This is a genomic window from Microbacterium nanhaiense (assembly GCF_014646015.1).
GTDB lineage: Bacteria > Actinomycetota > Actinomycetes > Actinomycetales > Microbacteriaceae > Microbacterium > Microbacterium nanhaiense.
This window is the reverse complement of sequence record NZ_BMMQ01000005.1, coordinates 1-55,173: the sequence shown is the minus strand read 5'-3', so window position 1 is coordinate 55,173 and position 55,173 is coordinate 1. Positions and strand designations below refer to the sequence as shown.

Here is a 55,173-nt window from a genome sequence, read left to right as displayed (position 1 = left end):
ACGCGCTTTTCGTCGACGCCGACGCGCTGATCGCCGCGTACGGCGCGACGGTCGCCGACATCACGGATCCGATCGACGGGATCCGCGGCGAGCTTCCGCGGCAGTAAGCGCCGCGCTCAGAGGTGCAGGCGCTTCGCGAGTTCGTGACGCGTCTCACGGAGGCTGGCGAGCTGCACCGCCAGGGCGATAACGCTCAGAACGCCGCAGACGATGGACACCACGGGGTGCCTGACCCACCCGAGGGCGAGGAAGACGACCGGGACGAGGCCGAGCACCGCCGTCATCCAGCTGTACAGGATGTGCTCCCCCACCTCGGTGTGCATGACGCGCACGGCGATGAGGACCGCCACGATCGAGCACGCACAGGTGGCGGGTACCGCATAGCTGAGCGCCCAGCCGTTCCAGCCCGTCAGATAGTCCCAGTACGCGCTCACGCCGCCCAGAAGCATCACCAGATACGCCGTGCCCTTGGCGACGTTGCGCCTCTTGCGCACGGCCATCATCACGACCAGCCAGAGTGCGACCACGCCCAGCCAGATCGAGCGCAGCACACCCACGCCGTCGTCGCCCCGGTTGAACAGGAGCTGGGCGGCGAGCGACGCGACGATAACCGCCAGCGAGGCGAAGAACAGCATCGCCAGCACCCTTCTGCGCGAGAACTCGAGCGGTACCGCGGGCATCGGATCCGGCACGCCCTCGCCGTCCGTGCGCGCTCCGCACAGCGGGCAGGCGGCCCAGGTGCCCTCGATCTCGACGTCGCACGCCGCGCACCGTTTCATCGGGAGTGCCCCTCACCCGTCGGGCCCACACCCGACAGCTCCTCTTCCGTGACACGCGCGGCCGAGACCGCGACGGGGATGCCCCGAGAACTCAGGAAGCGGGCGAACTCGCGGACGTGACCGGTCTCCGTGAACGGCGAGGTGAAGCTGATGGTGAGCCGACCGGCGTACGAGACCGAGCAGAACTGGGGGCGCACGGCGGACACGTGGAACAGCATCCGGGTCGTGTGCGACGCCGCCGGCTCCGGAAGCCGGATGTTGCCGAGGTTGGAGATCGCGACGGTGAGGCCGCGGTTGCTCGCGCGGTTGAGCAACCCGAGCAGCAGGTTCTTGATCGGGCTCGGCACGATTCGCAGCACGATCATGCGCTCGAAACGGATGAAGCGGCGCACCCTCTCCCCCAGCGCCTCTTCCGTGGTCTGCGCGCGCAGCTGCGCATCGAGGTCGCGGCAGACGGCGCCGAGGTCATCGTCGCCCCGGCCGTAGGCGTGCTCCAGCCGCACCGTCGTGAAGAAGTTGCGGGCAGAGGTCGAGGGAAAAAGCTGCCGCAGGTTCACCGGGATCGAGACGCCGAGCGTGTTCACGGCGTCCGCGTTCTCCTCCGCGGCGCGCACCGACTGGAAGAACAGCGCCGTCAGATACGACGTCAGCGAGACGCCCTCCGCGCGCGCGAGCGCGAGCACGTCGGCGGCGGGCATCGTCAGCTCGACGACGCGGGTGCGGTTGTCCGGCGTGCGGGTTCCTCTGACCGTCAGCGTCTTCTCGGTGGAGGCGCCGATGAAACGACCGAGGCCGCGCGAGCGCGGGCTCGCATCGCCCGCCGCGGGCTCGCGCGTGCGGAAGTAGCGGGTGAAGCTGTCGGCCTCGAGCTCGTGGCGAACCTCGTCGCGGCGGCCGTCGACGGTCTCGATACCGCCCTCCTCCGCCGCGCCGTGACGACCGGAAGCCGCGCGGACCGCCGGGTCGTCCGGAAAACGCAGGGAGACGTATTCCGTGACGAGGTCGGTGAGGAACCACAGCGCTCCCGTGCCGTCCGACAGCGCATGGAACACCTCGAGGTTGATCCTGCGGCGATGATGCACGACCCGGAACAACAGCGTCCGCTCGTCCGCCTGGTAGATGGGGGCGCAGGTATGCTGCGTCTCCGCGACGACCGTGGGCCGCAGGTCGCTGTCCTGCAGGTAGTACCAGAACACCCCGCGGCGGAGCACGGCGCGGTAGAGCGGGTACCGGTCGAAGGTCGCGTCCAACGCCTGCTGCAGCACGCCCGGGTCGACGTCGTGATCCATTTCCGCGGTCATGCGGAACACCTTCGGATCCGCGTCGCTGCGGGCCGCGAGGAACATGGTGGAGGCGTTGTCGAGTCTCACCCAGGTGCGCCGCGTCACGTCGTCTCTCCCTGGTGGCCCTCTCCCCTGCCGTCCCGCGGAAGCTCCGGGGATGCGGTGCCCCCACCCGGGTCGGAGCGGATCGGCGCGTCCAGGAACGCGTCGATCACCTCGTACGCCTCCCGCAGGGGACGGGCAAAGCGCGGCAGGGTGATGAAGCCGTGGATGGCGCCCTCCACCCGATGCATCCGCACCGGAGTGCCGGCGTCGGCGAGCGCGCGGCCGTAGGCCTCGCCCTCATCGCAGAGCAGGTCGAGTTCCGCCATGATGAGCAGGGTCGCCGGCTGACCCGTCATGTCGTCCGCGAGCAACGGTGCGACGCGCATGTCTCGTCGCTTCTCCGGGTCGGGAACATAGAGGTCCATGTAGTCCTGGACCTCGGTGTGGGTGAGCCGATAGCCCTGGCCGTGCTCGCGGACGGACGCGTACGGGGACGTCTGAGGGTCGTGATCCCAATACGTCACCGGATACAGCAGGATCTGCCGGCCCGGCATCACGTGCCCCTCCTGGCGCAGGAGCAGGGAGACGACGGCGGCGAGGCTGCCTCCCGCCGAATCGCCCACGAGCACGACCTGGGATGCGCTCTCCAGCCCGGCGCGGCTGGGATCCTCGAGCAGGAGCTTCGTCGCCCGGAGGCAGTCCTCCAGGCCCGCCGGGAACGGGTGCTCGGGCGCGAGCCGATAGTCGACGGATGCGACGACGCAGCCGGTCAGGTCCGCCATCGCGGCGCAGGCGGGCGTGTAGCTTTCGATATCGCCGGTCACCCACCCGCCGCCGTGGAAGAACAGCAGGAGCTCGTCGCGCCGCGTCTGCTTGGGTTGGAAGAAGCGCACCGGGATCTCGTGGCCGCCGTCTTCCGACATGATCTTCCGATCGAGCATGCGATAGCGGGGAATCGGACGCGCGGCCAGGTGGCGCTGCATGCGGCGCACCTTCTCGTAGTCCTCCCGCACGTTCAGCCGTGGTGCGGCGAACAGGCTGAGGAAGGCGCTGAACAGCTTGTTCATGACCAGATCATCCGGTAGTCGGCGCGAGGCCGAGCTCAGTCGTCCTCGTCATCGGCGTCGGGATCGATGCCCGCGAAGACCTCGAGTTCGCGCTCCCAGGCATCCTTCGCGAGCCGGTACCAGAGGTAGAAGGAGAAGCCCGCAAAGATCGCCCACTCGGCGGCATAGAACAGGTTCAACAGGTTGAGGTTGCTGTCCGGCGCGGGCGCCGGTGACGAGATCGCGGCGAGGCCGGCGTCCGCGATGCCGCCCGTGGCATCGTTCGCGACGAAGTAGGGCCGATAGACCTCGCCCTCCACATCCCACACCGACAGCAGCGCCGCCGACGACATCGCGCCGATCTCGAAGGGATCCTCCGGGTCCGGCACGGCCGGGTCCTCGCTCGCGATGATCCGGCCGGAGAGCTCGACCTCGTCGCCCGTCGCGGCCGCGGAAAGCTCCGCGATCGCCGCATCCGCGGCGTCGAGCGTGGGCGCCCAGCCGATCGCGGTTCCGAGCGAGGCTCCCCCGACCTCGAGGCGGCCCGTCACCCAGTAGCCCTCGACACCGTCGTTCACGCGATGCGCGACGACGAGGAAGTCTTCCGGATCCCAGGTGCCGCTCACGTCGACGCGCTGGCCGACGTAGGGACCGTCGAGGTAGTCGCCCGGGCCGACGACGTCATCGAGCGGCACGACCTGTTCGGTCTGCCCCTCGGCGACGGGGCTCGTCGCAAGCGCGCGAGTCAGCTGCCACTGGAGCAGCCACGAGAAGATGCCCGCGACGACGAGGCAGAGCGCGAGGAGCCCGATCCACCGGGGGCGAAGCATCACCTCGCGCAGCGTGGGCGGGAACTCTTCGAGATCGGCCTCGTCTCGGGGCATCAGCTCGGTCATTCGTACGGGGTGACGACCACGTCGACGCGCTGGAACTCTTTGAGCGACGAGTATCCCGTCGTCGCCATGGCGCGACGCAGCGCACCCATCAGGTTGGTCGTGCCATCGGCGGTCGTCGCGGGGCCGAACATGACCTCCTCGAGCGTGGCGTTCTGCGCGACGGAGACGCGACGCCCGCGAGGCAGGGTGGCGTGGTGCGCCTCCTGGCCCCAGTGGTATCCGCGACCCGGCGCGTCGGTCGCGCGGGCGAGTGCGACGCCCAGCATGACGGCGTCGGCGCCCATCGCGATGGCCTTGACGATGTCGCCCGAGGTGCCCACGCCGCCGTCGGCGATCACGTGCACGTAGCGTCCGCCCGACTCGTCCATGTAGTCGCGACGGGCCGCGGCGACATCGGCCACGGCTGTCGCCATCGGCGTGTGGATCCCGAGCGCCGTTCGCGTCGTGGAGGCGGCGCCGCCGCCGAAGCCGACGAGCACGCCCGCGGCGCCCGTGCGCATGAGGTGCAGCGCGGCCTTGTAGGTGCCCACGCCGCCCACGATCACGGGCACGTCGAGGTCGTAGATGAACTGCTTCAGGTTCAGCGAGTCATCCCCGCTCGTCACGTGCTCGGCCGAGACGGTCGTGCCGCGGATGACGAAGAGGTCGACGCCCGCCTTCACCACCGTCTCGTAGAACTCCTGCGTGCGCTGCGGTGAGAGCGCGGCGGCGACCACGACGCCCGCGCCACGGATCTCCGCGATGCGGCGCGTGATGAGTTCGGCCTTGACCGGCTCGTTGTAGAGCGCCTGCATGCGCTGCGTCGCCGATTCGGCGGGCAGCGATGCGATCTCGGCGAGCAGGGGTTCCGGATCCTCGTAGCGCGTCCAGAGCCCTTCGAGATCGAGCACGCCCACGGCGCCCATGCGCCCCAGGGCGATCGCCGTGGCCGGGCTCACGACCGAGTCCATCGGCGCGCCGAGCACCGGGGTCTCGAACGTGAACGCGTCGATCGACCACGACGTCGAGACGTCGGCGGGGTTGCGCGTGCGGCGCGTGGGTACGACCGCGATGTCGTCGAAGGTGTATGCCTGACGGCCGCGCTTGCCGCGTCCGAGCTCGATCTCCATGCTCACCGTGTGATGCCTTTCGTCAGCGGGTGTAGTTCGGGGCCTCGACGACGATCTGAACGTCGTGAGGGTGCGATTCCTTGAGACCCGCGGGCGTGATGCGCACGAACTTGCCCTTGCTCTTGAGCTCGTCGATCGTGCGCGAGCCGACGTAGAACATCGACTGGCGCAGACCACCGACGAGCTGGTAGACGACGGCGGCGGCGGGACCGCGGAACGGAACCTGCCCCTCGATGCCCTCCGGGATCAGCTTGTCGTCGCTCGGGACATCGGCCTGGAAGTAGCGGTCCTTCGAATACGAGGTCTTCTTGCCGCGGGTCTGCATCGCACCGAGCGAGCCCATGCCGCGGTACTGCTTGAACTGCTTGCCGTTCTGAAAGATCAGCTCTCCGGGCGACTCGCTCGTGCCCGCGAGGAGCGAGCCGAGCATAACGGTGTCGGCACCGGCGACGAGCGCCTTGGCGATGTCGCCGGAGTACTGCAGGCCGCCGTCGGCGATGAGGGGCACGCCCGCGGCGCGGCAGGCGAGCGACGCCTCGTAGACAGCCGTGACCTGGGGCACGCCGACGCCCGCGACGACGCGCGTGGTGCAGATCGAGCCCGGCCCGACGCCCACCTTGACGGCGTCGACGCCCGCGTCGATGAGGGCCTGCGCGCCCTCGCGCGTGGCGACGTTGCCGCCGATGATGTCGATGTGCGCGAAGCTCGGGTCGGCCTTGAGCTTCGTGACGATGTCGATCACACCCTGCGACTGTCCGTTGGCGGTGTCGACGACGATCACGTCGACGCCCGCGTCGCGCAGCGCCTCCGCGCGGTTCCACGCCTCGCCGAAGAAGCCGATCGCGGCGCCGACGCGCAGGCGGCCCTGCTCGTCCTTCGTCGACAGCGGGTACTGCTCGCGCTTGTCGAAGTCCTTGATGGTGATGAGGCCGCGGAGCACGCCCTGCTCGTCGACGAGCGGAAGCTTCTCGACGCGGTGCTTGCTGAACAGCGCCACGACCTCTTCGCTCGGGATGCCCGGGTAGCCCGTGACGAGGTTCTCGCTCGTCATCGCGTCCTTCACGAGCGTCGTCTGCTTGTCGGCCGCCGAGACGAAGCGCATGTCGCGGTTCGTGACGATACCGACGAGCTTGCCCTCGTCGTCGACGACCGGCAGGCCCGAGATGCGGTACTGCGCGCACCGTGCGTCGACCTCGGCGAGCGTCTCGTCGGGCGAGGTCGTGATCGGGTCGGTCACCATGCCCGACTCGCTACGCTTGACGCGATCGACCGCCGCCGCCTGGTCCTCGATCGACATGTTGCGGTGCAGGATACCGATGCCGCCCTGCCGCGCGAGGGCGATCGCCATGCGTGCCTCGGTCACGGTGTCCATGGCCGCCGAGAGCAACGGCACCTGAACGCGGATCCGCTTCGTGAGCTGCGAGGACGTGTCCGCCTCGCTGGGAATGACATCGGTGTGTCCGGGAAGGAGCAGCACGTCGTCATAGGTGAGACCGGTGAAGCCGAAGGGATCGTTGTGCGTCATTATTATGTGACTCTCCTGCAGGTGCGCGGCGGTTCCGCCCATTGTATGGCTGATAACTGACAGCCCTTCTCGGCTATTCCAGGCGGTCGGCGAGGATCGCGGTCCTGCGCGCGCCGATCCGCGTCACGAACAGCGTCGCCTTCTCGGTACCGCTCAGCTTCAACTTCTTCCGGAACTCGGCGGGATCGATGTCGACGCCCCGCTTCTTGATCTCGAGCGTGCCGATCCCTCGCTCCCGCAACGCCCTGGCGAGCGGCTTCGGATCCGCCGGCAGCGTCTCGCGCACGCGGAACGTCGTCGCGAACGGGCTGCGCGCGTCCGCGTCGCCCGTCAGATAGGCGATCTGCTCGGCGACGGGCCCCGCGCCGAGCGACCGCGCGACGTCGCCGATGAGGCGCGCGCGGATGATGGATCCCTCGGGCTCGTGCAGGAACGCCCCGAGTTCGCGGACGGGTTCGTCCGGCGTATCGGCGGGCGCCGTGAGCTCGTGCGCGGAACCGCCGCGGATCACGAGCGCCGCCCGGCCGACGCCGTCCCGCGCGAGGGTTCCCGTCCAGACAACGAGCTCGACGGTCGAGCCGTCGACGCTGATCCACTGCGCCTCGCTTCCCTCCGGCAGGGCGTCGCGGTCGTGGGCGGGCCCGAGCTTGATGCCCGCGGGAATGCGGGACGCGAGCTCGAAGGCCCAGTCGAGGCTCGGCGAATAGTCGTCGGCGCGCACCCGGCGGGTCTCGCTGTGCCCCGTGGTGCGCCGCGCGGGATCCAGCCACACCGCGTCGACGCCATCGAGCGCCGTCGTCTCCGCTATGCCGTGGCGCACCTCGACGGCATCGCCGAAGGGCCGCAGGTTGTATGCCGCGAGCGCCGCCGTGACCTCGTCGGCGTCGACGGCGAGCACGTCGAGGCCGAGGGCGGCGAGGGCGAGGCTGTCCCCGCCGATGCCGCAGCCGAGATCCGCCACGCGGCGCAACCCCGCGCGTGCGAAGCGCCCGGCGTGGTGCGCCGAGACCGACATCCGCGTCGCCTGTTCGAGACCCGCGCGGGTGAAGAGCATCCGGCCGGCGAACTCGCCGAACTTCGCCGCCGCGCGGTGCCGCAGGCGCGACTGGCCCACAACGGCCGAGACGAGCTCCGGGCCGTGCCCCGCGGCGCGCAGCCGCGTGACGACGCGCGCCACGTCGTTCGTCGTCTGCACCGGGTCGAGCCCGTCGAGGAGCGTCATCGCCTCGGGAGTGAGGAGCGCGTCGAGCTCTGCGTGTTCCATTCCTCCAGGCTAATTGGCACTCACGTTGCGCGAGTGCCAGATTCGGTTCTACACTGGCAATTAGCACTCTCGGGGTGAGAGTGCGAACCCAAGTCTTCTGTCAGAAAGAGGTAGACCGTGTCGGTTTCCATCAAGCCGCTCGAGGACCGCATCGTCATCAAGCAGGTCGAGGCTGAGCAGACCACCGCGAGCGGACTCGTCATCCCTGACACCGCCAAGGAGAAGCCCCAGGAGGGCTCCGTCGTGGCTGTCGGACCGGGTCGCATCGACGACAACGGCAACCGCGTGCCGCTCGACGTGGCGGTCGGCGATGTCGTTCTCTACAGCAAGTACGGCGGAACCGAGGTGAAGTTCGGCGCCGACGAGTACCTCGTGCTCTCGGCCCGCGACGTGCTCGCCATCGTCGAGCGCTGACGTTCCTTCGATGCCCCGGATGCTCAGGCATCCGGGGCATCGTCGTATCTAGAGTGGATCCATGCGTACCGAAGTGAGCGACATCGCCGAGATCGTTGACGAGAATCCGTGGGCCGCCTGGGGCGCGCTCATCGTCGCCGCGGGCGTCGTGCTCATCGTCGCCTTCGTCGCGAGCTGGATCTTCAGCGCCGTCACCGGCCGCCTCAGCGGCCGCGCCGAGGTCTTCGCGGAGCTGCAGCGCCGGTTCCCCCGGCCCATCTTCTTCCTGCTGGCCGTCATCGGGTGGCGCGGCTCGGTCGCCGCGTTCTTCCCCCGGGATCTCGCGGAGGCGCGCGGCGCGGTCTCCTATGCCCTCACCCTCGCGATCATCGCCGTCACCGGCTGGATCCTCGGGAAGGTCCTGATCTTCCTCCTCGACGGCGCGATGCGCCGCCAGGATTCGTCGGTCGGCGACGAATTCACCGTGCGCCGTCGCCGCACTCAACTGCGCATGATCCGCAGTCTCGTGATCGCTATCGTCGTCGTGCTCACAGCCGCCGCGATGCTGCTCACGATTCCGGGCGCCAAGGCTTTTGGTGCATCGTTATTCGCCTCCGCCGGCCTCGTATCGATCGTCGCGGGTCTCGCCGCGCAGTCGACGCTCGGCAACCTCATCGCGGGAATCCAGCTGGCATTCTCGAACGCGCTCAAGGTCGGCGACACCGTCGAGGTCAACGGCGAGTTCGGCAAGGTCGAAGAGATCACCTTGACATACGTGGTGGTGCAGATCTGGGACGACCGCCGGCACGTTCTGCCGTCGACCTACTTCACCACGACGCCGTATACGAACTGGACTCGTAATCAGACGCAACTCACCGGCACCGTGTATTTCGAAGCGGACTACAACGTCGACGTCGCAGCGGTCCGGGCCGAGGTAGAGCGGATCCTCGACCGCACGCCCGAGTGGGATCGGCGCAGCTGGGGACTTGTCGTTACCGACGCGTCCGGCGGTGTCGCGCAGCTACGCGCCACCATGACGGCTGCCGATGGCGACCAACTGTGGACGCTCCGCTGCGCCGTGCGTGAGCAAATCATCGCGTTTCTCGCGAATTCGCGGCCGCAGGATCTGGCGCGCAGCCGCTTCGAGACGATCCCTACGCCGGAGGCGTGAGCTTCGACAGTTCGTCGAGGATCCACCACACCCAGTAGGCGCTGTACAGCACCGACACCGCACCGATGACGTAGCTCGCGACGCACCAGGCGCGCCGGGCGCGCTGGCGCACATGCGCCACGACGCCGACGAGCACCCCGAGGATCCCGAAGCCGCCGCCCCAGGGGCCGAACCACGACACGATGAGGCCGACCGACGCGAGCGTCACCGCGAAGACGACGAGCGTCGTCACGGGCCGGGGGCGGTGGCGGACGAGAGGCGGGGGCTCATCCGGAAGGATGTGCCCGAAGGTCTCCGCGGCGACCTCGAGCGGGCGCGTCGCCGGATCCACGATCCGCCTGTCCGGGCGCGCGTCGGCGTCCCGCTCGTGCGGGTCCACCTCTCGCGCCCGGATCTCGGTCATGGGCGCTCCGCGACCTGGATCTCGGTGACGGGCAGCGTCGAATCGGCGCCGAAGTCGAGGGTCGACGGACGGCGCCCGCTCGAGATCAGCTGCGAGGCGAGCGCCGCGATCATGGCGCCGTTGTCGGTGCACAGGCTGAGCGGCGGGATCCGCACGGTGACGCCGCGCGCGGCGGCCCGCTCGAGCGCGACCTCGCGCAGGCGCTTGTTGGCGATCACGCCGCCGCCCAGCAGGAGGCGCGGCACGCCGCGCTCCTCGCAGGCGTCGAGGGCCTTCGTCACGAGCACGTCAACGACCGCCTCGCGGAAGCTCGCCGCGACATCCGCGACCGGCAGGTCCTCGCCCTCGTGCTGCTCCACCCAACGCGCAACCGAGGTCTTCAGCCCCGAGAACGAGAAGTCCCAGCGGTGCGCCGCCATGTCGCTGGCCCGGCTGAGCCCGCGCGGGAAGCGGATCGCGTTCGGATCCCCGCCGACCGCGGCGCGGTCGATCTGCGGGCCGCCGGGGTACGGCAGGCCCAGGATCCGGGCGACCTTGTCGAAGGCCTCGCCCGCGGCGTCGTCGATCGTCTCGCCGAGCATCTCGACATCGGTCGTGATCTCGCGCACGTGCAGCAGCGAGGTGTGGCCCCCGGAGACGAGCAGCGCGATCGTCGGGTACTCGAGGGGCTCGCTGTCGGGCGTGACGATGTCCGCCGCGATGTGGCCCACGAGGTGGTTCACGGCGTAGAGGGGCTTTTCGAGCGAGACGGCGAGCGCCTTCGCCGCGCCCACGCCCACCATCAGCGCACCCGACAGGCCGGGACCGCTCGTGACCGCGACGGCGTCGAGATCCTGCAACCGGATCCCCGCCTCGGCGATCGCCTGCTCGATGGTCGGCTGGAGCGCGTCCAGGTGCGCGCGGGCTGCGACCTCGGGGACGACGCCGCCGTAGCGGGCGTGCTCGTCCATGCTCGACGCGATCGTGTTGCTGAGCAGGGTCCGCCCGCGCACGATGCCGATACCGGTCTCGTCGCAGCTCGTCTCGATTCCCAGCACGAGGGGCTCGGTCATGCGATCCTCCTCAGGTCACACTTCATGATCACGGCGTCGACATCATCGGGCTGGTAGTAGCGGGCGCGCCGCCCGATCTCGACGAAGCCCTCGCTCTCGTACAGCCTCTGGGCAATCGGGTTGTCCGCGCGCACCTCGAGGAAGACCTCTTTCGCGTTGCGCGCTCGCGCCGTGTCGAGGAGTTCCTTGAGGAGGTCGCGGCCGAGGCCGCGGCCCCGCTCAGCCGCCGCGACCGCGATCGTCTGTACGTCGCTATCGGATCCTCCGGGCAGGTGACGCAGGCCCGCGTAGCCGGTCAGCCGCCCGTCGTCCTCCGCCACGATGTAGCGGCCGTAGGGGCTCTCGAGCTCCGCCGCCATCGCGCTCTCGGGCCACGCGTCGCTCGGGAAGCTCGCGTTCTCGATCGCCATGATGTTCGGCAGATCGGCCGGGGTCGCCGTGCGGATCACGTGCTCACCCGCTTCACCGCACCCGGGATCTTCGCGTCGGGGGCGCGCAGGTAGAGGGGCCCGAGTTCCGCCGTCGTGCCCGCCGCGAGCTGGCGGGCCGCGAGCTTGGCCAGCGCCGCGGCGGGGATGCTCGTGGTGGTGCCGAGATTCTGAAGATCGCTCGAGATGCTGCCTTTCTGGGCCGAATCGGCAGAATCCCGCGCGATTGTCAGAATCTCGGCGAGGTAGCTGTGCGGATCCGCGGTGTGAGGGAGCAACTCCGGTCCCGCGATGCGGTTCGGGAGGCCGCCCTTCAGACCCGCATAGGCGCTGACCGCGTTCTCACGGCGCCGGGCGTCGGTCACGATGACGAACTCGGCATGGGGATCCCGTTCCAGGATCTCGAGGGCGGCGCCGTCGTGGCTCGCGACCGGGACGACGGGGATCCCCCGCCCGATCGCGAAGGCGCGGGCGGCCGCGATGCCGATCCGCAGGCCCGTGAACGGCCCCGGCCCCATGCCCGCGGCGACGGCCGTGATGTCGGCCGGTGTGAGGCCGGCGCGGTCGAGCGACTGCTGAATGAGCGTGCCGATCACCTCGGCATGGCCGCGGCTGGTCTCGCTCTGTGCCTGCCCGAGCACCTCTTCGGTGTCCGGGTCGACAACGGCGACGGTGGAGCCGATCGAGGAGTCGATTGCGAGGATCATCCCCTCCAGGTTAGGCGCGACTCGCTTACAAGCCGCCCTACGCGTGTCTCGTTATGACAACGGTGCGCGGCGCATCGAGATCGAGGTTCTCCGCATCGTCGGCCTCGCCCACCGGACGCACGATCTCGACGTCCCACCACTCGTCCGCGATCTGCTCGACGAGGCCCCTCCCCCACTCGACGATCGTCACCGAGTCGTCGAGGTCGAGGTCCAGATCCTCCAGCTCGCCGGCGTCTCCGAGGCGATACGCGTCCGCGTGGATCAGCGGAGCACCGCCCCGGAGGGACGGGTGCGTGCGGGCGATCACGAAGGTCGGCGACTGCACGGGGCCGCGCACGCCGAGACCCTCGCCGATGCCCCGCGTGAGCGTGGTCTTGCCTGCGCCGAGGGGGCCCGTGAGCACGAGCATGTCGCCCGCCTCGAGCCGCGCGCCCAGCCGCCGACCGAGGTCTTCCATCAGCGCGGCGGTCGGGACCTCGTGCGTGCCCAGCAGCTCATCCGGAACCATGTCTCCATCCTCCCATTCCGAGGAGGGCGCCTCACACGACCGTGCGGGTCACCCTCGGGCCGAGCCGGGTGACGATCTCGTAGTTGATCGTGTCGGCCGCCTCCGCCCATTCCGTTGCGGTCGGGGCGCCCCGCAAGGGGTCACCGAAGAGCACGGCGCGGTCTCCGACCCTCACGGGGGCGTCGCCCACGTCGACGATGAACTGATCCATGGCGACGCGGCCGGCGACGCGAAAGCGCTGCCCGCCGATCCGCACCGGGCCACGATTGGATGCGTGGCGCGGGACCCCGTCGGCGTATCCGAGCGGCACGAGCGCAAAGGTCGTGTCGCGCTCGGCGCGGTAGGTGTATCCGTAGGACGCCCCCTGCCCCGCCGCGACCCTGCGCACCGCCGCGACCGGCGCCTGCAGCGTCATCGCGGGGCGGAGGCCGAGGGCCGCGGAGGAGCGGTCGTCGAACGGCGAGAGACCGTAGATCCCGAGCCCGATGCGCACCGCGTCGAGGCGCGTATCCGGCAGCTCGATCGCCGCACCCGTCGCGGCGAGGTGGCGGATCCGCGGGCGCAGGCCGGCGTCGATCGCCGCGCCCATCGCGTCGCGGAAGCGCGCCAGCTGGGCGAGATCCTCCTCGTGCGAGGTTCCGGAGAGGTGGCTGAAGACGCCGTCCACCCGCAGGCGGCCGGCCCGTTCGAGGCGTGCCGCCTCGGCCATGAACGCCGCCCAATCCGCGGGCGCGGATCCGCCCCGACCGAGACCCGTCTCGAACTTCAGGTGCACGAGCGGCACCGCGGATCCGGCCTGGGCGGCGACGCGGCGCAGCTGGTCGACGGTCGATAGACCGAGCTCGACGTTCGCGCCGATGGCGGGGGCGAAGTCGGTGTCGGGGCCGTGCAGCCAGGCGACGATCGGATGAGCGATCCCGGCCGAGCGCAGCTCGAGGGCCTCCGACACGTCGGCGACGCCCAGGCGCGTCGCGCCTCCCGCGATCGCGCCGTGGGCGGCGGTCACCGCGCCGTGCCCGTATCCGTTTGCCTTGACGACCGCGATGAACTCGCGGGTGTGCGCGGCCGCGCGGAGCGTCCGGACGTTGTGCTCGATCGCGCCGCGGTCGATGATCGCCTCGCGGGTCGGGGATGAGGCCATCAGAGGCCTCCTTCCAGAATCGTGTACGCCAGCGCCAGGCCGCCGTCGTGTGAGAGCGACAGATGGGCACGGCTGACGCCGCGGGCCTCCAGCGTCGCGGACGTCTCGCCGGAGATCGAGTAGTTCGGAGCCTGCCGCTCGCCCAGGCGCGGGACCTCGATCTCCTGCCAGAACACGCCATCGGATCCGCCGAGCGCCTTGATCAGCGCCTCCTTCGCCGCGTAGCGCGCGGCGAGGGAGCGGAGGGGCAACTCGCGCTCATGCGGAGTGAAGAGGCGCTGCATCAGCCGCGGCGAGCGAGCGATCTGCCCCTCGAAGCGCTCGATGTCGACCATGTCGACGCCTACCCCGATGATCATTCGTCCAGCCTAGTAAGCCCACCTGCGCTCCCGGTCCCAGGGCGTGTCCCACTTCGTGCGGGAATGGCGGCGCTATACCCGCATCAAGTGGGACACGGGTTGGGGCGTGTCCCACTTAGCGCGGGAATAACCGGGCTATTCCCACACAAAGTGGGACACGGGTCACTCGACGGTGACCGACTTGGCGAGGTTGCGGGGCTGGTCGACGTCGAGGCCCTTCGCCGTCGCGAGGCCCATCGCGAAGATGTGCAGCGGAACGACGGCGAGGAGCGGCTCGAAGAGCGGGCTCGCGAGCGGGATCCGCAGCACCTCGTCGGCAGAGGGAAGCACGGCCGAGTCACCCTGCTCGGCGATCGCGATGACGCGGGCACCGCGGGCGCGGATCTCCTCGATGTTGGAGATCACCTTCTGGTGCATGGTCACGGATCCGCGCGGCGACGGCACGACGACGAAGACGGGCTGCCCCGGCTCGACGAGCGCGATCGGGCCGTGCTTGAGCTCGCCCGCGGCGAAGCCCTCGGCGTGGATGTACGAGATCTCCTTGAGCTTGAGCGCCCCCTCGAGGGCGATCGGGTATCCGACGTGCCGTCCGAGGAAGAGCACCGACCGGGTGTCGGCCATCCAGCGCGCGAGCTGCTCGGTGCGCTCCTGCTCGTTATCGAGGATCCACTGGATCTTCTCGGGCAGCGCCTCGAGCTGCGCGACCGCCTCGTTCGAGACCTCGTCCGGCAGGGATCCGCGCACGTCCGCGATGTGCAGCGCGAACAGGTACAGCGCGGTGATCTGTGCGACGAAGGCCTTCGTCGACGCCACGGCGACCTCCGGGCCGGCGTGCGTGTAGACGACCGCGTCGGACTCGCGCGGAATCGTGGATCCCTGCGTGTTGCAGATCGACAGCGTCTTGGCGCCGAGACGCGCGGCCTCCTTGACGGCCATCAGCGTGTCCATGGTCTCGCCCGACTGGCTGATGGAGATGACGAGCGTCGACTCCGACACGATCGGGTCGCTGTAGCGGAACTCGTGCGCGAGCTCGACGACGACGGGGATCCGCGACCACTTCTCGATCGCGTACTTGCCGACGAGACCGGCGTAGTAGGCGGTACCGCAGGCGAGCACAACGATGCGGTCGACGCCGAGGAAGAGCTCATCGAGGCCCTCGAGCTCCGGGATGGAGATCCGGCCGTCCTTCACGCGTCCGCGAACCGTGTTCGCGACGGCCTCCGGCTCCTCGGAGACCTCCTTCGCCATGAAGCTCGACCAGCCGCCCTTGTCGGCGGCGGAGGCGTCCCACGACACCTCAAACGGCTGCGGCTCGACGGGGTTGCCGTCGAAGTCGGTCACGACGACCGCGTCGGGCGTGATCGCGACGATCTCGTCCTGACCGATCGCGAGCGCGCGGCGGGTGTGCTCGACGAACGCGGCGACGTCGGATCCGAGGAAGTTCTCGCCCTCGCCGAGCCCGATCACGAGCGGGGAGTTACGGCGCGCGCCGACGACGAGACCCGGGTGGTCCTCGTGCGTGGCGAGCAGGGTGAACGCTCCGTCGAGGCGGTTCACGACGGCACGGAAGGCCGCCACGAGGTCGCCCGTCTCGGCGTAGGCGCGGGCGATGAGCTGCGCCGCGACCTCCGTATCGGTCTCGCTGAGGAACTCGACGCCCTCGGCCGAGAGCTCCTTCTTCAGCTCCGCGAAGTTCTCGATGATGCCGTTGTGGATCACCGCGAGGCGGTCGCCATCGGCGAGGTGGGGGTGGGCGTTGACATCGGTCGGGCCACCGTGGGTAGCCCAGCGGGTGTGGCCGATTCCGGTTGTTCCGCGGCCCATCGGATCCTGTTCGAGCGACTCGCGGAGGACGGCGAGCTTGCCGGCCTTCTTGCGGGCGTTCAGTCGCCCGTTCTCATCGACGACCGCGATTCCGGCGGAGTCGTATCCGCGGTATTCGAGCCGGGCGAGGCCCGCGACGAGAATTCCCTGGCTGTCCCGGGGTCCGACGTATCCCACGATTCCACACATGCGAATGATCCTAATGTCGCGAGCCCGTGAACCAGCCCTGCATGACAGATCCATAATCTGTCTGATAGCTTGTCCGTATCTCGAGGAGGAGACCATGACCTACACCCCCGACGCCATCCGCGCCATCACCCTGTCCACCCTGCGCCTGCCGTTGCCCGTGCCGATCTCCGACGCCAAGGTGTTCACCGGACGCCAGAAGCCGATGACGGAGGTCGTGTTCCTGATCGCCGAGGTCGAGACGGCCCAGGGCCACTCCGGCCACGGTTTCAGCTACTCCAAGCGCGCGGGTGGACCCGCGCAATACGCCCACGCGAAGGAGGTCGCGGGCGCGGCGATCGGCGAGGATCCGAACGACATCCAGAAGCTGTACACCAAGCTGCTCTGGGCGGGCGCCTCGGTCGGCCGCTCGGGCGTCGCGACCCAGGCGCTCGCTGCGATCGACATCGCGCTCTACGACCTCAAGGCGCGCCGTGCGGGCCTGCCGCTGTCGAAGCTGCTCGGATCCCACCGCGACAGCGTGCGCACCTACAACACCTCGGGCGGATTCCTCAACGCGAGCCTCGACGAGGTCCTGACCCGCGCGAGCCAGTCGATCGAGGAGGGCATCGGCGGGATCAAGATCAAGGTCGGCCTCCCCGACAGCTCCGAAGACCTGCGGCGCGTGAGAGCCGTGCGCGAGCACATCGGCGACACCCCGCTGATGGTCGACGCGAACCAGCAGTGGGACCGCACGACTGCATTGCGAATGGGACGCCGCTTCGAGGAACTCGACCTGGTCTGGATCGAGGAGCCCCTCGACGCGTACGACGCCGAGGGACACGCGGATCTCGCCCGCGCTCTCGACACTCCCATCGCGACCGGCGAGATGCTCGCCTCGGTCGCCGAGCACGAGAGGCTCATCGAAGCCCGCGCCTGCGACATCATCCAGCCCGATGCACCCCGCGTCGGCGGAATCACGCAGTTCCTCCGTCTCATGACGCTCGCCGATCGCGCGGGCCTCGACCTCGCCCCGCACTTCGCCATGGAGATCCACCTGCACCTCGCGGCCTGCTACCCCCGCGAGCCGTGGGTCGAGCACTTCGACTGGCTCGACCCGCTCTTCGAGGAGCGCCTCGAGACCAAGGGCGGCCGCATGATCGTTCCCGACCGCCCGGGCCTCGGCATCACGTTCACCGACCAGGCCCGTGCCTGGACGACCGAGAAGGTCACGATCACGGCATGACGACGCCGCGGGGAGAGCAGATCGCCGACACCATCGCCGAGAGGATCGTCGGAGGATCCATCGCGCCCGGCGAGCGCCTACCCAGCGAGGCGCGGCTCGCGGAGCAGTTCTCCGCGAGCCGCGCCGTCGTGCGCGAGGCCATTCAGCGCCTGCAGACGCGCGGCCTCATCCGCACGCGGACGGGATCCGGCAGTTACGCGCTCACCCCACCCGCGGACGGCGGCGACGGGTGGCTCCGCGCTAGTGGATCCGCCGAGCGGGCGGAGCTGCACGCGTTCCGGACCGCGATCGAGCAGGAGGCTGCGGCGCTCGCGGCCCGCAACCGCACGGACGACGACCTTGCAGCGCTCGACGCCGCGATCACCCGATTGGCCTCGGCGTCGCTCCCGGCCGAGACGGTGGAGGCAGACTTCGCTCTGCACCGCGCGATCGCGTTGGCGTCGCACAACCGCTATCTCGCGGAGGTGCTGGAACGGCTCGGCGCGACGACGATCGTGCTCCCCCACGCCCGCCTCACCGATGCCGTCGCCGCCACGGTGGTCGCCGAGCACCGCCACATCGTGGACGCGATCCGCGCCGCGGATCCCGTCACCGCCGCGGCGTCCATGCGCGCGCACCTCGCCGCGTCCCAGTCCCGACGCGAGACTACGTAGGCCGTGTCCCAGTTGATGCGGGAATAGCGGCGCCATAAGCGCACGAAGTGGGACACGCCCCAACCCGTGTCCCACTTGAGGCGGGAATAGCGGCGCCAAAAGCGTACCAACTGGGACACACCCCGACCCGTGTCCCACTTAAGGCGGGAATAGCGGCGCCATAAGCGCACCAACTGGGACACGCCCCAACCCGTGTCCCACTTGAGGCGGGAATAGCGGCGCCATAAGCGCACCAAGTGGGACACGGCTTAACCTGTGTCCCACTTACAGCGGGAATAGCCCCGCCATAAGCGCACCAACTGGGACACGCCCGGCATATTAGAGCTTCCGCAGGAGGACGCGTTCGACCGCGTGCTCGGGGCCCTTGCGCAGCACGAGGGTGCCGCGGTGCTTCGTGGGCTCGACGTTCTCGACGAGGTTCGGGAGGTTGATGTCGCGCCAGATGCCGCGCGCGGTCTCGATGGCCTCGGCGTCGGAGAGGTGCTGGAACACCTTGAAGTACGACTCGGGGTTCGCGAAGGCGCCCTCGCGGAGCTTCAAGAAGCGGCCCACGAACCACTGCTCGATGTGGTCCGTCTCGGCGTCGACATAGATCGAGAAGTCGAACAGGTCACTGACGGCCACGTCGTTGGGCGCGGGCGGCGGCTGCAGCACGTTCAGTCCCTCGACGATGAGGACATCGGGCTGCCGCACGACCACCGCCGCGTCGGGCATGATGTCGTACTTCATGTGCGAGTAGAACGGCGCCCGCACCTCGGCGGCGCCGGACTTCACGCGCGTGACGAAATCGACCAACGCGCGGCGGTCGTACGACTCGGGGAAGCCCTTGCGGTCCATGATCCCGCGCCGCTCGAGCTCGGCGTTCGGGTAGAGGAAGCCGTCGGTCGTGACGAGCTCCACGCGCGGGGTGTCGGCCCAGCGGCTCATCAATTCGCGCAGGAGGCGCGCAACGGTCGATTTCCCGACGGCGACGGATCCGGCCACGCCGACGACGAACGGGATCCGCGGCTGGTCCTCGCCGAGGAACGCACCGACCTCGGATCCGATCTGCCGCGTGCCGGCGGCCCACGCGCTGAGCAGCCTGCTGAGCGGGAGGTAGACGTCGCGCACCTCGTCGACGTCGAGGCGGTCGCCGAGGCCGCGGATCTGCACGATCTCCTGCTCGGTGAGGGGCTGATCCATGCCGCGCGCAAGCCTCGCCCACTCCGCGCGGGGAATGTCGCGGTAGAGCGAGAGCTGCAGGGAACTGCTATCAGCCGTCATTCACACGATCTTACGGCCACCCACGGGTCGCCAGAAAACGCGCTCGACGCCCGGTCGGGCGCACGTTTTTTGGCGCCACTCATCCGCGCTATGTTTTGTCGTATGCGCCTCGGGGTTCTCGACATCGGATCGAACACTGTCCACCTGCTCGTCGCGAACGCCGAGCCGGGAGGGCGGCCGCTCGCCACCACGAGCGAGAAGTCGACGCTTCGGCTCATGCGCTACCTCACGCCGGACGGGTCGATCTCCGACGAGGGCGTCGAACTGATCATCGCCGCCGTGCGCCGCGCGAAGGCGGTCGCCGAGAAGGAGAACGTCAGCGAGCTGCTCGCGACCGCGACGAGCGCGATCCGCGAGGCGACCAATGGACCGGAGGTCATCGCCCTCATCGAGCAGGCGATCGACCAGCAGCTTCAGGTGCTGGGCGGATCCGAGGAGGCGCGGTTTACCTTCCTCGCCGTGCGGCGCTGGTTCGGCTGGTCGGCCGGTCAGATCCTGCTCTTCGACATCGGTGGCGGATCACTCGAGATCGCCGGCGGCGCGGACGAGCTCCCGCAGCTGGCGGAGTCGGTGCCCCTCGGGGCGGGCCGCATGACGGTCGAGTACCTGCCGCAGGATCCCCCGGGCGATGACGCCATCGAGCGGCTCGCGCACCACTCGGAGGAGACGCTCGCGGCCGTCGCCGCGCGCTTTGGGCGGATCCCCTCTCCCGATCACGTGGTCGGATCCTCGAAGACGATCCGCTCGCTCGCGCGCCTCGTCGGCTACAAGCGCAGCGGCTGGGGCGGCGCGGCGCGGTGGATGCTGCCGCAGCAGGAATTGGAGTCGTGGATCCCCGTGCTCGCGCGGATCCCGGCCGCCTCGCGTCAGGAGCTTCCGGGCATCACGCCCGAGCGCACCTTCCAGATCACCGCGGGAGCCGTCGTCCTGAACGAGGCGATGAAGGCGCTCGATGCGTCCGAGCTGGAGGTCAGCCCCTGGGCGCTGCGCGAGGGGATCCTCCTCCGCTACTCGGAGGACATGGGCTGGTGAAACATGCCGGAGGCCCCTTCCCACGGGAAGGGGCCTCCGGCATGTCGGCGCGAGGCTACTCCTCGAGCGCGAGCCGTTCCTCGACGATCTGCGCGAGGCCCGACGCAGCGCGCTCGGCCTCGTCGTGGGTCGCCGCCTCCACCATGACCCGCACGAGGGGTTCGGTGCCGGACGGGCGCAGCAGCACGCGACCGGTGTCGCCCAGCTCGGCCTCGACGGCCTCGACCGCCGCCTGCACCTGCTCGTCGTCGACGCGCGTCTTATCTACGCCCTTGACGTTGATCATGGTCTGCGGGAACACGGTCATGATCGAGGCCAGCTCGGCGAGCGTCTTGCCCGTGCGCGCCATCTCGGCAACCAGTTGCAGGCCCGTGAGCAGGCCGTCGCCGGTCGTGGAGTGGTCGTTCATGATGACGTGCCCCGACTGCTCGCCACCGAGCGAGTATCCGGACCGGTTCATCTCCTCGAGCACATACCGGTCGCCGACTGCGGTCTCGACGACGCGGATGCCCCGCTCCTGCATCGCGAGCTTGAGCCCGAGATTGCTCATCACCGTCGCGACGAGGGTGTCCTGCGCGAGCAGACCGCGCTCGTGGAGAGACGCGGCGAGGATCGCCATGATCTGGTCGCCGTCGATCGGCTTGCCCTCGGCGTCGACCGCGAGGCACCGGTCGGCGTCGCCGTCGTGGGCGATGCCCACGTCGGCGCCGTGCTCGACCACGGCCTTCGAGATGACGTCGAGATGCGTCGAGCCGATGCCGTCGTTGATGTTGATGCCGTCCGGGTCCGCACCGATCACGGTCACCCGCGCCCCGGCGTCGGCGAAGAGCTGCGGCGAGACACCGCTCGCGGCGCCGTTGGCGCAGTCGATCACGACGTGCAGCCCGTCGAGGCGCACGGGGAGCGTGCCGAGCAGGTGCAGCAGATAGCGGTCTTCCGCGTCCGCGAAGCGACGGATCCGCCCCACGTCGGCGCCCGTGGGCAGCAGCTTCGGCTCATCGAGGTAGTGCTCGATGCGCTCCTCGACGATGTCGGGCAGCTTGACGCCGCCGCGCGCGAAGATCTTGATGCCGTTGTCGGGGGCGGGGTTGTGGGACGCCGAGATCATGATGCCGAAATCGGCATCGAAGTCGTTCACGAGGAACGCCAGTGCCGGCGTCGGGATCACTCCCGCGTCGTAAACATCGACCCCGCTCGCCGCGAGCCCCGCCGAGACGGCGGCGCCCAGGAAGTCGCCCGAGATGCGCGGATCGCGGGCGATCACGGCCTTCGTGCGACGTCCCTGGGCGCGGCGCGCCTCTGCAGAACGCCCCTGGCCCAGGACGACAGCAGTCGCCTGGGCCAGGGAGAGAGCAAGGTCGGCAGTGAGGGCGCCATTGGCGAGCCCTCGCACACCATCCGTGCCGAAAAGAGCCATAGAGGGCTCGATCAGCGCTTCGAGAACTGCGAAGCCTTGCGGGCCTTCTTGAGACCGGCCTTCTTACGCTCGATGACGCGGGCGTCACGGGTGAGGAAGCCAGCCTTCTTGAGGGCCGGACGGTTGTTCTCGCGGTCGATCTCGTTGAGCGCGCGCGAGATCGCGAGGCGCAGCGCGCCGGCCTGGCCCGAGGGGCCGCCGCCGCTGATGCGAGCGATCACGTCGTAGGCGCCCGTGAGGCCGAGCAGCGTGAAGGGGTCGGTGATGAGCTGCTGGTGCAGCTTGTTGGGGAAGTACTCCGCGAGCTCACGGCCGTTGACCGTGAAGGAGCCCTCGCCGGGGATCAGGCGCGCGCGGGCGATAGCCTGCTTGCGACGACCGACAGCGGCACCGGGGACGCTGACGACCGGGCGCTCGGCGACGACCTCGGCCTCGGCCGGGGTCTCGGTGGTGTAGTTCTGAACGTCTTCAGTCACGAGTTAGTCCTTAAAGCCGCGGCGCTTACTGGGCGACCTGGTCGAAAGTGTACGTCTGGGGCTTCTGAGCGGCGTGGGGGTGCTCGGCACCCGTGTACACCTTCAGCTTCGCCAGCTGGTTGCGACCGAGGGTGTTCTTCGGAAGCATGCCGCGAACGGCCTTCTCCACGGCGCGAACCGGGTTGTTCTCGAGCAGCTCGGTGTAGCTGACCGACTTCAGACCACCCGGGTAACCCGAGTGACGGTAGGCACGCTTGTTCTCGGCCTTGTTGCCCGTGAGGACGACCTTGTCAGCGTTGATGATGATGACGAAGTCACCCATGTCCATGTGGGGGGCGAAGGTCGTCTTGTGCTTGCCGCGCAGGAGCGCCGCAGCGTGCGAGGCGAGGCGACCGAGAACGACGTCGGCGGCGTCGATCACGAGCCAGTCGCGCTGAGCGTCGCCAGCCTTCGGGGTGTAAGTGCGAGTCACGATAGTGCTGCTTTCTTGTCGAACGGAGAGGTTCGTGAATCCCACTCCGGGGCGGTTGTCCGGGCAGACCGGGCCAACACAACCGGTGGAGGGCTCACGTTCGGATGCGCGACAGCGCGCGCACCAACAAGCAACGTTACCGGATCCGTTCACCCCGCGCGAACGGATCCGGCTCCTCACGTCAGATTCTCACCTACGCACGGGCGAAGGCAACGGCCACCGGCCCCGCGCCGACCGCCTCCACACGGATCGCTCCCCCGTCGACCGATGCCTCGCCCGCGAGCACGCGCGCCCCGGCGGGATCCGCACCCTCGGGGATCCGGTACTCGCCCGGCTCCGCGAGGAACAGGATCCGCTCGTCCGGCGTCTCCCATTCGCGACGCCAGCGCTCGTCGCCGGCGGTGACCGGCGGCGCCATGCGGCGCGTCACGGCGGCGGCCTCCGCGATCGCCCCGCGCTTCCAGTCGCCGAATCCCTCGAGGCTTCGCTGCTGCAGTTCGGGAATCGTGCCGTCGGCCATGGGGCCGACGTTGAGAAGCAGCCGTCCGCCCTTCGAGACGACGTCGACCCAGTGCTTGGCGAGCTGCAGGGAGTCGAGGATCTCGCGCGGCGACTCAACGCGGTTGTATCCGAAGGACCAGCCGAGGCCCCGGTTGTTCTCCCAGACCGCCTCGTTCTCGTTCTCCTTGCCCGCCGAATACTCGGTCGTGGCGACGTCGTGATAGGTGTCGCCCCATCGGTCGTTGACGATGCCGTCGGGGTTGCTCGAGAAGTAGTCGGCGAAGAGGCCGTGCAGGCCGTCCTTCTCGTTGTGCTTGCCCGCGTCGGGCCACTCGATGTCGTTCCACAGCACGTCGGGCCGGTACCGCTCGATCAAGTCGCGCACGTGCGAGAGCGCGTAGTAGTGGTAGGCGGCATCGTTGGGGCGAAGGCTCTTCACCTCCGCACCGGAGCGGTGCGGCGGGAGATCGGTGATCGACCAGTCGAGCCCGCCGGAGTAATAGACGCCGAAGCGGATCCCCGCCTCGCGCACCGCGTCCGCGATCGCGCCGACCAGGTCGCGGCGGGGTCCGCGGCGCACGGTGTTGCGGGCCCCCGTACCCGGCGCGTCCCACAGGGTGATGCCGTCGTGATGCTTGGTCGTGGGGATGACGTATTCGGCTCCGGCGCGCGCAAACAGCTCGGCCCAGGCGCGCGGGTCGAAGTTCTCCGCCCTCCACTCGTCGAGGAACGCGTCATAGGGCGCGTCGCCGTAGGTCTCGCGATGGTGCCGCTGCGCCGGGCTGCCGTCGATGCGGATCGTGTTGAAGTACCACTCCGCATACGGATTGTGGGCGAACCACGTCGCGTCGTCGATCTCGCCCAGGGCGCCGAGCGGCTCGCCCCACGCCGGCACCGAGTACGCACCCCAGTGGATGAAGATCCCGAACTTCGCGCGCTCGTACCATTCCGGAAGGCGACGCTCCAGGTCGCTCCAGGTCTTTTCGGTCATGTCCGTCCTTTCCGCCCGCTTCTTCCTCGGTGAAGATCAACGGACCGGCGCCGCATCGTCGCAGGCGTCGAGTGCTCATTCTGCCGGATCCTCGGAAGAGCCCCCACCGCACATCGAGTCGCGATCGGCGACAATGGTTCGCATGACTGATTCTCAGCCGCTCGTCGTGGCCTTCGACCTCGACGACACCCTCGCGCCATCGAAGTCGCCCGTCGACCCCCGCGTCGCCCAGCAACTCGTCGACCTCGCCGGCCGCGTCGAGGTCGCCATCATCTCCGGCGGACAGATCGGCCAGTTCCGCAGCCAGGTCGTCGACAACCTCCCCGACGCCGGCGACGCGCTCGCCCACATCCACCTCCTCCCCACCTGCGGCACCGCGTACTACCGCCACAACGGCACCGAGTTCGCCCTCCTGTACTCGCGCGATCTCACCGACGACGAGAAGACCCGCGCGCTCACCGCCGTGGAGGAAGAGGCCAAGCGCCTCGGCTACTGGGAGACCGACACCTGGGGCCCGATCCTCGAAGACCGCGGATCCCAGATCACCTTCTCCGCGCTCGGACAGGCGGCCCCCGTCGACGCCAAGAAGGCCTGGGACCCGACGAGCGAGAAGAAGTCCGCGCTCCGCGACGCGGTCGCCGCGCGCGTTCCCGACCTCGAGGTGCGCTCCGGAGGATCCACCTCCGTCGACATCACCCGCAAGGGAATCGACAAGGCGTACGGCATGAACCAGCTCGCCGCCGAGACCGGCATCGCCCTCGACGACATGCTCTTCTACGGCGACCGCCTCGACGAGGACGGCAACGACTACCCCGTGCTCGCCATGGGCGTGACGTGCATCGCCGTCGACAGCTGGGAAGACACCGCCGACAAGCTCGACGCCCTCATCGCCCAACTCCCCCCACGCGCCTGATTCCCGGCACCGTTCATATGACACCTCTGGCGTGTCACGCGCCCCATAAGGGTGCGGAAGTGTCATATGAACGGTGTGGGGGTGGGGGTGAGGTGGCGCGCGCGGGGTTAGTCCGGGGTCCGTGTCAGTGAGTCGAGGCGGGTGTCGACGGCGTATGCGGCGAGCGCGAGGATCCCTCCGGCGATTGCCGCGAGGGCCGGGAACATCCACACCACGACCGCCGTTCCCGCGATCGCCAGGAGCAGCAGGCCGCTGCCGAGCGGATCCGCCGCCGACTCGGCCAGCGCGCGCCGCAGTCCCGGCAGGGCGCGGTCCGACGGATCCCACCCGCCCGCGAAGCGGAGCACGATGACGGCCGCGGCGAGCGCCGCGAGGGCGAGCACGATCGCGACCGGGCGGGATCCGGGGATGTCGAGCATCGTCATCGCGCGCACGTCGATGACGAGCAGCGCGACGACCAGCGCCGAGCAGACCCCCAGCGCCCACAGGCGTCGGATCGCGGCCCCGACGTCCCGGAACAGATCGGCGACGCGGTCCGAATACCCCTCGTTGTGCCGACGCAGGTGGCGGGCGCCCGCCGCAATCGCGGGAACCGCGGTCACGACCGGGAGGCTGCACAGCGCGACGACGAGGCCGGCCAGCATCGTCTCCCCGAAGAGCGCGAACTTCGGGGATCCGTACGGGCGCAGCTTCTTCGTCATCAGCCCTTCAACCCGCTGGTGGCGATGCCGCCCACGATGTAGCGCTGGAAGATCAGGAAGAACAGCAGCACGGGCAGCAGCGAGAGCACCGCCATCGCCATCTGGGCTCCGAAGTTCGACGCCGACGTCGAGTCGATGTAAAGGCGCAGGGCGATCGGCAGCGGGTACAGATCCGGCGACTTCAGGTACAGCAGTGGGCCGAAGAAGTCGTTCCAGCTGTTCAGGAAGGCGAAGATCGAGCACGTCACGAGTGCGGGGCGCATGAGCGGCAGCATGATCGTCGTGAAGATGCGCACGTGCCCGGCGCCGTCGATGCGCGCCGCCTCGTCGAGATCGCGCGGCACGCTGCGCATGAACTGCACGAGCAGGAACACGAAAAACGCCTCGGTCGCGAGGAACCGGCCGATAAGCAGCGGCGTGAACGTGTTGATCATGTTCAGCTGGTTGAACACGATGTACTGCGGGATGATCACGACGTGGAACGGCAGCAGCAGCGTGCCGATCATCAGCGCGAACCAGATCCCGCGCCCCCTGAAGTCGATGCGAGCGAAGGCGTAGGCGGTCACCGACGACGAGAGGCACACTCCCACGACGGTCAGAACCGCGAGTACGAGGGAGTTCCACGCGAAGCGCCAGAACGACATCCCGGCGATGCCCTCTAACACCTGTGTGAAATTCTCGAGCGTCCACGTCTCGGGAATCAGCGACACGTTGCCGATGATGTCGCCCGACGGCTTGAACGCCGAGAGAACCATCCACGCCGCCGGGTAGAGGAGCACGATCAGCAGCGCGATCGACACCGCATGGAAGGCGATGGAGCCGGCGGCTCGCTTGCCGCGATCCGTCCGCGTGCGCTTCGGGATCCGCGCCCGCTTGTCGTCGTCGGGAACCACGATCGCGCGTGTGGCCTGGATCGTCATCGCGCGTCACCTCCGTAGTGCACCCACATCTTCGAGCTGCGGAAGAAGATCGCCGTGACGATGCCGATGACGACGAGCAGCACCCAGGCGAGCGCCGAGGCATAGCCGAGCTGCTGGTCTTCGAAGCCGCGCTGGTACAGGTACAGCGTGTAGAAGAGGGTGGATCCGGCGGGCCCGCCGGTTCCGTTGGAGATGATGAAGGCGGATCCGAAGACCTGGAAAGCGTTGATCATCTCGAGGAGCAGGTTGAAGAAGAGCACGGGCGAGAGCGTCGGCAGTGTGATGCTGACGAACTTTCGCCACCAGCCCGCGCCGTCCATCTCGGCGGCCTCGTACAGCTCGGCCGGGATGTCCTTCAGACCCGCGAGGAAGATCACCATGGGAGCGCCGAACTGCCACGCCGCCAGCAGGATGAACATGTAAATCGTGTAGTTCGGGTCGCCGACCCATCCGCCCCAGTCGACGCCGAAGAAAGCGCCGATTTTGTCGACGACGCCGTCGTCGATGAACATCGCACGCCACACGATCGCGATCGCGACCGATGCGCCGACGAGCGAGGGGACGTAGAAGGCGGAGCGGTAGAAGCCCTGGCCGCGGCGATTGTTGTTGAGCAGCATCGCGACGGCGAGCGACACGATCAGCTTCACCGGCGTGCCGATCAGCACATAGGTGAGCGTGACGACAGACGACTGGATGAAGCGCGGATCCTGGAAGAGCCTCGCATAGTTGTCGGTGCCGACCCACTCAGGCGGCTGGAACAGGTTGTACTCCGTGAAGGAGAGGTACAGCGAGGCGATCATGGGCCCGGCGGTAAGACCGATGAAGCCGATCAGCCAGGGCAGCAGGAAGGTGTATCCGGCGCGATTGTCGCGGCCGTGAGGCCTGCGGGCCCGCGCGCCGGGCGCGGGGCGGCGCGCGGCGCGGTCGCCGCTCGCCGCCCGCGCACGGGCCGGTTGTTGCGTGGTGACGGTCATAGTGTGACTCCCGGACGACGGCTCAGAGGCCGGCTTCCGCCCACCACTGCTCGGCGAACTGCTCCGCGGTGATGTTGCCGTACATGCGCTCCTCGTTCAGGCGCAGCCACTCGGCCTCGTAGGACGCGAAGTTCTCGGGGGTCTCCGGGGTGACGGCCGTCGCGTACTCCTGCACGCCATCGACGTAGGCGAGGACCTCGGCGTCACCCGTTCCGTCCTGCGGCTCGAATCCGGCGCGCGTCTCGTTGTCGACCATGACGCCGCGGTCCGTGCCGAAGATCTCGGCGACGCGAGCATCGCGGGCGAGGAAGTCGGCGAGCTCGGTCGCCTCCTGCGGGTGCTCGGTGTTGGCCCCGATGGCGTAGTTGCTCGGCGCGAACCACATGGCCTTTTCGCCGCTCTCCCCCGACGGCACGGGCAGCATGACGATGTTCTCGGCGCCGACTTCGGGGGCGTAGCGCCCGTAGAAGCTCGCGAAGGTCAGAGACGAGGCCGACTCGTTCATCGAAAAGCCGTCGAGCGGGGCGACCTGCGTGGTGCGGTCGATCGGATAGAAAGCGCCGTTCGTCAGGCCCTCCTCCTCGAGGCTCAGGTAGTCGACGATGTCCTGCTGCGTGAAGCCGGGTGTCTCGCCGTCCCAGGGCTCGATCCCCTTCTGCACGAGCCACTGGTAGAACAGCTGCGTCGCGGCCCCGTGGTCGTTGCCGCCGTAGACGGGCTGGCCCTCGTCGTTCGTCACCCCCGCCGCGGTGATCTCACCGATCCACGCGTTGAGCTCCTCCCACGTGTAGTCGGGCTCGAGCATCTCGACGCCGGCCTTCTCGACGAGCGCCTTGTTGACGAACAGGGCGAAGGTGCCGATACCGAAGGGCACGCCGTACTGCACGCCATCGATCTGAGCACCCTTCACGATGTTCTCGTCGACATTGGTGAAGTCGATCGTGTCGCCGACGTAATCAGTCAGGTCGAGCAGCAGACCGTTCTTCGCGTACTTCGCCAGGTTCGGATCGAACTGCATGAGGTCGGGCAGCTCGCGCGCGGCTCCTTCGGTCGACCGGGAGGTCCAGTACGAGCCGTAGTCGCTGGGAACACCCGTGATCTCGACCCCGGGGTGCTCTTCCTCGAAGATCTCGAACGACTTCTCGTACTTCTCGATGCGGCTCTCGTTGCCCCACCAGGTGACGGTGAGTTCGACGTTGCCCCCGTCCGCGCCATCACCGGCGGAGGTGTCGGACGAGCAGCCGGCGAGAGCGCCGACCGCGATACCTGCCGCGGCGACGGCGCTGATGGTCCGAGTGAATCGCATGAGTGAGCCTCCTTGCTCTGTGAAGAACGACCCCGAACCGGGATCTGTCTTCGCGAGGATATCGACGCAGCGATTCGAAAAACGAACAAACGAACATTACCGATCAGACGGTGGCGGACCGCTCGATCTCCGGACGTTGAGGCGGGGCACGAGGCTGATATGGCGCGGCGCGAGTTCCGCCTCGTCCTCCGCCTGGATCCGCTCGAACAGCGTGCTCATCGCGAGGCGTCCGAGCTCGCGGCCGGGCGGCGACACCGCCGTCAGCGGAACGATCGCGAGCTGGGCGTTTTCGTCGTCGTAGGCCACGATCGAGAACTCTTCCGGCACGCGGACGCCCCGGTCGATCGCGATCTCGAGGAGGTGCGCCGCGTGGAAATCGGTGTGGACGACGGCACCGCGCACGCCCGCGGCCATGCACTCGTCGAGGAATCGCGACAGCTCCGCCGCCGCGGCGTCCGGGTCGTCCTCCGTCTTGGGGAGGGAGACGACCGGAGCAGAGCGAAGCCCGAGCGCCGCGACGGCCCGCCCGTATCCCTCTCGGATCGACGGCGCCGTCGGGGTGCGATCGAGCAGGGCGAGCCCGACCGCGCCGTGCCCAAGCTCGACCAGATGCTCCACCGCGAGTTCCGCGCCGCGCGCGTGATCCGTGCGCACCCAGTCGTAGCGGGCGAGCGCCGACGACGCCTCGAGCCGGCGTTCGAGCAGGACCACCGGCACGCTCAACCGCGAAAGCGCGCCCGCGAGCTCGTCGAGCGTGCGGTCGCGGAGCGTCGGCGCGAGGATGATGCCGTCCACGCCGAGCTTGATCAGCCGTTCGAGGTGACGCTGCTCGGTCGCGAGGGAGTAGTTCGACGACGCGAGCACGACGCGGGCGCGCAGCGACGGAGACGCGCTCTCCGCGCCGCGGACGACGTCGGGGTAGTGCGACGCGCCCGTCGGCAGGACGAGCCCCGCGAGCGACTTCCCCGCCCGCGGCGCCTCGGGTGCGGCGATCGAGATCGCACCGCCGTGCACGCGCGCGAGCTTGCCGAGCTTCTCCAGTTCGATGAGATCGCGTCGGATCGTCACCTCCGTGACCCCCAGCTCGGCGGCGATCGCCGCGGCGCGCACGCTGCCGCGCAGCTCCAGCTCGCGCAGGATGTGCTCGTGTCGTCCGCGAGGCAGGCGGCGCTTCGGCGCGGGCGTTGTCATCCGGACTCCCATGTCGCTAGATGTACGGAAATGATCGATACGACCCCTAGGCGTTCGATATTCGTGCAATGTAGCACCTGTGACAGCGGCGACACATCTGACCTCGTTCCCTTCCGGCGACGGCGCCCGCGGCAAGACGCCGTGGCTCGCGCTCGCCGACGATCTGGTCGATGCGGCATGGCGCCACGCGTCGCCGGCCCGCTCCCTCCTGCGGCTGCCCGGCCCCGTCAGCGCATCCGGCGCCTGGAGCGACGGGCTCGAGGGATACGCCCGCACCTTCCTCGCCGCCGCGATGCGCGTCGCCGGCGAGAACGGCGACGACCCGCGCGGACTCCTCGCGCGCTACGCCGATGGCCTCCGCGCCGGCACCGATCCCGACCACCCCGAGCGCTGGCCCCGGTTCGGGGAGCGCCGCCAGGCCGTCGTGGAGGGCGCCTCGATCGCGATCGGCCTCGCGGAGACCCGCCCGTGGCTGTGGGACCTGCTCGACGAACGCACCCAGCAGAACACGGTGTCGTGGTTCTCGGACATCCTCGGCATGACGGGCTTCCGCAACAACTGGTTGTGGTTCCAGAACGTCATGGAGGCGTTCCTCGTGTCCGTCGGAGCGGATGATGACCCGAACGACCTCGCCCGCAACCACGAGCTGACGGAGCTGCTCTACGTCGGCGACGGCTGGTATTCGGACGGGCGCGGACGTGACGGCGAGCGCCAGAACTTCGACTGGTACGCCGGATGGGCGTGGCACCTCTACCCGCTGCTCGAATCAAGGATCCGCGGTCGGGAGCTCGCCCAAGCGCACCGCGACCGCCTGGCCGCGTTCATCGAGCAGGCGCGCTCGCTCATCGGCTCGGACGGCTCCCCCGCGCTCATCGGCCGCTCCGTGACCTACCGCTTCGCGACGCTCGCGCCGTTCTGGGCCGGGGTCCTCGCGGACGTCTCCCCCCTCCGGCCCGGCGAGACGCGCGTGCTCGGCGAGCGCATGATCGACGGCTTCCTGCGCGCTGGTGCGCTGAACGACGATGGTCTGCTCTCGATCGGGTGGCACGGTGCGTTTCCGCGGGTGCGCCAACGCTACACCGGGGCCGCCTCGCCCTACTGGGCGAGCAAGGCCTTCGTGGGTCTCCTCCTCCCGGCAGATCACCCGGAGTGGGCGGCCACGCCCACGCTTCCCGAGGCGCCGCGCCAGCGCGCGCTGGCCGCCCCCGGCTGGATCGTGTCCGAGACGCCGGCGGACGGGATCGTGCGCGTCGTCAATCACGGTTCCGATCGTCTCGGAGAGCCGCGCACCGTCGCCCACGCCGACGACGCGTTCTACCGCCGCATCGGATACTCCAACGTCACCTCGCCCCAGCTCGGCGCGGACGCCGTCGCGGATCCGCGCGAATCCCACGCGACGCTGATCAACGCGAACGACCGCTCGGCACACCGCGACGGGATCCAGAGGGGCGCCCTGACGGACCGCGTCGCCGTGTCGCGCTCGCGCGTGCACTTCCTCGATCCCGAGGCGCTCGACGCGCAGGACCTCACCGGCATGGCGCTCGGACCGATCCTCACGGTCGCGTCGGTCGTGAACGGATCCGCGGAGCTGCGGCTCGCCTGGTGGCGCGCCGCCCCGCAGGCGAGCGGCCGCGCCGCGTCGACCATCGAGCTCGACGCCGACGCGGCCTGGCCTCGGGACCCGGGCCCCTGGCGCGTGTCGTTCGGCGGTTGGCCGCTCGCGAACCCGACCGGAGTCCTGCCGGGCAGGGTGGCCAACGAGCGCGCGATCTCGCGGATCCTGCCCGTGCGCGGCGCCGACCGCCTCGAGCAGATCGAACGCACGGGCGCGGATCCGTTCGGGCCCGTCTCGATCACGCCGCTCGCGGTCTCCTCCGCCCCGCTCCCGGAGGCGACGCTCGCGGCCGCCCTCGTCGAGCTCACGGGCACACCCACCACCCGTTCGAATGACACCTTTGCGGGGTCGGCGGGCGAAACACCCCGTATAAGTGTCATTTCAACGGGGGGTGGAGTGGGGTCGGGGGTGGCGGCGCCCCGGGTCGAGATTCGGGGCGACGTGGTTGTCGTCACCTGGGCGGACGGATCCGTCGACTCCGTGCCGACGGACGGGCCGGTCGCCTGATGCCGCGGGTGATCATCGCGATGCGCGACGAGGCACTCGCGGCGCAGCTCTTCGACGACGATGCGCGGAACCGGCTCGCCGGCGTGGCCGAGGTCGTCCCCGGCGTCATGACCGACGCCTCTGATCCCCGCTGGGACGCGGATCTCGCCGAGTGCGAGGTGCTGCTGACCGGGTGGGGCGGCCCCGCCCTGGACGACGCGTTCCTCGCCCGGGCGCCGAAGCTCACCGCCGTCGCGCACGCCGCCGGCACCGTCAAGCGCATCGTGACGGATGCGTCGTGGGCGCGGGGCGTGCGGGTCTCCTCCGCCGCCGACGCCAACGGCATCCCCGTCGCCGAGTATGCGCTGGCGATGATCCTGCTCGCGGGCAAGCGGGTGTTCGACGCGCAGGATTTCCTGCGCCGCGAGCGCTCGCTGCTCTGGGCACCCACCGGATCCTTCGGCAATCACCGCTCGACGATTGGTCTCGTCGGCGCGTCACGCATCGGCCGCCGCGTGCTCGAGTTGCTGCGTCCCTTCGACCATGAGGTCCTCCTCGCGGACCCCACCCTCGCCCCGGGAGAGGCCGCCGCCCTCGGCGCCGCGCTCGTGCCCCTCGACGAACTCCTCTCGCGCTCGCGCGTCGTCTCGCTGCACGCGCCCCTGCTCGACTCGACCGTCGGGATGATCGGATCCGCGCAGCTCGCGCTCCTGCCCGACGGCGCGACCCTCATCAACACCGCGCGCGGCGCCATCGTCGACACCGAAGCGCTCGTCGACGAACTCGAACGGGGCCGGATCCGCGCCGTCCTCGACGTCACGGATCCCGAGCCCCTGCCGAGCGATCACCGGCTCTACGACGCGCCCGGCGTGATCCTCACACCGCACGTCGCGGGCGCGCTCGGCAACGAGCTCGCGCGCCTCGGATCCCACGCCGTCGACGAGATCGTGCGGCTCGCGCGCGGCGAGCGCTTCGCGACGGAGGTCGCCGCGCACGCCGTGAACGGCATCGCGTGAGGGCTTAGCCCGAGCCCGACGGGAGGGGCGTCGCGCATTCGTACGCGGCGCCCCTTCCGCACGTTTGCCGAAGCCGCGCGACTATGGCAAACTCTCCTTAGCGCGGAAAGCGCTTACCGTCAGCCAAGAGCAAGGAAGCATTGTGACCGACACCACCCCCGCCGTCCGCGAGATCGGCATCATCATGAACGGCGCCTCGGGGCGCATGGGCTACCGTCAGCACCTCGTGCGCTCGATCCTCGCGATCCGCGACGAGGGCGGCTTCGAGCTGTCCGACGGCACCAAGGTCACCGTCCGCCCGCTGCTGGTCGGCCGCAGCGAGGCCAAGCTCGCCGAGCTCGCCCAGCGCCACGGCATCGAGGACTACACGACCGACCTCGACGCCGCCCTCGCCGACCCGAAGTGGGAGATCTACGCCGACTTCCTCGTGACCAAGGCCCGCGCCACCGCGCTGCGCAAGGCCATCGCCGCCGGCAAGACCATCTACACCGAGAAGCCGACGGCCGAGAGCCTCGAAGAGGCCATCGAGCTCGCGCAGCTCGCGAAGGACGCGGGCGTCAAGGCCGGTGTCGTGCACGACAAGCTCTACCTCCCCGGCCTGCAGAAGGCCAAGCGCCTCATCGACTCGGGCTTCTTCGGCCGCATCCTCTCGGTGCGCGGCGAGTTCGGCTACTGGGTGTTCGAGGGCGACTGGCAGCCCGCGCAGCGCCCCAGCTGGAACTACCGCGTCGAGGACGGCGGCGGCATCATCGTCGACATGTTCCCGCACTGGAACTACGTGCTCGAGAACCTCTTCGGCAAGGTCAACACGGTCTACACGCAGGCCTCGATCCACATCCCGGACCGCTGGGACGAGAACGGCGAGCACTACACCACCACCGCCGAGGACGCCGCCTACGGCGTGTTCGAGCTCGAGGGCGGCGCGATCGCGCAGATCAACTCCTCGTGGACCACGCGCGTGAACCGCGACGAGCTCGTCGAGTTCCACATCGACGGCACGCACGGATCCGCCGTCGTCGGCCTCTTCGGCGCGCGCATCCAGCCGCGCAACGCCACCCCGAAGCCCGTCTGGAACCCGGACCTCGAGGACACGATCGACTACGACGCGACGTGGCAGAAGGTCCCGAACAACGACGTCTTCCTCAACGGCTTCCGTCAGCAGTGGCAGGAGTTCCTGGAGAGCTACGTCACCGGCACCGACTACCCGTTCGACCTGCTCGCGGGCGCCCGCGGCATGCAGCTCGCCCAGGCCGGCCTCGAGTCGAACTCGACCGGCGCGAAGGTCGCCCTCGACGAGATCGTCCTGAACTGATCATGGCTGACAGTTTCATCCTGCTGGGCGCGGACGGATCCACGTCGCTCGCCCCCGCGAACGAGGCCCCCGGCTTCACGAAGCCGGCCGGCGGCCTGCGCTCGCGCGTGGCCTACGCCGCCGCGCACGTCGCGCCGATCGCCTGGGCCGACAACACGCCGGGCCAGCCCGCCACGATCGACTGGGACGCGACCCTCGCGTTCCGCCGCTCGGTCTACTCGTGGGGTCTCGGCGTCGCCGACGCCATGGACACCGCGCAACGCAACATGGGAATCGACGCCACGGCCGTCCGCGAGCTGATCGCCCGCAGCGCCGAGGTCGCCCGCGAGGAGGGCGGATCCGTCGCGGTCGGCGTGAACACCGACCACATCGACGAGCAGTCCATCTCGCTGCAGCAGATCATCGACGGCTACGTCTACCAGCTCGAGCACGCCGAGGAACACGGCGCCGTGCCCGTGCTCATGGCGAGCCGCCACCTGGCGCGCACCGCGACGAGCGCCGACGACTACCGCGACGTGTACCGCGCGGTGCTGGCGAAGGCCGAGGGCAAGGTCGTGCTGCACTGGCTCGGCACCGCCTTCGACCCGATCCTCGAGGGCTACTTCGGGGCGAGCGACTGGCGCGTCTCCGGCAGCACGGTCGTCGACATCATCACCGAGAACGTCGACAAGATCGCCGGTATCAAGATGAGCCTGCTCGACGCCGACAGCGAGGTGTATGTGCGCGAGCGCCTGCCCGAGGGTGTACGCATGTTCACGGGCGACGACTTCAACTACGTCGGCCTCATCGGCGGCGCGGACGTTCCCCAGGCCGAGCAGCCCGCTCGCACCGAGGGCACCACCCGGACCCACTCCGACGCCCTGCTCGGCGCCTTCGCCGCCATCACGCCCGTGGCCTCGGCCGCGATCCAGGCGCTCGACGCCGGCGACCCGGACCGCTACTACGAGCTGCTGCAGCCCACGGAGGCACTCAGCCGCCAGGTCTTCGCCGCGCCGACGTTCTACTACAAGACGGGCGTCGCGTTCCTCGCCTGGCTCAACGGTCACCAGGCGGCGTTCCAGATGATCGGCGGCCTGCACTCCGCGCGCAGCCTGCCGCACCTCTCGGAGATCGTGCGCCTCGCGAACGACGCCCACGCGCTCGAGAAGCCCGAGCTCGCGGTGCAGCGCTGGAACGACTACCTGCGCCTGAACGGAGTGACCGCATGACCGCGCCGCACCCCCGCCTGTCGATCAACCAGGCGACGATCAAGTACACCACCGTCGCACAGGCGATCGAGGTCGTGCAGAACGCGGGCATCGCCTCGATCGGCCTCTGGCGCGAGCAGGTGCAGGAGGCGGGCCTCGCCGAGTCGGTGAAGATGATCGCCGACTCCGGCCTGCGCTACTCGACGCACTGCCGCGGCGGATGGTTCACCGCCGAGGAGGGCCCCGCTCGCGTGGCCGCCCTCGACGACAACCGCCGCGCGATCGACGAGACCGCCGCCCTCGCGGCCGCCGGCGCCGAAGGATCCCGAGCCGCGCTCGTGATCGTCGTCGGCGGCCTGCCGGAGGGATCCCGCGACCTCGTCGGCGCACGCGAGCGCGTGCGCGACGCCGTCGCGACCCTCGCACCCTATGCGAAGGACCAGGGCGTGCAGCTCGCCCTCGAGCCGCTGCACCCCATGTACGCGTCCGACCGTTCGGTGCTGTCCACGCTCGACCAGGCGCTCGACATCGCGGCCGATTTCGACCCGGCCGTCGTGGGCGTCACGGTCGACACCTTCCACCTCTGGTGGGACCCGGAGGTGCTTCCCAAGATCGCCCGCGCGGGCGCCGAGGGGCGCATCGCCAGCTACCAGGTGTGCGACTGGAAGACGCCGCTCGAGGCGGACAACCTGCTCTCGCGCCACTACCCCGGCGACGGCGTCATCGACTTCGCGGACATGACCCGCGCCGTCGAGGCGGCGGGCTACACGGGCGACGTCGAGGTCGAGCTGCTCAACCAGTCGATCTGGGACACGGATCCCGCCGAGGCCGTGCGCCGCACGATCGCCGGCTTCGACCGCGCCGTCGCGCCGCACCTGGCATAACCCCATGTCATCACGTCTCCGCGCGGTCATCTGCTGCGTACAGATGACCGCGCGGAGACGTGCAGACTTCGGGGACCTGAACCTTCGATAACATCAGAGATATGACCTCTTCAACGGTGAAGCGCGCGGCGACGCTGCACGATGTGGCGCAGGAGGCCGGCGTCTCGCTCGCCACCGCCTCACGCGTGCTGAACGGATCCACGCGAAAGGTCGCCGAGTCGTATCGCGAGCGCGTGGAGGCCGCCGCAGCGCGGCTGGGCTACTCCGCGAACTTCTCCGCGCAGGCGACGGCGCGCGGCTCCTCGCACGCGATCGCCCTGCTCGTCGCCAACATCGCCGACTCCTACTTCTCCCAGGTCGCCGCCGGCGTCGCACACGCCGCCGAGGAGCAGAACCTCGTGATGTCGATCGGCATCACCGAGCGCTCCCCCGAACGCGAGGCGCGACTGATCCGCTCGCTGCGCGGGCAGCGCCCCTACGGCATCGTGCTCGCCGCGTCGCGCCGCACCTCCGAATCCAGCCCGGCCCTCGCGCAGGCGCTCGCGGACCTCGAGAACGACGGCGTCCGCGTGGTCACGCTCGGATCCCCCGCCGACGGCGTCACCAGCCGCACGGTCGGCATCGCGAACCGCGAGGGCACCCACGAACTGGGAGCGACGCTCGCCGGCCTCGGCTACCGCGAGGCGATCGTGCTCGCCGCCGACGCCGGCCTCATCACGAGCGACGACCGCGTCGCCGGCTTCGTCTCCGGGTTCACGGAGGCGGGCGGATCCGAGCCCCGGATCCTGCGGGGCGAGCTCACGCGCGATGCGGGCTACGAGCTCATGACGCGCGCGCTCGCGGAGGGCGTCGCCGCCGGCACCGTCGTCTTCGGCGCCAGCGATGTCGTCGCCTTCGGCGCGATGTCGGCGGTGCGCGATGCGGGCCGGGAGGTCGGCAGCGACATCGCCATCGCGGGCTTCGGTGACATCGACACGGGCCGCGACATCGTGCCCGCGCTCACGACCGTGCGCGCGCCGCTCGATGAACTCGGTCGCCAGGCCGTCGCGGCCGTGACGGCCGACGAATGGACGGATCCGGATCCCCTGCCCGTCGACGTCATCGTACGCGACAGCACCCCCGGAAGGTAATCATGCTCGCGATCATCGCCACCGCCGACGGACGCTACCGCGACCCCTGGCACCCCTTCGACGAGACGACGCCCGCCCTGGCCGGCGTGCTGAACGATGCGGGCTTCGACACGCACATCCTGCCCGTCGACGAGGCGCTCGACAACCTCACCACGGCCGAACTGCTGGCCGTCAACGCGGGCGACCCGTGGCGCCACGAGACGATCCCGCTCGGTGCGCCCACGGCCGCCGTCCACGGCCTCGACGCCGCGCTCGGCCGCGGCATCGGAGTGCTCGCCATGCACACCTCCCTCGCGTCGCTGCGGGACTACCCATCGTGGCCCGTCGCGGTGGGCGGCATGTGGGTGCCGGGAATGTCGATGCACCCGCCGCGCGACGACGCGCGCTTCGAGTGGGATCCGTCGCACCCGCTCGCCGGATCCGAGCCGCTCGAGGCGTTCGACGAGCGGTACTCCTATATGCAGCAGTTCGGGACCCGCGACGTCGTCGCTACGCACCGGCACGACGGCCACGATCACCCGGTCGTGTGGACGCGACAGCACGGCGCGTCGCGCGTCGCGGTCGACCTGCTCGGCCACGGCCCGGAGTCGTACGAGTCCACCTCGCACCGCGCCCTCCTCGCGCGCCTGGCCCGCTGGGCCGCCCGCGTCGCGTAACCCGCGCCCCGCTCCGCCTTCGGGTCGCGCGCGCTCGTGCGCGGTAAAGGTGCCATATGACGGGCGGGAAGGGCCGGGCCGGGCCGCTCGAATGACACTTGTGGGGAGTTGCGCGCGGGCGTACCCGGCAAAGGTGTCATATGAGGGGTTCGGGATCCCGTTGGTATGACACTTATGGGCGCTCACGCGGCGCGGCAGGCCCTAAAGGTGTCATACGAGGGGTGCGTGTTCCCGTTGGTATGACACGTATGGGCACTCACGCACCCCGGCAGGCGCTAAAGGTGGCATACGAGGGGTGCAGGATCCCGTTCATATGACACTTATCGGCACTCACGCCCCACAACACCCCCGAAACGTGTCATACGAACGGGTGGGGTCAGCGTGCGTGGCGGCGGTACTCCGCCTCGATCAGGATCGGCAGGTGGTCGCTCGTGCCCTGCGGGAGCGTCTTGACCTCGCCGATCGACAACCCGCGGCTGGTCACGAAGTCGTAGTGACCCTTGAAGAAGCGGTAGCGCGTGTATGTGCGCGAGTCGCTCAGGGTCATGTCGTAGCCGTGCTCGCGGATCTGGTCTCCCAGACGCTCCTTGAACACCGGATAGTTGTAGTCGCCGACCATGAAGGTGGGGGTGCCTGGGCCGAGGGCCTCGAGCGCCTGCAGCGCCGAGCGGATCTGCGTGCGCCGGAGCGAGTTCAGCGCGGTGAGCGGCGCGGCGTGGAAGGACGCGAAGGTGATTTCACGGCTCGCGTCGATGTCGTAAAGCTGCACGCCGAGCAGTCGCTCGTGCGCTGGCCGCAGCACGATGTCGTGCAGCGACTTCTTTAGCCCCATCGAGACCGACTCCACGAATCGGTATGAGCTCTCGCGATAGTAGAGCGCGAGCCCGAGCCTATTGCGGTCGGTCGCCGCGGCCAGGCGCAGGCCCGCCACCGAGGTCGGCAGTTCCTCGACCTTCGCCTCTTGCAGGCACATGACGTCGGGATCCCACCGTTCGGCGCGCTGTTCGAGCTCGGCGGCCGCCGCGTGTTTGCGGAGGTTGTACGACATGATTCGCATGGTGATCTCACGGTAGCCCCGCCGAATGCGGGAAGGGTAGAGGCACGCTATGAATTAGCGATGGACGAACGCGTCAGTCGAGCGAGCGGCGAGCGCGGGTCTGCTCGGCGCGGTCGGCGAGGAGCTCGTCGGCCGGGTAGCCGACCTCGGTAAGGGTGAGCCCGCGGGCGTCGAGCACCTTGAACGCGCTCGTGCGATCCAGCTCGTCCCGCAGGCGAACCACGTCGTCGACCTCGAGGCGCCCCTCCCCCACGGCGACGCAGGCGCCGACGAGCGCCCGCACCATCGAATGACAGAACGCATCGGCCTTGACGCTCGCAATCAGCACACCATCTTCCGAGCGCCGCCAGCCATATTCCAGCAGCGTGCGGATCGTCGTGGCGCCCTCTCGCGGCTTGCAATAGGCCGCGAAGTCATGAAGGCCGATGAGCGAACGGGCGGCGGCGTCCATGCGGGAGGCGTCGAGCGAGGCCTTCACGAGGGTCGTGTCGTGCCGGAGCAGCGGGTTGTACCCGACGGCGTCATCGGCGACCCGATACGAGTAGCGCCGCCACACGGCCGAGAACCGCGCATCGAATCCCGCGGGAGCAGTGCTCGTGCGGGAGACGGTGACGTCGGCGTACGGCCGCAGCACGCCCCGCAGTTTGCGGGCGAGCGGCGCGATTGGATCCGGATCCTCGGATCCCCCGCGCGCGAGATGGGTCGCGCGCGACCACTGTTCGTCCGTGAGGTCGACGTGCGCGACCTGACCGGTCGCATGCACTCCGGCGTCCGTGCGGCCCGCGACGACGAGGCGCACGTCGCTCCGCAGGATCCGCCAGAGGGCCTCCTCGAGCGTGCCCTGCACGGTGCGCAGCCCGGGTTGTGCCGCCCACCCCTTGAAGCCCGAGCCGTCGTACGCGATATCGAGCCGGACCCGCCGCCCCGACCGTTCAGATGACACCTCTGCCCCGTCATGGGCGCCCACACTGGCCAAAGGTGTCATTTCAACGGCGGGGGCTTCCGTACCCAAGCCACCCGCACCCAAGGCGTCCGCCCGTTGGAATGACACTTTTGAGGGGTTGGCGGGCGTGGGACGGGGTAAATGTGTCATTTGAACGGGGGGGGAGGGCGGGTTAGGCGCGGGCGAGGCGCGGGAGGGCGTCGATGATGATCTCGGCGGAACGCGCGGCGGCGCCGTCGAGGTGGGTGTCGAACTCCTCGGAGTCGGGGGCGCAGAGGTCGCTGATCGCTCGGCACGCGGCGAAGCGCACTCCGTGATTGAAAGCCGCCTGCGCGATCGCGGCGGTCTCCATGTCGACCGACCAGGATCCGGGGAAGCTCTCGCGAAGCGCGTGCGCGAGCTCGGCGGTGACGAACTTCTCCCCCGAGGCCATGGCGGCGCGCGTCACACGCTCTCCCGTGAAGGCCGCGGCGAGCGCGGCGTCGGTCGGATAACTCGCGGGCATACCCGGCACCTGCCCCAGCGCATAGCCGAAGGCGCGCGCGTCGGCCTCGACGTTGACGATCTCGGTGCCGACGACGACGTCGCCGACGCGGGCGTCGCTCGCGAGCCCGCCGGCGGATCCGCCGCTCACGAGCAGGATGTCGGATCCGTATCGGAAGACGCTGCCCGCGACGGCGTCGGCCGCGTTGACCATGCCGATGCCGCTGACGACGAGCACGAGGGTCGCGCCGCCGATGACGACGCCCCGGTGCACGGCGCGTCCGAGCGTCACCGGATCCGAGACCTGCGCGGCGGCGTCGAGGAAGGGCTGCGCCTCCTCGTCCATGGCGACCTGGACGACGATTGCGGTCACGCGTAGACCTCGAGCCATTCGTCGCGCCGGGCGAGGAACGCGGCGGCGGCCTGCTGGGCGCCCTCGAGCGTGTGATTCGCGCCCCATCCGCACTGGATCTCGTTGGCGGCGGGCACCTCGCTCGCGTCGGCGAAGTCGGAGAGGGTCGCGGCCACGAGTTCGGCGACCTCCTCGGAACTGTGCTCGCCCTGCAGGATCAAGTAGAAGCCGGTCTGGCAGCCCATGGGCGAGAAGTCGATGACGCGGTCGGAGTGGTCGCGGCTCTTCTCGGCGAACATGTGCTCGATCGAGTGCACGACGGGCATCTCGAGGTGCGCCGTGTTCGGCTGCGTGAAACGCACGTCGTACTTGACGATCACGTCGCCCGCCGGCAGCTCCTTGCGGTCGGCGAGCCGGATGTACGGCGCCGCCACCTTCGTGTGGTCGAGGTTGAAGGACTCGACGTTCATCGTGCGCTTGGTGTTCACACGTCCAGGGTATCCGCGACGGGTGGGCGCGACGCGTGCGCTACATTCACTAGGCGTAATACGACGCCGAAGGAGCCCTCGCATGACGTACCACCTCGCCGGAGATTCGACCGTTGCCGAATGTTCTCCCGCCGAGCACCCGATGTCGGGATGGGGCGCCCACCTCGCGGCGCATGTTGACGAGCCCGTGCGCAACCTCGCCTTCGGCGGTGCGACGACGCAGTCGTTCTTCGAGCAGAGGTGGGACGAGCTCATCGCCGGGGTCGGAGAGGGCGACACGGTGGTGATCCAGTTCGGCCACAACGACCAGAAGGTGCCCGAGCTCGACGCGCGCGGCGGCTACACGGATCGCCTGACGCGCATGGTCGCCGAGGTGCGCGAGCGCGGCGGGGTCGCGGTGCTGTGCACCTCGTGCGAGCGGCGCTGGTTCGACGGCGACCGGGTCGAGGCGACCCACGGGGACTACCCGAACGCGGTCCGCGACCTCGCCCACGAGCTCGACGCGCCGCTCGTCGATCTCACCGTCTTCACCAGCTGGCTCTACGAGGACGCGGGCGCGGAAGGATCCGTCGCCTATCTCACCCACCTGGCTCCGGGCACACACGAGACCTGGCCGGAGGGACTGCAGGACAACACCCACTTTCACGAGCGCGGCGCGCGGAAGATTGCCGCCTTCGTGGCGCGGAGCCTCCGCGCGATCGAGCGCAAGGACGGCGAGCGGCCCGCCAAGGGGAGCCCCGCCGTCGCGTAGTCCTACACCGCGTCCCGCACCTGTCGCACGAACTCGCGCATGCGCCGCGCGGTGTTGTCGATGCGGAAGTCGACGTTCGTGCGGAACTCGTCGGGGGCCAGCGGATGGGCGAGGCGCACGTTCTCGTGGCACGACACATCGGCGCACATGTACGTCGCGATCGACTCGTCGCGCCGCCCGGCGTCGCCGCCCTTCCGCGCGCTCATCATGACGACCTGATTGCCCGGCTGCATCGTGCGGCAGATGTTGCAGATACCGCTGCGAGCGCGCGAGGAACTCGTCGCCGCGCGCATGACGATGCCGGTCGGGGATCCGTCGAGCTCGACGACGACGTAGCAGCGCGCGCGGTTGGAGGGGTCTCGCCAGGCGAAGAAATCGTGGTGGTACCAGTCGACGAGGAGTGCCTCGAGCGGCAGGTCGAGGATCTCGAGATCGTGTTCGTCGGCGTTGACGAATGACGCTCGGATGTCGTCTGCGGTGAGCTCCTGCATGATCCGCCATTCTACGGACGCGGAGCGCCGAGGCTTCGACCCACGTTATTGAAACGTTTTTTGCGTTCGCCGGAGATGTCGTGTACACATGAGGGGAAAGCGCTTCCCAACGGAGGGGAGGCCGGATCGATGGAGACCCGATGAGCACCGAGACGTTGCGCGACACCGTAACGGGACGACTGCAGCAGGGCTTCGAGGCCATCTACTGGATGATTGTCGTGAACGCCCTGTGGTGGCTCTTCGCCCTGGCCGGAGGCATCGTTCTGGGCGCCGCTCCCGCCACGATCGCGGGCGCCGAGCTCACCCGCCGCCGCGCGGAAGGCCGCCTGTTCCCCGTCCTGCGCACGTACACGTCGGTGTGGCGCCGCGAGTTCCGGCGCGCGAACCTGCTGCTGCTGCCGTTCGGCGTCGCGCTCGCGCTGCTCGCGGTCGACCTCCTCTGGTTCCAGTCGCGCGGCAATCTCGGCCTCCTGGGTGGGATCGCGCTCGGGGCCCTGATCGTCGTCGCCACCCTCGGCTCGCTCACCGCGGGCATGTACGTCACCTACGAGATGCCGTTCCGCGCGTACATCCTGCGCGCGTCGCGATGGGCGCTCGCGAACCTCGCCCACACGGTGCTGCTCGCCCTCACGATCGTGCTCATCTGCGGCGCGACGCTCGCGATCCCCGGCCTCGCCCCCTTCGTGACCGTGGGAGCCCTGGTCGTCATCCCCGCGCGACTGTGCACCGCATTCTTCCGTTCCAACGAGCGCCTGCTCGCGGAACAGCCCTAACCCCACCCGTGGGACGAAGCCGTCCCGTCATACAGCAAGGAAGCACCTATGAAAAAGCGCATTCTCCCGATCGCGACGATCGCGATCGCCTCGGTCGCCCTCGCGGGCTGCTCGAACGGATCCGGCGGCGGCGACGGCGGCGGATCCGCCGAGATCGAGACGCTCACGATTCAGGCCCCGTACCTGTCGACGAGCGCCCCGCAGGCCGACAACGCCGTCGAGACCGCTCTCGAGGAGGAGATCGGCACGAAGCTCGACATCACCTGGGTTCCCAACGCGTCGTACGAGGACAAGACGAACATCACGCTCGCGGGCGACAGCGTGCCGCACGTCATGGTCATCCAGGGTAAGTCGCCCGGATTCGTGAAGAACGCCGAGGCGGGCGCCTTCTGGGAGCTCACCGACTACCTCGCCGACTACCCGAACCTCAACACCAACCTGCCCGAGGTGCAGAAGGCCTCGAGCATCAACGGAAAGGTGTACGGCATCTTCCGCGCCCGCGACACCATGCGCACCTCGGTGATGGTGCGCGCCGACTGGCTGGAGAACCTCGGCCTCGAGATGCCGGAGACGACCGACGACCTGCTCGAGGTCGCCAAGGCCTTCACCGAGAAGGACCCCGACGGCAACGGCCAGAACGATACCTACGGCCTCATCATTCCGAGCTGGCCCGGCGCGATCGGCACCAACAGCCCCTACGACGTCATCGAGACGTGGTTCGGCGCGGGCAACCGGTACACGCAGCGCGACGGCGAGATCATCCCGAACTTCGACACCGACGAATGGCTCGACGCCGTCGAGTACGAGAAGTCGCTCATCGACGGCGGCTACGTCAACTCCGACTTCGCCACCTTCGACTCCGCCAAGTGGAACGAGCCGTTCCTGAATGGCAAGGGCGGCATCATCATCGACGTCCACTCGCGCGCCGCATCGCTCATGAGCCTGCTGAAGGACGTCGATCCCGACAACTGGCAGAACATGGTCGACTTCACGGGCAACCTCATCGGCCCCGACGGCGAGATGCACGCCCTGCCGACCACCGGCTACAGCGGCTTCATCGCGATCCCCAAGGCCCAGGTCCGCACGGAGGACGAGCTGCGCCAGGTGCTGTCGATCCTCAACGAGATGAACAGCCCCGAGGCGGGCAAGATCCTGAACAACGGCATCGAGGGCGAGACCTACACCCTCGACGGCGAGCTCGCCGTCGCGATCGACGACGCGCCAGAGGATCTCAAGAACGCCGTCAGCTCGCTGGCGCAGCTGGGCATGAACGTGACCGGTTTCCAGGGCTACCTGCCGAAGCAGGCAACCGACGTCGAGCAGGCGGCCTACGACAAGCGTAAAGCGATCGAGGCCTCCGACTACGAGAACGCCGTCATCGACCCCACCGCCCCCTACGTGTCGCAGACCTACGTGGCGCAGGGCGCGCAGCTCGACCTCATCGTGTCGGACGCCCGCCTGAAGTATCTCGCCGGCCAGATCGACCGCGAACAGCTGCTCGCCGAGATCGAGCGCTGGCACGCCAGCGGCGGCGACCAGATCATCTCCGAAATGAACGAGCTCGCCTCGGCTGAGTGACGCCCCGGGTGGGGCGGCCCGCGTGCCGCCCCACCCGCCCTCGACTAGGAGAATCATGGTCTTGCTCGATACTCGCGCGGCCGGCGGCGGCGCGACGGAGTCCCTCATCGTCCCGCCGCGTCGGCGGCGTTCGGGCGTGCGCGTGCACTTCAGCCGCTTCAAGTGGCTGTACCTGCTGCTCATTCCCGGGATCATCTACTTTGCGGTCTTCCGGTACGCGCCGATGTTCGGCGCGATCATCGCTTTCAAGGACTACGTCCCGTTCCTCGGCATCGGCGGCAGCGCCTGGGTCGGCTTCGAACACTTCACGAACTTCTTCGCGAGCCCCGACTTCGTGCGCCTGCTCGGGAACACGCTGATCCTCGCATTCCTCAATCTCGCAATCGCCTTCCCCCTGACGATCGTCATCGCGCTGCTGCTCAACGAGCTGCGGCTCAGCATCGTCAAGCGCACGGTGCAGACGCTGATCTACATTCCGCACTTCCTGTCGTGGACCGTGGTCGCCTCCCTGACCTATCTCCTCTTCGCGCTCGACACCGGCCCGCTGTTCCACCTCATCAACACGGTGCTGGGGACCGACATCAACTTCCTGACGGATCCGGACTGGTTCCGGCCCGTGATCATGCTGCAGACGATCTGGAAGGGCACCGGCTGGGGCACGATCATCTTCCTCGCGGCCCTCGCGAGCGTCGACCAGGAGCAGTACGAGGCCGCCATCATCGACGGCGCCGGACGGTGGTCGCGCGTCTGGCACATCACGCTGCCGTCGATCGCGCCGACGATCGTCGTGATGCTCATCCTCAAGATGGGCGATGTGCTCGACACCGGCTTCGAGCAGATCTACCTCATGACCAACTCGCTCAACCGCGAGGCGGCGGATGTGTTCGACACCTTCGTCTACTTCATGGGCATCACCCAGGGCTCCTACTCGTACAGCACCGCCGTCGGCCTGTTCAAGGCCATCGTCGGCGTCATCCTCATCTTCGGGGCGAACTGGCTGTCGCGCCGCTTCAACCAGACGGGAATCTTCTGATGGCTCGCGAGAAGTACCGCTTCAATACCCCCGCGGGGCGGGTGTTCGACGTCTTCAACGTCGTCATCCTCGTGGTGATCGGGCTCATCGCCCTCGTCCCCTTCCTGTACGTGCTCGCCGGATCCTTCGCCACCGAGGCGGAGATCGCGACGCGCCCGTTCTTCCTCTGGCCCGAGACGTTCAGCCTCAAGGCGTACTCGACGATCCTCACGAGCGACGCCTTCGTGCGCGCGCTCGTGACGACGGTGCTCGTCACGGCCGTCGGCACGGGCATCCAGCTCCTACTGACGGCGTCGATGGCGTACCCGCTGTCGAAGGCGAACCTGCCCGGCGGTCGCGTGATGCTCATGCTCATCGTCTTCACGATGGTGTTCTCGGGCGGCATGATCCCCACCTTCCTCGTCGTGAAGGAACTGGGCCTGCTCGACACGTACTGGGCGCTGATCCTGCCCGCGGCGATCAACCCGTTCAGCCTCATCATCATCAAGAACTTCTTCCAGCAGCTGCCGAAGGAGCTCGAGGAGTCGGCGATGATCGACGGCGCGAACGAGGTGCGCACCATGTGGAGCGTGATCCTGCCCCTGTCGAAGCCCGTGCTCGCGACCTTCGCGCTGTTCTACGCCGTCGGAATCTGGAACGACTTCATGTCGCCCCTGCTGTACCTCAACGACTCGTCGATGTGGACGCTGCAGATGTTCCTGCGCCAGGTGACGGCGGCGACCGACCTGTCAATGCTGCAGTCGGATGCGAGCGAAATGCCGCCCGCGCAGGGCATCAAGTTCGCCGTCATCATCGTCGCGACCCTGCCGATCCTGCTGTTCTACCCCTTCCTCCAGAAGCACTTCGCGAAGGGCATGCTGCTGGGTTCGGTGAAGGGATGAGCACCCTCGTCTACCGCAATCCCCTGTCGACTCCGGCCGACGTCGCCGACTGGATCCCCGAGGGTCCGGTCGCGGCGTCGGCCGCCGACGGATCCCTCGAGCTGCGCTCGTCCGGCGGGCCCGACGACCACTTCACCTTCTGGTGCCCGGAGGAGTTCGGCGACCGGATCCGGATCTCGTGGGAGTTCTCCCCCGTGTCAGAGCCGGGTCTCGCGATGCTGTTCTTCGGCGCGGCATCGGTCTCGGGCGGCGGGATCTTCGACGCGGGCCTCGCGCCGCGCGACGGCTCCTACCCGCAGTACCACTCGGGCGACATCCGCACGCTACACGTGTCGTATTTCCGGCGCCGATGGGAGGACGAGCGCGCCTTCCACACCGCGAACCTGCGCAAGTCGCCCGGTTTCCACCTCGTCGCGCAGGGCGCGGATCCGCTGCCGCCCGTCGTCGACGCGCGCGGCGCCTTCTATCGCATCACCGTCGAGAAGGATCGCGCCGAGGTGCGCTTCTCGATCGACGACCTGCTCCTGTTCACCTGGACCGATGACGAATCGACCGGCCCCCGCGTCGGCTCCGGTCGCCTCGGTTTCCGACAGATGGCGCCGCTCGTCGCGCGCTATCGCAATCTGGAAGTTCACGACCTCTCATGACCTCCCCCGTCATCCCCCTGCGCTGGCTCGACGACGAGACGCCCGCGGCCCTGCCCGACGGCGCGACGTTCGGCGTGCCCGTCCCGCGCGGATCCGTCGGCTCGGCGAGCGAGCTCTCCCTCTCTGCGGACGGATCCGCCGTTCCCGCACAGTTCTGGCCCCTTGCGACGTGGCCCGATGGATCCGTCAAGTGGGCGGGCGTCGCCGTCGGCGCGACGCCCTTCGCGGGGGCGGCGATCGCGGTCGGTGAGAACCCCGCGCCGGATGCGCCGGTCACCGTCACGGAAACCGCAGCAGAGGTGACGGTCGCGAACGGCGTGCTCGAGCTTGTCGTGCCCCGCAGCGGTTCCGCCCTGTTCTCGACGCTCTCCCGCGGCGGCACCGAGGTCGCCCGCAACGGCCGCCTCGTGAGCGCCCTCGCGGACGGCCCCTCGCCGCGCGACGCGCGCGCCGATCTCATCGGCGTCGTGGACGCGGTGACGGTCGAACAGACCGGTCCCGTCCGCGCGGTGATCCGTGTCGACGGGCACCACGCCGCCCCGGGCCGCGAGCGCCTTCCGTTCCGCGTGCGCTTCGTGGTGCTCGCCGGTGCCGACAGCGTGCGCCTCGTGCACACGCTCATCTGGGACGGCGACGCCGACACCGAGTTCCTCGCCGCCCTCGGCCTCACCGCCGACGTGCCCCTGCGCGCGGAGACCCACGACCGGCACGTGCGCTTCGCGACCGCCGGCGGCGGCGTCTTCGCCGAGGCCGTTCGCGGCATCACCGGGCTGCGCCGGGATCCGGGTGCCGAGGTGCGCGAGGCGCAGATCTCCGGGCGCGCGACGCCGCCCGTCGCCGAGTGGGACGCGCGCACGTCCGACCGGATCCGGTGGATCCCCGAATGGGACGACTACACGCTCACGCAGCTGACCGCCGACGGCTACGAGCTGCGCAAGCGCACCGCGTCGACGACCAACACCGGGCGCGCGTGGATCCGGAGCACCGCCGGGACGCGCGCGGAGGGCCTCGTGTCGCTCAGCGACCCCGAGGGCGGCTTCGGCATCGGCGTGCGCGGCTTCTGGCAGTCGCACCCGGGGCAGCTCGACGTGCGCGGCGCCGCCGGCGACGCCGCGAGCGTGACGGCGTGGCTGTACTCCCCCGAGGCGGCGCCGATGGACATGCGCTTCTATCACGACGGGCTCGGCCAGGACGGCTACGCCGATCAGCTCGACGCCCTCGAGATCACCTACGAAGACTACGAGCCCGGCTTCGGCGACCCGCACGGCATCGCCCGCACGCACGAGCTCACCCTCTTCGCCTGGGGCGCGACGCCGACGCGCGAGCACCTCGCCGAGCGCGCCGCCGCCGTGCAGAAGCCGGCGCTGCCGCAGGCGACACCCGCGCACATCGCCTCCTGCGGCGTATTCGGCGACTGGTCGCTCGTCGACCGTTCGACCCCGATCAAGGCCGAGATCGAGGACAGCCTCGACCTGCTGTTGTCGTTCTACCTCGAGCAGCCCGAACAGCGCCGCTGGTACGGATTCTGGGACTACGGCGACGTCATGCACGCCTACGACTTCGACCGGCACACCTGGCGCTACGACGTCGGCGGCTACGCGTGGGACAACTCCGAGCTCTCGCCCGACCTGTGGCTCTGGTACTCGTACCTGCGCACGGGCCGCGCCGACGTGTTCCGCTTCGCGGAAGCGATGACCCGCCATACCGGCGAGGTCGACGTGTACCACCTGGGCCGGTTCGCGGGCCTCGGATCGCGTCACAACGTGCAGCACTGGGGGTGCTCGGCCAAGCAGCTGCGCATCTCGACGCCCGCGTATCGCCGCTTCTACCACTACCTCACCGCCGACGAGCGGGTGGGCGACCTCCTCGACGAGCTGCGCGACAGCGACGAGACCTTCCTCGGCCTGGATCCCACCCGCAAGGTGCGCCCCGACGCCGCGACGTACCGGGCCGACCGCAACGCGGTCGCCGTGGGTCTCGGCACCGACTGGTCGGCGCTTGCCGCGACCTGGCTCGCCGACTGGGAGCGCACCGGAAACGAACGCTCCCGCGACCGCCTACTCGGCACGATGGCCGACATCGGAGCGCTCCCGAAGGGATTCCTAACGGGCGAGGCGCTCTACGACCTCGACACCGGCAGGTTCGCGACGGACCGCGATCGGATCAGCGTCTCGCACCTCTCCGCCGTGTTCGGGCTCGTCGAGATCTGCAGCGAGCTCATCTCGCTCGTCGACGTCCCATCGTTCACGGAGGCGTGGGTGCAGTACTGCTCGCTCTTCCTCGCCTCGCCCGAGGAGCAGGAGGCCGCGGTCGGTCAGGCGCTGACCGGGATCCACCTCGAGCAGGCACACTCGCGGCTCACCGCGTACGCGGCCGTGAAGCGCGACGATCAGGCGCTGCGCGAACTCGCCTGGCACGCCTTCGACGGCATCGGCGAATGGCTGCTGCACCGACGCGAGCTCGGCATCAACCGGATCCCTGTGCCGCTCGTGCCCGCGCCCGTCGACGAGATGCCGACCGTCTCGACCAACGACGCCGCGCAGTACGGGCTCGCCGCGATCCAGCTGCTCGCCCTGCTGGGCGACCAGGTCGACGGGCTCGCTTCGACGTAGGATCGGGTTATGGCTGACTCTTCATTCGACATCGTCTCCGAGATCGACCGTCAGGAGGCCGACAACGCCCTCAACCAGGCTGCCAAGGAGGTCTCGCAGCGCTACGACTTCCGCGGCACGGACGCCTCGGTCGCGTGGTCGGGCGAGCAGATCCTCATCATCGCGAACACCGAAGACCGCGCCCTCGCGGTGCTCGACGTGCTGCAGTCAAAGATGATCAAGCGCGGCATCTCGCTGAAGAGCCTCGACTCGGGCGACCCCTACGAGAGCGGCAAACAGGTGCGCATCGTCACCTCGCTCAAGGAGGGCATCGACAAGGAGGTCGCGAAGAAGATCTCCAAGATCATCCGGGACGAGGGCCCCAAGGGCGTCAAGGCGCAGATTCAGGGCGAGGAGATCCGCGTCTCGTCGAAGAGCCGCGACGACCTGCAGGAGGTCATCGCGCTGCTCAAGGGCAAGCAGGAGGACCTCGACGTCGCGCTGCAGTTCCAGAACTACCGCTGAGCTAGCTCCGTGACCTGGGGTTTTAGCTCCCAGTGCGCGGAGGTGAGGATCGTACGCGCGAAGTCCACAGTCGCGACGCGCGTGCGATCCTCCGCGGGCGGCCACCGACAGTTCGGCTCTCTCGACGCTCCCGGTCTCGACCGTGCCGACTGCGCACGCTACGCAGAGGGCGACGAACTCGTCTTGGTCACCGCGAACGGACAGGTCCTGTCCCCGGCGAAGTTCGGTTGTGTCTTGCGCGGCTTCCTCGATGAGCAGACGCGCAGACGCGAGCCCAGCACCCGCGTGACGTGCGAGTACTGACCCCGCAGCGGCTCCCACCATACCGAGAGGATCCGCGCGGCGGGGTCTTCTCGTGTCCGCTCTCGCGGGTATAGCGCGGCTACCTCTCCCTCCCTACGATGGATGTCCATGACCGGCGCGCCTCGCTGAAGGGCGAAGGCGGAGCCCGGCTCGCCCTTCGAGAGGATCCCACGATGTCGAGTCCCGCTGAAGTCACACGGACCATCGACGATGTGCTGGCATGGGCAGTTTCCGCGCTCCGACCGAATGACGCGATCCTTATCCAAGCGGAAGCCGATGCCGGCGAAGAATACTTCGCCTTCATCGACGCAGTCTCGATCGCCCACCACACTGGACCGTCACTCCCGAGACACCTGGAGACAGCCGTGCAGGCCCTCGCGGCGCAGGATGCCCGGTTCAGAGATGACCTCCGCCACGCCACGCATCCGGATCGAGCCGCAACATGACGTTCCACGACCTCGCCGAACGCGTGTTAAAGCACGTGCGCGAGGAGTTCCCCGGAAAGGTGCGCACCGCGGTAGACGACACGATGTGGGCGGGCGACTGGGACACTGCACTCCTCATGGCGCTCGGTGAGGATCTCGAAGCCACGCGTCGGATCCCTCGCGACCTGCGGGCAGAACTCGCATCACATCGAGACTTCATCAACGATCTCCCGGCTCCGATTGCGCAAGCCATCACCGAGGGACTCTAACAATGAGGGACGAGTACGACGAGATCGCGCGCACCGCGCTAGCGATCGGCGCACGCTTCCTTCCCACGGAAATCGTGGCATCTATCGAAATGGATCTGAATAGCGGCGAACCAGGCGTAGCGCTCCTCCAAATCCTCGAGCATCTCGAGGAAGGTGGACACGACATCGCCCTGATCTACACACCCCAGCAACGCGCCCAGTTCCGCAAGTTCGAGGACGAACCAGAAACAATCGGCAGCGCGATCGTCTGGGCACTCGACGACGCCGAGAACACGCCCCCGAGTAGATAGCGGACATAACGAAGGCGGCCGGAAGGTCCGTGTGAACCGACTGCCGCCTTCGAAGTAGGAGAGAACAACCAAGCTGTCCGCGGGAACTGCCCGCCGATCCCCCTCGTGTACGCCCGGAGCATGAACACCACACGTCCGGCCGGACAGGGATACGGTGCGCGCGTGACCGGACAGCGACAAAACGCGCGCAGGAGGTGCTCTGTCCGGGTTGGGCGCCAGCTCCAATGCTCACGGCGCGCTCATGCGCACCGTAGACCACGGCGATGAGTGCCCCATCGTTACCGACCGATTGACACAAAATCACCAAGCAGCGGGGCGTTCGCGAACTCGAGCAGGGCACACGCCGCTGGCCCGCACGGGAAACGTGAAAGGGCGGATCATGCCTCGGCTAACCTGCGGCTCTAGTCCCGCAAATCCAGTCCCTGAGCGCGTACAGCGCTACCAAGTGCGTTCGCGCCGATCAGGTCACCCTCCTCCGCGCGATAGATGAAGAGAGCGATTCCTGCGCGATCGGCGAACTCCACGCCGCCAGCCGAGTACGAACCAGATGTGAAGAACAATGCACGTCTACCGTCGTGCGCTGCGACGCCTGCGAGCTCCCGGACCTGCGCGACGGGTACAGAGTACATCGGTGCGAGGTTTTTCACTTGGGCGATGTACGCGGAGCTGATCACATCAACTCCGCCATCGCCGGAGTACCGGGTGACCTCTGCGTCAACAGCGCCGAGGAAGCGCATCCACTCCGCCGCTAGCTCCTCAGCCTCTTGCGGGCCCACGCCGCGTGGGCGCGGTTGCGGAGAGTAAACCTGGGGATGAATCGGGTTGAAAGGCGGAAGGCGTTCACTTCGCCTAGCCTCGACCAACGCTGACTCGAAAACTTGCTGACGGCGTGACTCAGTGTCCCTCTCGGCCTCGGCAACCGCGTGCCGTAGCCGCACGTTATAGGGCCGTCGCCGGGAAGCATGCAAAATACCCAGCCCAACTGCCGCAACGATCATGACGAAACTGATGACCTCAAATGTGGAGTCATAGAGCGCACTTCCGGGGTCCGCTAGAACATCGACGATAGCCGCCGGGATCATCCACCAGAACGCGTAGACAAGCCACCAGGGCCAGAAGCGCGGCCTTGGTTCGATCGCTGGCGGCACCGGCGCGACTTCCTGGCGCACGGCTTCGCGGACGGTGTCAACCAGGATGCGCTCAGGCAGGCCAAGCGGAACCCGGCCTCCGATGTCGCGTCCGACTGCCCAAGGATCGAACGGGCTATCGGGGCGGGGAGGTGAAAAGGTCACGAGCTCATCATATTGCCCCACTCGGATTGATCAGAATCTCGATACCGGTTGTGCAAGCTACTGATTAGCTCAACGCCAGCGACTCGAGCCATCCGCAATGGCGCAGGCGTTGCAGAGCTTGCGCAGTAGCCTGACGTGATGACCCATGCTTCTGACTCGACCGAGCAACGTCTCGCCGAGGTCCCGATCATTGCTGCCGTCAGCGGCATGCTCGGCATCCCACTTGCATCGGCGAGGATCCCCATCGACGGAGTCCGCGTCGAGATCGACGGCGCGAGCGAGGACCGTTCCGTACTCGTCGAAGCCTACGCACACATCGGCACCGTGAAAGGTGCCCAGCGGCACAAAGTCGCGAACGATGCCTTCAAGCTGGCATGGGCTGGACAGAAGCTCAGGTCTCAACGTCTCATCATCGCAGTTGCCGGCGAGGACGCAGCCGCCTATCTCAAACGGCCCGGCGCATGACTCCCAGCCGCGATCCGCGACGCACATGTCGAGGTGATGCACGTGCCGCTCGAGGCCGCCCTCCAGGCATCGCTGACGGACGCACAAACACGGCAGTGCCGCTGAGCGCACACCCCTAGCGCGATCACTCAGGGCCCCTACTCTGGCGGCATGTGCGGACGCTTCGCTCTCGATGACCACGTGAACTCGTCGATCACGGATTTCGTGACGTCGACGGGCCGGCACCACAACGAATGGTCGTCGGACTGGCAGGGACGGTGGAACATCAAGCCGACCCAGGACATCGTCTTGATCCGCGACTCGGAGAAGGACGACGAGATTCGTGTCGAGACGGCGCGCTGGTCCCTCGTGCCGCCGTGGAGCGAGACGCTCACTCCCCGCTTCCCGACGTTCAACGCGCGCTCGGAGGGGATCGCCACTAAGGCGACATGGAAGAAGCCCCTCAAGGCGAACCGCTGCATCATCCCCGCGAGCGGCTACTACGAGTGGACGGGTGAGAAGGGTGCCAAGCAGCCCTGGTGGATCCACCCCGAGCAGGGCATCCTGGGCTTCGCCGGCCTGTACTCCTGGTGGCAAGACCGCTCGCGCCCTGACGACGACCCCAACCGATGGGTACTCACCGCGACGATCCTCACCATGCCCACCGTCGACGAGCTCGCAAGCATCCACGACCGGAACCCGCTCACCCTACCCGAAGATCTCTGGGAGCACTGGATGGACCGGTCGATCGTCGGAGATCAGAAGCTCGTCGACGAAGCCGTGCGCGCCGGCCGAGACGAAAGCTCTGCGCTCCTCTTCCACAAGGTCAGCCCCTTCAAGGCCGGAGACGACAGCATCGCCCTGACCGAGCCGTTAAACTCGCTATAGCGTTCCGCAATCTCGGCGATGGGATAGCCTGGGGGCGTGAGGAATGGATCGGTGACAACTGATCGTTAGCGTCGGGAGGCGCTGACGGGGAGGATGTCATCATGCCCGGTCCCTATCCCAGAGAGTTCCGCGAGGATGTCGTCGCGGTCGCTCGTCGCCGTGAGAGCGGCGTCACCATCAAACAGATCGCCGCCGACTTCGGTATCAGCGAAGCGACCCTGCAGAACTG

At 68.8% G+C, this 55,173-nt stretch carries 58 protein-coding genes and 1 pseudogene (1 of these 59 only partly in view); 28 read left to right on the top strand and 31 right to left on the bottom strand.

Features of this window, described 5'->3' with window-relative positions:
• Nucleotides 1–107, top strand: the final stretch of a protein-coding gene (locus IEX05_RS09185) for an aminoacyl-tRNA deacylase (protein WP_229661236.1). The gene continues 391 nt to the left of window position 1, outside the view; the window shows 107 of its 498 coding nt (coding positions 392–498); its start codon lies beyond the left edge, outside the window; it ends in the stop codon at nt 105–107.
• Between the two features lie 9 nt (nt 108–116).
• Here IEX05_RS09185 and IEX05_RS09180 read toward each other — a convergent pair whose 3' ends face one another.
• The 7 genes from IEX05_RS09180 to IEX05_RS09150 form a co-directional block, all read right to left on the bottom strand.
• Complete coding sequence (locus tag IEX05_RS09180; RefSeq protein WP_188701132.1) at nt 117–779, bottom strand: DUF6320 domain-containing protein; 663 nt, start codon at nt 777–779, stop codon at nt 117–119.
• Nucleotides 776–2,167 carry an alcohol acetyltransferase gene (locus IEX05_RS09175; protein ID WP_188701130.1) on the bottom strand — a complete coding sequence of 464 codons (1,392 nt, stop codon included), beginning with the start codon at nt 2,165–2,167 and terminating at the stop codon, nt 776–778. Before IEX05_RS09175 ends, IEX05_RS09180 begins: the two co-directional genes overlap by 4 nt.
• Nucleotides 2,164–3,174, bottom strand: coding sequence for an alpha/beta hydrolase (locus IEX05_RS09170; protein WP_188701127.1), 1,011 nt, complete (start codon nt 3,172–3,174; stop codon nt 2,164–2,166). Before IEX05_RS09170 ends, IEX05_RS09175 begins: the two co-directional genes overlap by 4 nt.
• 35 nt (nt 3,175–3,209) lie before the next feature.
• Nucleotides 3,210–4,049 carry an SURF1 family protein gene (locus IEX05_RS09165; protein ID WP_229661235.1) on the bottom strand — a complete coding sequence of 280 codons (840 nt, stop codon included), beginning with the start codon at nt 4,047–4,049 and terminating at the stop codon, nt 3,210–3,212.
• Nucleotides 4,046–5,158, bottom strand: a complete 1,113-nt coding sequence (locus tag IEX05_RS09160; protein WP_188701479.1) for a GuaB3 family IMP dehydrogenase-related protein — start codon at nt 5,156–5,158, stop codon at nt 4,046–4,048. The genes IEX05_RS09165 and IEX05_RS09160 overlap by 4 nt, the downstream gene beginning before the upstream one ends.
• A 22-nt stretch (nt 5,159–5,180) precedes the next feature.
• Nucleotides 5,181–6,683, bottom strand: a complete 1,503-nt coding sequence (guaB, locus tag IEX05_RS09155; protein WP_188701478.1) for an IMP dehydrogenase — start codon at nt 6,681–6,683, stop codon at nt 5,181–5,183.
• Nucleotides 6,684–6,756: 73 nt separating this feature from the next.
• The gene (locus tag IEX05_RS09150) at nt 6,757–7,947 is read right to left on the bottom strand and encodes a class I SAM-dependent methyltransferase (RefSeq protein WP_188701126.1); all 1,191 of its coding nucleotides are present in this window, start codon (nt 7,945–7,947) and stop codon (nt 6,757–6,759) included.
• A 117-nt stretch (nt 7,948–8,064) separates the two neighbouring features.
• Between IEX05_RS09150 and groES the strand changes: the two genes are divergently transcribed.
• Together groES and IEX05_RS09140 are read left to right on the top strand one after the other, a co-directional pair.
• On the top strand, nt 8,065–8,361 hold the full coding sequence (groES, locus tag IEX05_RS09145; protein ID WP_188701124.1) for a co-chaperone GroES: 297 nt from the start codon (nt 8,065–8,067) through the stop codon (nt 8,359–8,361).
• 61 nt (nt 8,362–8,422) lie between these two features.
• Nucleotides 8,423–9,511 (top strand): mechanosensitive ion channel family protein, encoded by a 1,089-nt coding sequence (locus IEX05_RS09140; protein WP_188701122.1) that lies wholly within the window; start codon nt 8,423–8,425, stop codon nt 9,509–9,511.
• Here the strand turns inward: IEX05_RS09140 and IEX05_RS09135 are convergent.
• From IEX05_RS09135 to glmS, 8 genes are all read right to left on the bottom strand, one after another.
• Entirely contained in the window at nt 9,495–9,914 is a 420-nt protein-coding gene (locus IEX05_RS09135) for a hypothetical protein (protein ID WP_188701120.1), read from the bottom strand. The genes IEX05_RS09140 and IEX05_RS09135 overlap by 17 nt on opposite strands.
• Nucleotides 9,911–10,966, bottom strand: coding sequence for a tRNA (adenosine(37)-N6)-threonylcarbamoyltransferase complex transferase subunit TsaD (gene tsaD, locus IEX05_RS09130; RefSeq protein WP_188701118.1), 1,056 nt, complete (start codon nt 10,964–10,966; stop codon nt 9,911–9,913). The genes IEX05_RS09135 and tsaD overlap by 4 nt, the downstream gene beginning before the upstream one ends.
• Nucleotides 10,963–11,376: a ribosomal protein S18-alanine N-acetyltransferase gene (gene rimI / locus IEX05_RS09125; RefSeq protein WP_188701477.1), complete on the bottom strand. Its 414-nt coding sequence runs from the start codon at nt 11,374–11,376 to the stop codon at nt 10,963–10,965. The genes tsaD and rimI overlap by 4 nt, the downstream gene beginning before the upstream one ends.
• 35 nt (nt 11,377–11,411) lie before the next feature.
• The gene (gene tsaB / locus IEX05_RS09120) at nt 11,412–12,101 is read right to left on the bottom strand and encodes a tRNA (adenosine(37)-N6)-threonylcarbamoyltransferase complex dimerization subunit type 1 TsaB (protein WP_188701116.1); all 690 of its coding nucleotides are present in this window, start codon (nt 12,099–12,101) and stop codon (nt 11,412–11,414) included.
• Between the two features lie 37 nt (nt 12,102–12,138).
• The gene (gene tsaE, locus IEX05_RS09115; RefSeq protein ID WP_188701114.1) at nt 12,139–12,609 is read right to left on the bottom strand and encodes a tRNA (adenosine(37)-N6)-threonylcarbamoyltransferase complex ATPase subunit type 1 TsaE; all 471 of its coding nucleotides are present in this window, start codon (nt 12,607–12,609) and stop codon (nt 12,139–12,141) included.
• Between the two features lie 31 nt (nt 12,610–12,640).
• Nucleotides 12,641–13,750: an alanine racemase gene (gene alr, locus IEX05_RS09110; RefSeq protein ID WP_188701112.1), complete on the bottom strand. Its 1,110-nt coding sequence runs from the start codon at nt 13,748–13,750 to the stop codon at nt 12,641–12,643.
• Nucleotides 13,750–14,109 carry a holo-ACP synthase gene (locus IEX05_RS09105; RefSeq protein WP_188701109.1) on the bottom strand — a complete coding sequence of 120 codons (360 nt, stop codon included), beginning with the start codon at nt 14,107–14,109 and terminating at the stop codon, nt 13,750–13,752. The genes alr and IEX05_RS09105 overlap by 1 nt, the downstream gene beginning before the upstream one ends.
• A gap of 162 nt (nt 14,110–14,271) precedes the next feature.
• Nucleotides 14,272–16,122, bottom strand: a complete 1,851-nt coding sequence (glmS, locus tag IEX05_RS09100; protein WP_188701107.1) for a glutamine--fructose-6-phosphate transaminase (isomerizing) — start codon at nt 16,120–16,122, stop codon at nt 14,272–14,274.
• A 94-nt stretch (nt 16,123–16,216) separates the two neighbouring features.
• Here glmS and IEX05_RS09095 point away from each other — a divergent pair, with 94 nt between their 5' ends.
• Both IEX05_RS09095 and IEX05_RS09090 read left to right on the top strand, forming a co-directional pair.
• Complete coding sequence (locus tag IEX05_RS09095) at nt 16,217–17,344, top strand: L-talarate/galactarate dehydratase (RefSeq protein ID WP_188701105.1); 1,128 nt, start codon at nt 16,217–16,219, stop codon at nt 17,342–17,344.
• Nucleotides 17,341–17,997, top strand: coding sequence for a FadR/GntR family transcriptional regulator (locus IEX05_RS09090; protein WP_188701104.1), 657 nt, complete (start codon nt 17,341–17,343; stop codon nt 17,995–17,997). The genes IEX05_RS09095 and IEX05_RS09090 overlap by 4 nt, the downstream gene beginning before the upstream one ends.
• A gap of 318 nt (nt 17,998–18,315) precedes the next feature.
• On the opposite strand, the gene coaA is transcribed toward IEX05_RS09090, so the two are convergent.
• Nucleotides 18,316–19,260: a type I pantothenate kinase gene (gene coaA / locus IEX05_RS09085; RefSeq protein WP_188701102.1), complete on the bottom strand. Its 945-nt coding sequence runs from the start codon at nt 19,258–19,260 to the stop codon at nt 18,316–18,318.
• A 102-nt stretch (nt 19,261–19,362) separates the two neighbouring features.
• Here coaA and IEX05_RS09080 point away from each other — a divergent pair, with 102 nt between their 5' ends.
• Nucleotides 19,363–20,292, top strand: coding sequence for a Ppx/GppA family phosphatase (locus IEX05_RS09080; protein WP_188701100.1), 930 nt, complete (start codon nt 19,363–19,365; stop codon nt 20,290–20,292).
• Nucleotides 20,293–20,347: 55 nt separating this feature from the next.
• Here the strand turns inward: IEX05_RS09080 and glmM are convergent, their stop codons facing one another.
• From glmM to IEX05_RS09060, 4 genes and pseudogenes are all read right to left on the bottom strand, one after another.
• Complete coding sequence (gene glmM / locus IEX05_RS09075; protein ID WP_188701098.1) at nt 20,348–21,709, bottom strand: phosphoglucosamine mutase; 1,362 nt, start codon at nt 21,707–21,709, stop codon at nt 20,348–20,350.
• An 11-nt stretch (nt 21,710–21,720) separates the two neighbouring features.
• Nucleotides 21,721–22,185: a 30S ribosomal protein S9 gene (gene rpsI, locus IEX05_RS09070; protein WP_188701097.1), complete on the bottom strand. Its 465-nt coding sequence runs from the start codon at nt 22,183–22,185 to the stop codon at nt 21,721–21,723.
• A 25-nt stretch (nt 22,186–22,210) separates the two neighbouring features.
• Nucleotides 22,211–22,657 carry a 50S ribosomal protein L13 gene (gene rplM, locus IEX05_RS09065; protein ID WP_188701095.1) on the bottom strand — a complete coding sequence of 149 codons (447 nt, stop codon included), beginning with the start codon at nt 22,655–22,657 and terminating at the stop codon, nt 22,211–22,213.
• Between the two features lie 193 nt (nt 22,658–22,850).
• Nucleotides 22,851–24,155: pseudogene (locus tag IEX05_RS09060) on the bottom strand (alpha-L-fucosidase); the annotation flags it as partial.
• Nucleotides 24,156–24,291: 136 nt separating this feature from the next.
• Here IEX05_RS09060 and IEX05_RS09055 point away from each other — a divergent pair.
• Nucleotides 24,292–25,062: an HAD-IIB family hydrolase gene (locus IEX05_RS09055; RefSeq protein WP_188701091.1), complete on the top strand. Its 771-nt coding sequence runs from the start codon at nt 24,292–24,294 to the stop codon at nt 25,060–25,062.
• A gap of 107 nt (nt 25,063–25,169) precedes the next feature.
• Here IEX05_RS09055 and IEX05_RS09050 read toward each other — a convergent pair whose 3' ends face one another.
• From IEX05_RS09050 to IEX05_RS09030, 5 genes are all read right to left on the bottom strand, one after another.
• Nucleotides 25,170–25,763 (bottom strand): hypothetical protein, encoded by a 594-nt coding sequence (locus IEX05_RS09050; RefSeq protein WP_188701089.1) that lies wholly within the window; start codon nt 25,761–25,763, stop codon nt 25,170–25,172.
• Nucleotides 25,763–26,683 carry a carbohydrate ABC transporter permease gene (locus tag IEX05_RS09045; protein WP_188701087.1) on the bottom strand — a complete coding sequence of 307 codons (921 nt, stop codon included), beginning with the start codon at nt 26,681–26,683 and terminating at the stop codon, nt 25,763–25,765. The genes IEX05_RS09050 and IEX05_RS09045 overlap by 1 nt, the downstream gene beginning before the upstream one ends.
• A complete protein-coding gene (locus tag IEX05_RS09040; protein WP_188701084.1) occupies nt 26,680–27,657 on the bottom strand; it encodes a carbohydrate ABC transporter permease in 978 nt (325 codons plus the stop codon). Before IEX05_RS09040 ends, IEX05_RS09045 begins: the two co-directional genes overlap by 4 nt.
• Nucleotides 27,658–27,679: 22 nt before the next feature.
• Nucleotides 27,680–28,963, bottom strand: a complete 1,284-nt coding sequence (locus IEX05_RS09035) for an ABC transporter substrate-binding protein (RefSeq protein WP_188701082.1) — start codon at nt 28,961–28,963, stop codon at nt 27,680–27,682.
• A 96-nt stretch (nt 28,964–29,059) separates the two neighbouring features.
• Entirely contained in the window at nt 29,060–30,154 is a 1,095-nt protein-coding gene (locus tag IEX05_RS09030) for a substrate-binding domain-containing protein (protein WP_188701080.1), read from the bottom strand.
• 79 nt (nt 30,155–30,233) lie between these two features.
• Here IEX05_RS09030 and IEX05_RS09025 point away from each other — a divergent pair, with 79 nt between their 5' ends.
• The 7 genes from IEX05_RS09025 to IEX05_RS08995 all read left to right on the top strand — a co-directional run bounded on the left by IEX05_RS09025 (nt 30,234) and on the right by IEX05_RS08995 (nt 38,440).
• The gene (locus IEX05_RS09025; RefSeq protein WP_188701078.1) at nt 30,234–32,276 is read left to right on the top strand and encodes a DUF2264 domain-containing protein; all 2,043 of its coding nucleotides are present in this window, start codon (nt 30,234–30,236) and stop codon (nt 32,274–32,276) included.
• On the top strand, nt 32,276–33,271 hold the full coding sequence (locus tag IEX05_RS09020; RefSeq protein WP_188701076.1) for a hydroxyacid dehydrogenase: 996 nt from the start codon (nt 32,276–32,278) through the stop codon (nt 33,269–33,271). Before IEX05_RS09025 ends, IEX05_RS09020 begins: the two co-directional genes overlap by 1 nt.
• A 184-nt stretch (nt 33,272–33,455) precedes the next feature.
• On the top strand, nt 33,456–34,583 hold the full coding sequence (locus tag IEX05_RS09015; protein WP_188701476.1) for a Gfo/Idh/MocA family protein: 1,128 nt from the start codon (nt 33,456–33,458) through the stop codon (nt 34,581–34,583).
• Between the two features lie 2 nt (nt 34,584–34,585).
• Nucleotides 34,586–35,791, top strand: coding sequence for a DUF993 family protein (locus tag IEX05_RS09010; RefSeq protein WP_188701074.1), 1,206 nt, complete (start codon nt 34,586–34,588; stop codon nt 35,789–35,791).
• A complete protein-coding gene (locus IEX05_RS09005; RefSeq protein ID WP_188701072.1) occupies nt 35,788–36,654 on the top strand; it encodes a sugar phosphate isomerase/epimerase family protein in 867 nt (288 codons plus the stop codon). Before IEX05_RS09010 ends, IEX05_RS09005 begins: the two co-directional genes overlap by 4 nt.
• A gap of 101 nt (nt 36,655–36,755) precedes the next feature.
• Complete coding sequence (locus IEX05_RS09000; RefSeq protein ID WP_188701070.1) at nt 36,756–37,784, top strand: LacI family DNA-binding transcriptional regulator; 1,029 nt, start codon at nt 36,756–36,758, stop codon at nt 37,782–37,784.
• A 2-nt stretch (nt 37,785–37,786) separates the two neighbouring features.
• The gene (locus IEX05_RS08995) at nt 37,787–38,440 is read left to right on the top strand and encodes a ThuA domain-containing protein (protein WP_188701068.1); all 654 of its coding nucleotides are present in this window, start codon (nt 37,787–37,789) and stop codon (nt 38,438–38,440) included.
• Nucleotides 38,441–38,816: 376 nt separating this feature from the next.
• On the opposite strand, the gene IEX05_RS08990 is transcribed toward IEX05_RS08995, so the two are convergent.
• The 4 genes from IEX05_RS08990 to IEX05_RS08975 form a co-directional block, all read right to left on the bottom strand.
• The gene (locus IEX05_RS08990; protein WP_188701066.1) at nt 38,817–39,497 is read right to left on the bottom strand and encodes an endonuclease/exonuclease/phosphatase family protein; all 681 of its coding nucleotides are present in this window, start codon (nt 39,495–39,497) and stop codon (nt 38,817–38,819) included.
• A gap of 73 nt (nt 39,498–39,570) precedes the next feature.
• Nucleotides 39,571–40,440, bottom strand: a complete 870-nt coding sequence (truA, locus tag IEX05_RS08985; protein WP_229661234.1) for a tRNA pseudouridine(38-40) synthase TruA — start codon at nt 40,438–40,440, stop codon at nt 39,571–39,573.
• A gap of 172 nt (nt 40,441–40,612) precedes the next feature.
• Nucleotides 40,613–41,296, bottom strand: a complete 684-nt coding sequence (gene mtnN / locus IEX05_RS08980) for a 5'-methylthioadenosine/S-adenosylhomocysteine nucleosidase (protein WP_229661233.1) — start codon at nt 41,294–41,296, stop codon at nt 40,613–40,615.
• Nucleotides 41,293–41,745, bottom strand: coding sequence for an S-ribosylhomocysteine lyase (locus tag IEX05_RS08975; protein ID WP_188701475.1), 453 nt, complete (start codon nt 41,743–41,745; stop codon nt 41,293–41,295). The genes mtnN and IEX05_RS08975 overlap by 4 nt, the downstream gene beginning before the upstream one ends.
• Nucleotides 41,746–41,845: 100 nt before the next feature.
• On the opposite strand from IEX05_RS08975, the gene IEX05_RS08970 reads away from it, so the two are divergent.
• Nucleotides 41,846–42,514: a rhamnogalacturonan acetylesterase gene (locus tag IEX05_RS08970; protein ID WP_188701060.1), complete on the top strand. Its 669-nt coding sequence runs from the start codon at nt 41,846–41,848 to the stop codon at nt 42,512–42,514.
• Between the two features lie 2 nt (nt 42,515–42,516).
• Here IEX05_RS08970 and IEX05_RS08965 read toward each other — a convergent pair whose 3' ends face one another.
• On the bottom strand, nt 42,517–43,005 hold the full coding sequence (locus tag IEX05_RS08965) for an FBP domain-containing protein (protein ID WP_188701059.1): 489 nt from the start codon (nt 43,003–43,005) through the stop codon (nt 42,517–42,519).
• A 140-nt stretch (nt 43,006–43,145) separates the two neighbouring features.
• On the opposite strand from IEX05_RS08965, the gene IEX05_RS08960 reads away from it, so the two are divergent.
• From IEX05_RS08960 to IEX05_RS08915, 10 genes are all read left to right on the top strand, one after another.
• Complete coding sequence (locus IEX05_RS08960) at nt 43,146–43,778, top strand: YesL family protein (protein ID WP_188701057.1); 633 nt, start codon at nt 43,146–43,148, stop codon at nt 43,776–43,778.
• 48 nt (nt 43,779–43,826) lie between these two features.
• Entirely contained in the window at nt 43,827–45,356 is a 1,530-nt protein-coding gene (locus IEX05_RS08955; RefSeq protein ID WP_188701056.1) for an extracellular solute-binding protein, read from the top strand.
• A 55-nt stretch (nt 45,357–45,411) separates the two neighbouring features.
• Nucleotides 45,412–46,389, top strand: a complete 978-nt coding sequence (locus IEX05_RS08950) for an ABC transporter permease (RefSeq protein WP_188701055.1) — start codon at nt 45,412–45,414, stop codon at nt 46,387–46,389.
• Nucleotides 46,389–47,270: a carbohydrate ABC transporter permease gene (locus IEX05_RS08945; RefSeq protein ID WP_188701054.1), complete on the top strand. Its 882-nt coding sequence runs from the start codon at nt 46,389–46,391 to the stop codon at nt 47,268–47,270. Before IEX05_RS08950 ends, IEX05_RS08945 begins: the two co-directional genes overlap by 1 nt.
• Complete coding sequence (locus IEX05_RS08940; RefSeq protein WP_188701053.1) at nt 47,267–47,917, top strand: DUF1961 family protein; 651 nt, start codon at nt 47,267–47,269, stop codon at nt 47,915–47,917. Before IEX05_RS08945 ends, IEX05_RS08940 begins: the two co-directional genes overlap by 4 nt.
• A complete protein-coding gene (locus IEX05_RS08935; RefSeq protein ID WP_188701052.1) occupies nt 47,914–50,529 on the top strand; it encodes an exo-rhamnogalacturonan lyase family protein in 2,616 nt (871 codons plus the stop codon). Before IEX05_RS08940 ends, IEX05_RS08935 begins: the two co-directional genes overlap by 4 nt.
• Nucleotides 50,530–50,538: 9 nt before the next feature.
• A complete protein-coding gene (locus IEX05_RS08930; protein WP_188701051.1) occupies nt 50,539–51,033 on the top strand; it encodes a YajQ family cyclic di-GMP-binding protein in 495 nt (164 codons plus the stop codon).
• 81 nt (nt 51,034–51,114) lie between these two features.
• Nucleotides 51,115–51,336: a hypothetical protein gene (locus IEX05_RS08925; protein ID WP_188701050.1), complete on the top strand. Its 222-nt coding sequence runs from the start codon at nt 51,115–51,117 to the stop codon at nt 51,334–51,336.
• Nucleotides 51,337–51,778: 442 nt separating this feature from the next.
• Nucleotides 51,779–52,030: a hypothetical protein gene (locus tag IEX05_RS08920; RefSeq protein WP_188701049.1), complete on the top strand. Its 252-nt coding sequence runs from the start codon at nt 51,779–51,781 to the stop codon at nt 52,028–52,030.
• A gap of 2 nt (nt 52,031–52,032) precedes the next feature.
• Nucleotides 52,033–52,320, top strand: coding sequence for a hypothetical protein (locus tag IEX05_RS08915; protein ID WP_188701048.1), 288 nt, complete (start codon nt 52,033–52,035; stop codon nt 52,318–52,320).
• 401 nt (nt 52,321–52,721) lie between these two features.
• Here IEX05_RS08915 and IEX05_RS08910 read toward each other — a convergent pair whose 3' ends face one another.
• The gene (locus tag IEX05_RS08910) at nt 52,722–53,612 is read right to left on the bottom strand and encodes a restriction endonuclease (RefSeq protein WP_188701047.1); all 891 of its coding nucleotides are present in this window, start codon (nt 53,610–53,612) and stop codon (nt 52,722–52,724) included.
• A 138-nt stretch (nt 53,613–53,750) separates the two neighbouring features.
• Between IEX05_RS08910 and IEX05_RS08905 the strand changes: the two genes are divergently transcribed.
• From IEX05_RS08905 to IEX05_RS15530, 3 genes are all read left to right on the top strand, one after another.
• On the top strand, nt 53,751–54,077 hold the full coding sequence (locus tag IEX05_RS08905; RefSeq protein WP_188701046.1) for a hypothetical protein: 327 nt from the start codon (nt 53,751–53,753) through the stop codon (nt 54,075–54,077).
• A 150-nt stretch (nt 54,078–54,227) separates the two neighbouring features.
• Complete coding sequence (locus IEX05_RS08900) at nt 54,228–54,944, top strand: SOS response-associated peptidase (RefSeq protein WP_188701045.1); 717 nt, start codon at nt 54,228–54,230, stop codon at nt 54,942–54,944.
• Between the two features lie 101 nt (nt 54,945–55,045).
• Nucleotides 55,046–55,173, top strand: a 128-nt coding sequence (locus tag IEX05_RS15530; protein ID WP_505744126.1) for a transposase, incomplete at its 3' end; no start/stop codon positions are given.

Excerpts from the sequence above, each read along its gene's own strand:
- IEX05_RS09180 (WP_188701132.1), bottom strand. The coding sequence starts at position 779 with ATGAAACGGTGCGCGGCGTGCGACGTCGAGATCGAGGGCACCTGGGCC.
- IEX05_RS09170 (WP_188701127.1), bottom strand. The coding sequence starts at position 3,174 with ATGAACAAGCTGTTCAGCGCCTTCCTCAGCCTGTTCGCCGCACCACGG.
- IEX05_RS09165 (WP_229661235.1), bottom strand. The coding sequence starts at position 4,049 with ATGACCGAGCTGATGCCCCGAGACGAGGCCGATCTCGAAGAGTTCCCG.
- IEX05_RS09160 (WP_188701479.1), bottom strand. The coding sequence starts at position 5,158 with ATGGAGATCGAGCTCGGACGCGGCAAGCGCGGCCGTCAGGCATACACC.
- guaB (WP_188701478.1), bottom strand. The coding sequence starts at position 6,683 with ATGACGCACAACGATCCCTTCGGCTTCACCGGTCTCACCTATGACGAC.
- IEX05_RS09150 (WP_188701126.1), bottom strand. The coding sequence starts at position 7,947 with ATGGAACACGCAGAGCTCGACGCGCTCCTCACTCCCGAGGCGATGACG.
- IEX05_RS09140 (WP_188701122.1), top strand. The coding sequence starts at position 8,423 with ATGCGTACCGAAGTGAGCGACATCGCCGAGATCGTTGACGAGAATCCG.
- IEX05_RS09135 (WP_188701120.1), bottom strand. The coding sequence starts at position 9,914 with ATGACCGAGATCCGGGCGCGAGAGGTGGACCCGCACGAGCGGGACGCC.
- tsaD (WP_188701118.1), bottom strand. The coding sequence starts at position 10,966 with ATGACCGAGCCCCTCGTGCTGGGAATCGAGACGAGCTGCGACGAGACC.
- rimI (WP_188701477.1), bottom strand. The coding sequence starts at position 11,376 with ATGGCGATCGAGAACGCGAGCTTCCCGAGCGACGCGTGGCCCGAGAGC.
- tsaB (WP_188701116.1), bottom strand. The coding sequence starts at position 12,101 with ATGATCCTCGCAATCGACTCCTCGATCGGCTCCACCGTCGCCGTTGTC.
- tsaE (WP_188701114.1), bottom strand. The coding sequence starts at position 12,609 with ATGGTTCCGGATGAGCTGCTGGGCACGCACGAGGTCCCGACCGCCGCG.
- alr (WP_188701112.1), bottom strand. The coding sequence starts at position 13,750 with ATGGCCTCATCCCCGACCCGCGAGGCGATCATCGACCGCGGCGCGATC.
- IEX05_RS09105 (WP_188701109.1), bottom strand. The coding sequence starts at position 14,109 with ATGATCATCGGGGTAGGCGTCGACATGGTCGACATCGAGCGCTTCGAG.
- glmS (WP_188701107.1), bottom strand. The coding sequence starts at position 16,122 with ATGTGTGGAATCGTGGGATACGTCGGACCCCGGGACAGCCAGGGAATT.
- IEX05_RS09095 (WP_188701105.1), top strand. The coding sequence starts at position 16,217 with ATGACCTACACCCCCGACGCCATCCGCGCCATCACCCTGTCCACCCTG.
- IEX05_RS09090 (WP_188701104.1), top strand. The coding sequence starts at position 17,341 with ATGACGACGCCGCGGGGAGAGCAGATCGCCGACACCATCGCCGAGAGG.
- coaA (WP_188701102.1), bottom strand. The coding sequence starts at position 19,260 with ATGACGGCTGATAGCAGTTCCCTGCAGCTCTCGCTCTACCGCGACATT.
- IEX05_RS09080 (WP_188701100.1), top strand. The coding sequence starts at position 19,363 with ATGCGCCTCGGGGTTCTCGACATCGGATCGAACACTGTCCACCTGCTC.
- glmM (WP_188701098.1), bottom strand. The coding sequence starts at position 21,709 with ATGGCTCTTTTCGGCACGGATGGTGTGCGAGGGCTCGCCAATGGCGCC.
- IEX05_RS09055 (WP_188701091.1), top strand. The coding sequence starts at position 24,292 with ATGACTGATTCTCAGCCGCTCGTCGTGGCCTTCGACCTCGACGACACC.
- IEX05_RS09050 (WP_188701089.1), bottom strand. The coding sequence starts at position 25,763 with ATGACGAAGAAGCTGCGCCCGTACGGATCCCCGAAGTTCGCGCTCTTC.
- IEX05_RS09045 (WP_188701087.1), bottom strand. The coding sequence starts at position 26,683 with ATGACGATCCAGGCCACACGCGCGATCGTGGTTCCCGACGACGACAAG.
- IEX05_RS09040 (WP_188701084.1), bottom strand. The coding sequence starts at position 27,657 with ATGACCGTCACCACGCAACAACCGGCCCGTGCGCGGGCGGCGAGCGGC.
- IEX05_RS09035 (WP_188701082.1), bottom strand. The coding sequence starts at position 28,963 with ATGCGATTCACTCGGACCATCAGCGCCGTCGCCGCGGCAGGTATCGCG.
- IEX05_RS09030 (WP_188701080.1), bottom strand. The coding sequence starts at position 30,154 with ATGACAACGCCCGCGCCGAAGCGCCGCCTGCCTCGCGGACGACACGAG.
- IEX05_RS09020 (WP_188701076.1), top strand. The coding sequence starts at position 32,276 with ATGCCGCGGGTGATCATCGCGATGCGCGACGAGGCACTCGCGGCGCAG.
- IEX05_RS09015 (WP_188701476.1), top strand. The coding sequence starts at position 33,456 with ATGAACGGCGCCTCGGGGCGCATGGGCTACCGTCAGCACCTCGTGCGC.
- IEX05_RS09010 (WP_188701074.1), top strand. The coding sequence starts at position 34,586 with ATGGCTGACAGTTTCATCCTGCTGGGCGCGGACGGATCCACGTCGCTC.
- IEX05_RS09005 (WP_188701072.1), top strand. The coding sequence starts at position 35,788 with ATGACCGCGCCGCACCCCCGCCTGTCGATCAACCAGGCGACGATCAAG.
- IEX05_RS09000 (WP_188701070.1), top strand. The coding sequence starts at position 36,756 with ATGACCTCTTCAACGGTGAAGCGCGCGGCGACGCTGCACGATGTGGCG.
- IEX05_RS08995 (WP_188701068.1), top strand. The coding sequence starts at position 37,787 with ATGCTCGCGATCATCGCCACCGCCGACGGACGCTACCGCGACCCCTGG.
- IEX05_RS08990 (WP_188701066.1), bottom strand. The coding sequence starts at position 39,497 with ATGCGAATCATGTCGTACAACCTCCGCAAACACGCGGCGGCCGCCGAG.
- IEX05_RS08975 (WP_188701475.1), bottom strand. The coding sequence starts at position 41,745 with ATGAACGTCGAGTCCTTCAACCTCGACCACACGAAGGTGGCGGCGCCG.
- IEX05_RS08970 (WP_188701060.1), top strand. The coding sequence starts at position 41,846 with ATGACGTACCACCTCGCCGGAGATTCGACCGTTGCCGAATGTTCTCCC.
- IEX05_RS08965 (WP_188701059.1), bottom strand. The coding sequence starts at position 43,005 with ATGCAGGAGCTCACCGCAGACGACATCCGAGCGTCATTCGTCAACGCC.
- IEX05_RS08960 (WP_188701057.1), top strand. The coding sequence starts at position 43,146 with ATGAGCACCGAGACGTTGCGCGACACCGTAACGGGACGACTGCAGCAG.
- IEX05_RS08955 (WP_188701056.1), top strand. The coding sequence starts at position 43,827 with ATGAAAAAGCGCATTCTCCCGATCGCGACGATCGCGATCGCCTCGGTC.
- IEX05_RS08950 (WP_188701055.1), top strand. The coding sequence starts at position 45,412 with ATGGTCTTGCTCGATACTCGCGCGGCCGGCGGCGGCGCGACGGAGTCC.
- IEX05_RS08945 (WP_188701054.1), top strand. The coding sequence starts at position 46,389 with ATGGCTCGCGAGAAGTACCGCTTCAATACCCCCGCGGGGCGGGTGTTC.
- IEX05_RS08940 (WP_188701053.1), top strand. The coding sequence starts at position 47,267 with ATGAGCACCCTCGTCTACCGCAATCCCCTGTCGACTCCGGCCGACGTC.
- IEX05_RS08935 (WP_188701052.1), top strand. The coding sequence starts at position 47,914 with ATGACCTCCCCCGTCATCCCCCTGCGCTGGCTCGACGACGAGACGCCC.
- IEX05_RS08930 (WP_188701051.1), top strand. The coding sequence starts at position 50,539 with ATGGCTGACTCTTCATTCGACATCGTCTCCGAGATCGACCGTCAGGAG.
- IEX05_RS08920 (WP_188701049.1), top strand. The coding sequence starts at position 51,779 with ATGACGTTCCACGACCTCGCCGAACGCGTGTTAAAGCACGTGCGCGAG.
- IEX05_RS08915 (WP_188701048.1), top strand. The coding sequence starts at position 52,033 with ATGAGGGACGAGTACGACGAGATCGCGCGCACCGCGCTAGCGATCGGC.
- IEX05_RS08905 (WP_188701046.1), top strand. The coding sequence starts at position 53,751 with ATGACCCATGCTTCTGACTCGACCGAGCAACGTCTCGCCGAGGTCCCG.
- IEX05_RS08900 (WP_188701045.1), top strand. The coding sequence starts at position 54,228 with ATGTGCGGACGCTTCGCTCTCGATGACCACGTGAACTCGTCGATCACG.